49 protein-coding genes and 1 tRNA gene (1 of these 50 cut by a window edge) are annotated in these 57,298 nt (G+C 65.8%); 25 read left to right on the top strand and 25 right to left on the bottom strand.

Annotation, left to right across the window (positions count from 1 at the left end):
- Positions 1-360: the 3' portion of an SOUL family heme-binding protein gene (locus CKO40_RS18275; RefSeq protein WP_200347884.1), read on the top strand. Its footprint begins 288 nt before the window's first position; 360 of the gene's 648 nt are visible here — the last part of the coding sequence; the start codon falls outside the window, past its left edge; it ends in the stop codon at positions 358-360.
- 271 nt (positions 361-631) lie between these two features.
- Here CKO40_RS18275 and CKO40_RS18270 read toward each other — a convergent pair whose 3' ends face one another.
- The 3 genes from CKO40_RS18270 to CKO40_RS18260 form a co-directional block, all read right to left on the bottom strand.
- On the bottom strand, positions 632-1,270 hold the full coding sequence (locus tag CKO40_RS18270; protein ID WP_200347883.1) for a cell wall hydrolase: 639 nt from the start codon (positions 1,268-1,270) through the stop codon (positions 632-634).
- A gap of 141 nt (positions 1,271-1,411) precedes the next feature.
- Positions 1,412-3,340 carry a monovalent cation:proton antiporter-2 (CPA2) family protein gene (locus CKO40_RS18265; protein WP_200347882.1) on the bottom strand — a complete coding sequence of 643 codons (1,929 nt, stop codon included), beginning with the start codon at positions 3,338-3,340 and terminating at the stop codon, positions 1,412-1,414.
- Positions 3,341-3,343: 3 nt separating this feature from the next.
- Positions 3,344-4,009: an NAD(P)H-dependent oxidoreductase gene (locus tag CKO40_RS18260; RefSeq protein WP_200347881.1), complete on the bottom strand. Its 666-nt coding sequence runs from the start codon at positions 4,007-4,009 to the stop codon at positions 3,344-3,346.
- 378 nt (positions 4,010-4,387) lie between these two features.
- Here CKO40_RS18260 and CKO40_RS18255 point away from each other — a divergent pair, with 378 nt between their 5' ends.
- Positions 4,388-5,803 carry a glycosyltransferase family 39 protein gene (locus tag CKO40_RS18255; protein ID WP_200347880.1) on the top strand — a complete coding sequence of 472 codons (1,416 nt, stop codon included), beginning with the start codon at positions 4,388-4,390 and terminating at the stop codon, positions 5,801-5,803.
- 192 nt (positions 5,804-5,995) lie between these two features.
- Here the strand turns inward: CKO40_RS18255 and gad are convergent, their stop codons facing one another.
- Positions 5,996-7,387: a glutamate decarboxylase gene (gene gad, locus CKO40_RS18250; protein ID WP_200347879.1), complete on the bottom strand. Its 1,392-nt coding sequence runs from the start codon at positions 7,385-7,387 to the stop codon at positions 5,996-5,998.
- A 139-nt stretch (positions 7,388-7,526) separates the two neighbouring features.
- Between gad and CKO40_RS18245 the strand changes: the two genes are divergently transcribed.
- Positions 7,527-8,345: a M48 family metallopeptidase gene (locus CKO40_RS18245; RefSeq protein ID WP_200347878.1), complete on the top strand. Its 819-nt coding sequence runs from the start codon at positions 7,527-7,529 to the stop codon at positions 8,343-8,345.
- On the opposite strand, the gene CKO40_RS18240 is transcribed toward CKO40_RS18245, so the two are convergent.
- Positions 8,342-9,493 carry a hypothetical protein gene (locus CKO40_RS18240; RefSeq protein WP_200347877.1) on the bottom strand — a complete coding sequence of 384 codons (1,152 nt, stop codon included), beginning with the start codon at positions 9,491-9,493 and terminating at the stop codon, positions 8,342-8,344. The two genes, CKO40_RS18245 and CKO40_RS18240, sit on opposite strands and share 4 nt — an antisense overlap.
- A gap of 81 nt (positions 9,494-9,574) precedes the next feature.
- Between CKO40_RS18240 and CKO40_RS18235 the strand changes: the two genes are divergently transcribed.
- Both CKO40_RS18235 and CKO40_RS18230 read left to right on the top strand, forming a co-directional pair.
- Positions 9,575-9,919 (top strand): hypothetical protein, encoded by a 345-nt coding sequence (locus CKO40_RS18235; RefSeq protein WP_207173721.1) that lies wholly within the window; start codon positions 9,575-9,577, stop codon positions 9,917-9,919.
- Positions 9,920-10,232: 313 nt separating this feature from the next.
- On the top strand, positions 10,233-11,198 hold the full coding sequence (locus tag CKO40_RS18230) for a SphA family protein (RefSeq protein WP_200347875.1): 966 nt from the start codon (positions 10,233-10,235) through the stop codon (positions 11,196-11,198).
- A 395-nt stretch (positions 11,199-11,593) separates the two neighbouring features.
- Here the strand turns inward: CKO40_RS18230 and CKO40_RS24985 are convergent, their stop codons facing one another.
- Positions 11,594-11,725 (bottom strand): hypothetical protein, encoded by a 132-nt coding sequence (locus CKO40_RS24985; RefSeq protein WP_276570833.1) that lies wholly within the window; start codon positions 11,723-11,725, stop codon positions 11,594-11,596.
- A gap of 510 nt (positions 11,726-12,235) precedes the next feature.
- Here CKO40_RS24985 and CKO40_RS18225 point away from each other — a divergent pair.
- Positions 12,236-12,727 (top strand): hypothetical protein, encoded by a 492-nt coding sequence (locus CKO40_RS18225; protein WP_200347895.1) that lies wholly within the window; start codon positions 12,236-12,238, stop codon positions 12,725-12,727.
- A gap of 65 nt (positions 12,728-12,792) precedes the next feature.
- On the opposite strand, the gene CKO40_RS18220 is transcribed toward CKO40_RS18225, so the two are convergent.
- The 7 genes from CKO40_RS18220 to CKO40_RS18190 all read right to left on the bottom strand — a co-directional run bounded on the left by CKO40_RS18220 (position 12,793) and on the right by CKO40_RS18190 (position 18,015).
- On the bottom strand, positions 12,793-13,164 hold the full coding sequence (locus CKO40_RS18220) for a hypothetical protein (RefSeq protein WP_200347874.1): 372 nt from the start codon (positions 13,162-13,164) through the stop codon (positions 12,793-12,795).
- A 282-nt stretch (positions 13,165-13,446) separates the two neighbouring features.
- A complete protein-coding gene (locus CKO40_RS18215; RefSeq protein ID WP_200347873.1) occupies positions 13,447-13,884 on the bottom strand; it encodes a rhodanese-like domain-containing protein in 438 nt (145 codons plus the stop codon).
- A gap of 134 nt (positions 13,885-14,018) precedes the next feature.
- On the bottom strand, positions 14,019-14,411 hold the full coding sequence (locus CKO40_RS18210) for a hypothetical protein (RefSeq protein WP_200347872.1): 393 nt from the start codon (positions 14,409-14,411) through the stop codon (positions 14,019-14,021).
- Between the two features lie 21 nt (positions 14,412-14,432).
- Positions 14,433-14,507: transfer RNA gene (locus CKO40_RS18205), tRNA-Val, on the bottom strand.
- A gap of 89 nt (positions 14,508-14,596) precedes the next feature.
- Positions 14,597-15,460: an alpha/beta fold hydrolase gene (locus CKO40_RS18200; RefSeq protein WP_338074217.1), complete on the bottom strand. Its 864-nt coding sequence runs from the start codon at positions 15,458-15,460 to the stop codon at positions 14,597-14,599.
- 135 nt (positions 15,461-15,595) lie between these two features.
- Positions 15,596-17,044 carry a pyruvate kinase gene (pyk, locus tag CKO40_RS18195; RefSeq protein ID WP_200347870.1) on the bottom strand — a complete coding sequence of 483 codons (1,449 nt, stop codon included), beginning with the start codon at positions 17,042-17,044 and terminating at the stop codon, positions 15,596-15,598.
- Between the two features lie 368 nt (positions 17,045-17,412).
- Positions 17,413-18,015 carry a hypothetical protein gene (locus CKO40_RS18190; protein ID WP_200347869.1) on the bottom strand — a complete coding sequence of 201 codons (603 nt, stop codon included), beginning with the start codon at positions 18,013-18,015 and terminating at the stop codon, positions 17,413-17,415.
- A gap of 180 nt (positions 18,016-18,195) precedes the next feature.
- Between CKO40_RS18190 and CKO40_RS24980 the strand changes: the two genes are divergently transcribed.
- Together CKO40_RS24980 and CKO40_RS18185 are read left to right on the top strand one after the other, a co-directional pair.
- Positions 18,196-18,324: a hypothetical protein gene (locus tag CKO40_RS24980; protein ID WP_276570832.1), complete on the top strand. Its 129-nt coding sequence runs from the start codon at positions 18,196-18,198 to the stop codon at positions 18,322-18,324.
- Entirely contained in the window at positions 18,317-19,171 is an 855-nt protein-coding gene (locus CKO40_RS18185; RefSeq protein ID WP_200347868.1) for an EcsC family protein, read from the top strand. Before CKO40_RS24980 ends, CKO40_RS18185 begins: the two co-directional genes overlap by 8 nt.
- Positions 19,172-19,269: 98 nt before the next feature.
- Here the strand turns inward: CKO40_RS18185 and CKO40_RS18180 are convergent, their stop codons facing one another.
- Entirely contained in the window at positions 19,270-19,623 is a 354-nt protein-coding gene (locus CKO40_RS18180; RefSeq protein ID WP_200347867.1) for a pentapeptide repeat-containing protein, read from the bottom strand.
- Between the two features lie 172 nt (positions 19,624-19,795).
- Between CKO40_RS18180 and CKO40_RS18175 the strand changes: the two genes are divergently transcribed.
- The 11 genes from CKO40_RS18175 (at position 19,796) to kdsB (ending at position 35,820) form a co-directional block, all read left to right on the top strand.
- The gene (locus CKO40_RS18175; RefSeq protein WP_200347866.1) at positions 19,796-20,803 is read left to right on the top strand and encodes a zinc metallopeptidase; all 1,008 of its coding nucleotides are present in this window, start codon (positions 19,796-19,798) and stop codon (positions 20,801-20,803) included.
- Between the two features lie 179 nt (positions 20,804-20,982).
- Complete coding sequence (locus tag CKO40_RS18170; RefSeq protein ID WP_200347865.1) at positions 20,983-24,282, top strand: cation-translocating P-type ATPase; 3,300 nt, start codon at positions 20,983-20,985, stop codon at positions 24,280-24,282.
- Between the two features lie 80 nt (positions 24,283-24,362).
- Positions 24,363-25,553 (top strand): methionine adenosyltransferase, encoded by a 1,191-nt coding sequence (metK, locus tag CKO40_RS18165; RefSeq protein ID WP_200347864.1) that lies wholly within the window; start codon positions 24,363-24,365, stop codon positions 25,551-25,553.
- 389 nt (positions 25,554-25,942) lie between these two features.
- Positions 25,943-27,187, top strand: a complete 1,245-nt coding sequence (locus CKO40_RS18160; protein WP_200347863.1) for a lipoprotein-releasing ABC transporter permease subunit — start codon at positions 25,943-25,945, stop codon at positions 27,185-27,187.
- On the top strand, positions 27,180-27,920 hold the full coding sequence (locus tag CKO40_RS18155) for an ABC transporter ATP-binding protein (RefSeq protein WP_200347862.1): 741 nt from the start codon (positions 27,180-27,182) through the stop codon (positions 27,918-27,920). Before CKO40_RS18160 ends, CKO40_RS18155 begins: the two co-directional genes overlap by 8 nt.
- Before the next feature lie 57 nt (positions 27,921-27,977).
- Positions 27,978-30,389 carry a DNA internalization-related competence protein ComEC/Rec2 gene (locus CKO40_RS18150; protein ID WP_200347861.1) on the top strand — a complete coding sequence of 804 codons (2,412 nt, stop codon included), beginning with the start codon at positions 27,978-27,980 and terminating at the stop codon, positions 30,387-30,389.
- A 140-nt stretch (positions 30,390-30,529) separates the two neighbouring features.
- Positions 30,530-31,159 (top strand): MotA/TolQ/ExbB proton channel family protein, encoded by a 630-nt coding sequence (locus CKO40_RS18145; protein WP_200347860.1) that lies wholly within the window; start codon positions 30,530-30,532, stop codon positions 31,157-31,159.
- A complete protein-coding gene (locus CKO40_RS18140) occupies positions 31,156-31,767 on the top strand; it encodes a biopolymer transporter ExbD (protein ID WP_200347859.1) in 612 nt (203 codons plus the stop codon). Before CKO40_RS18145 ends, CKO40_RS18140 begins: the two co-directional genes overlap by 4 nt.
- On the top strand, positions 31,764-33,635 hold the full coding sequence (msbA, locus tag CKO40_RS18135; RefSeq protein WP_200347858.1) for a lipid A export permease/ATP-binding protein MsbA: 1,872 nt from the start codon (positions 31,764-31,766) through the stop codon (positions 33,633-33,635). The genes CKO40_RS18140 and msbA overlap by 4 nt, the downstream gene beginning before the upstream one ends.
- Positions 33,636-33,895: 260 nt before the next feature.
- Positions 33,896-34,924 (top strand): tetraacyldisaccharide 4'-kinase, encoded by a 1,029-nt coding sequence (lpxK, locus tag CKO40_RS18130; RefSeq protein WP_200347857.1) that lies wholly within the window; start codon positions 33,896-33,898, stop codon positions 34,922-34,924.
- Between the two features lie 107 nt (positions 34,925-35,031).
- Entirely contained in the window at positions 35,032-35,820 is a 789-nt protein-coding gene (kdsB, locus tag CKO40_RS18125; protein WP_200347856.1) for a 3-deoxy-manno-octulosonate cytidylyltransferase, read from the top strand.
- Here kdsB and CKO40_RS18120 read toward each other — a convergent pair.
- Positions 35,817-36,107 carry a hypothetical protein gene (locus CKO40_RS18120; protein WP_200347855.1) on the bottom strand — a complete coding sequence of 97 codons (291 nt, stop codon included), beginning with the start codon at positions 36,105-36,107 and terminating at the stop codon, positions 35,817-35,819. The genes kdsB and CKO40_RS18120 overlap by 4 nt on opposite strands.
- Positions 36,108-36,710: 603 nt before the next feature.
- Between CKO40_RS18120 and CKO40_RS18115 the strand changes: the two genes are divergently transcribed.
- Together CKO40_RS18115 and CKO40_RS18110 are read left to right on the top strand one after the other, a co-directional pair.
- A complete protein-coding gene (locus tag CKO40_RS18115) occupies positions 36,711-37,148 on the top strand; it encodes a hypothetical protein (RefSeq protein ID WP_200347854.1) in 438 nt (145 codons plus the stop codon).
- A 186-nt stretch (positions 37,149-37,334) separates the two neighbouring features.
- The gene (locus tag CKO40_RS18110) at positions 37,335-37,847 is read left to right on the top strand and encodes a low molecular weight protein-tyrosine-phosphatase (RefSeq protein ID WP_242477157.1); all 513 of its coding nucleotides are present in this window, start codon (positions 37,335-37,337) and stop codon (positions 37,845-37,847) included.
- Between the two features lie 204 nt (positions 37,848-38,051).
- Here the strand turns inward: CKO40_RS18110 and CKO40_RS18105 are convergent, their stop codons facing one another.
- The 4 genes from CKO40_RS18105 to CKO40_RS18090 form a co-directional block, all read right to left on the bottom strand.
- Complete coding sequence (locus CKO40_RS18105; RefSeq protein ID WP_200347853.1) at positions 38,052-38,810, bottom strand: polysaccharide deacetylase family protein; 759 nt, start codon at positions 38,808-38,810, stop codon at positions 38,052-38,054.
- On the bottom strand, positions 38,794-39,981 hold the full coding sequence (locus tag CKO40_RS18100) for a glycosyltransferase (protein ID WP_200347852.1): 1,188 nt from the start codon (positions 39,979-39,981) through the stop codon (positions 38,794-38,796). Before CKO40_RS18100 ends, CKO40_RS18105 begins: the two co-directional genes overlap by 17 nt.
- The gene (locus CKO40_RS18095) at positions 39,975-41,231 is read right to left on the bottom strand and encodes a sulfotransferase (protein ID WP_200347851.1); all 1,257 of its coding nucleotides are present in this window, start codon (positions 41,229-41,231) and stop codon (positions 39,975-39,977) included. Before CKO40_RS18095 ends, CKO40_RS18100 begins: the two co-directional genes overlap by 7 nt.
- Positions 41,232-41,480: 249 nt before the next feature.
- A complete protein-coding gene (locus CKO40_RS18090; RefSeq protein WP_200347850.1) occupies positions 41,481-44,885 on the bottom strand; it encodes an Rne/Rng family ribonuclease in 3,405 nt (1,134 codons plus the stop codon).
- Between the two features lie 939 nt (positions 44,886-45,824).
- Here CKO40_RS18090 and CKO40_RS18085 point away from each other — a divergent pair.
- The 3 genes from CKO40_RS18085 (at position 45,825) to CKO40_RS18075 (ending at position 48,560) form a co-directional block, all read left to right on the top strand.
- Positions 45,825-46,748: an RluA family pseudouridine synthase gene (locus CKO40_RS18085; RefSeq protein ID WP_420827395.1), complete on the top strand. Its 924-nt coding sequence runs from the start codon at positions 45,825-45,827 to the stop codon at positions 46,746-46,748.
- 68 nt (positions 46,749-46,816) lie between these two features.
- A complete protein-coding gene (locus CKO40_RS18080) occupies positions 46,817-47,467 on the top strand; it encodes an HAD-IA family hydrolase (RefSeq protein WP_200347892.1) in 651 nt (216 codons plus the stop codon).
- Between the two features lie 82 nt (positions 47,468-47,549).
- Positions 47,550-48,560, top strand: coding sequence for a S49 family peptidase (locus CKO40_RS18075; protein WP_200347849.1), 1,011 nt, complete (start codon positions 47,550-47,552; stop codon positions 48,558-48,560).
- Here CKO40_RS18075 and CKO40_RS18070 read toward each other — a convergent pair.
- Positions 48,557-49,822, bottom strand: coding sequence for a Wadjet anti-phage system protein JetD domain-containing protein (locus CKO40_RS18070; RefSeq protein WP_200347848.1), 1,266 nt, complete (start codon positions 49,820-49,822; stop codon positions 48,557-48,559). The genes CKO40_RS18075 and CKO40_RS18070 overlap by 4 nt on opposite strands.
- Positions 49,823-49,923: 101 nt before the next feature.
- Here CKO40_RS18070 and CKO40_RS18065 point away from each other — a divergent pair, with 101 nt between their 5' ends.
- Positions 49,924-50,166 (top strand): antitoxin, encoded by a 243-nt coding sequence (locus CKO40_RS18065; RefSeq protein ID WP_200347847.1) that lies wholly within the window; start codon positions 49,924-49,926, stop codon positions 50,164-50,166.
- A gap of 42 nt (positions 50,167-50,208) precedes the next feature.
- On the opposite strand, the gene CKO40_RS18060 is transcribed toward CKO40_RS18065, so the two are convergent.
- From CKO40_RS18060 to CKO40_RS18040, 5 genes are all read right to left on the bottom strand, one after another.
- Positions 50,209-53,727 carry an ATP-binding protein gene (locus CKO40_RS18060; RefSeq protein ID WP_200347846.1) on the bottom strand — a complete coding sequence of 1,173 codons (3,519 nt, stop codon included), beginning with the start codon at positions 53,725-53,727 and terminating at the stop codon, positions 50,209-50,211.
- Positions 53,724-54,329 carry a DUF4194 domain-containing protein gene (locus CKO40_RS18055; protein WP_200347845.1) on the bottom strand — a complete coding sequence of 202 codons (606 nt, stop codon included), beginning with the start codon at positions 54,327-54,329 and terminating at the stop codon, positions 53,724-53,726. Before CKO40_RS18055 ends, CKO40_RS18060 begins: the two co-directional genes overlap by 4 nt.
- Before the next feature lie 184 nt (positions 54,330-54,513).
- Positions 54,514-55,983 (bottom strand): DUF3375 family protein, encoded by a 1,470-nt coding sequence (locus tag CKO40_RS18050; protein ID WP_200347844.1) that lies wholly within the window; start codon positions 55,981-55,983, stop codon positions 54,514-54,516.
- A 182-nt stretch (positions 55,984-56,165) separates the two neighbouring features.
- Positions 56,166-56,789: a Maf family protein gene (locus tag CKO40_RS18045; RefSeq protein WP_276570831.1), complete on the bottom strand. Its 624-nt coding sequence runs from the start codon at positions 56,787-56,789 to the stop codon at positions 56,166-56,168.
- Positions 56,786-57,298: YcgN family cysteine cluster protein (locus CKO40_RS18040; RefSeq protein WP_338074215.1), on the bottom strand; the 513-nt coding region annotated here is incomplete at its 5' end. The genes CKO40_RS18040 and CKO40_RS18045, both read right to left, overlap by 4 nt.

Here is a 57,298-nt window from a genome sequence, read left to right as displayed (position 1 = left end):
CCGGTGACCCAGCGCCCGGCAACGACATCCGACGACAGGGTAACCAGTGCGACGCAGGGCAGCCGGCATCTGCTGCGCTTCGTGATGCCGAAGCGCTTCACGCTCGAGACACTGCCGGAGCCGACCAACCCAGCGGTCGAGCTGCGCAAGGTGCCGTCGCGGCTGATGGCGGCAAGGCGCTACAGCGGACGTTGGACCGAGGCGAACTACCAACGTCACGAGAAGACACTGCTCTCAGCGCTGCGCGACGCCGGCATCGAGCCGGTCGGCACGCCGATCTATGCACGCTACAACTCGCCGTTTTCGCTGTGGCCGCTGCGCCGGAACGAGGTTCTGGTGGAGGTGGAGCGATCCGAATGAGCTCGATCAGTCAAAGATTGGCTGGCGAGCTGGAAGGCTGAAAGGCGGGTCAGGCCGAGGCGCGACTCCGCTGCACGCCGTTCGCCCGGTCAGGACCTGTCCAGCACTTTGTGCCGTCGAAGCGACCGCAACCGGTGGCCTCGAAAGCGATGAGGAGTTTGTGGACAGATACCCGGCGGCCGAACGGCGTCGGCGATCGAGCTAGCCATGGAGGGCCAGCTCTGAGTGGCCAGCTCTGAGTGGCCAGGTCTGAGTGGCTAACTCTGGGCGGCTAACTCTGGCCGGGGCGGTAGAACAGGTGCCGGCCGATCTGGGCGGTCCGCTGGAATGAGCGCGACCAGCTCGGTTTGACGTAGTTGGCGTGGTAGTAGAGCGCGCCCGCCGTCGGGTCCGGCGCCTGATTGGCGAGCACTCGCTTACTGATCTCTAGCGATTTGCGCCAGGCCTTCGGCTCGGTGGGCTGATCCGATTTGCCATCACACCACCAGGAGAACTGGCAGCGATTGCGCTTCTGGCCGCCCTGCTTGACGACGCCGCAGACCGAGCTGGGAAACCGCGTCGACTCGACCCGGTTGAGCGTGACACGGGCGACAGCGATCTGGCCGGACAGCGGCTCCGAGCGCGCCTCATGGTAGATGTTCAGCGCCAAACAGCGCAGTTCCTCATCAACCGATTCGGTCGCCTTCAGCGCCGGGGCGTCCGCTGTGTTGGCGGCCAGGGGTGGCGCCTGCTGCGGCGCGAGCGCGGTCGTCGCGCTGGGCATCGGCTCGAGCGGGGGCGTTGGTGCCAGCGGCGTGACCTTTGCTGGCCGCGTCTCGATACCGAACAGGGCCCGTGGGTCCTGCATCGGTGCGACGAGCAAAGACGGCAAGAATGCGGCGGTAAGCGCGGTGATGGACAGTGTTTTCATTATGTCCTGTCTCTCGTGTTCAAACTGACTGGGGATATTAGCGTCTTAGAATATTACAAAAACGCGAATTAGGGAAATCCCCTAAGGGATGATCCCAGTCTAGCCGAAATTGCGAGACAGGTCACATTTTTTGGTTGCCCTTCAGTCGCCAAGCTCGTCGGTGTAGCCCTTCGGCGGCGGGGTCCAGCCGCGCTCACTGCGATCGTGCAACTGCAGGCGATCGGTCTCCATCATCTCCTTGAGGGCCTCACCATGCTCGCGGGCACGGGCGAGGTAGGCGCGGTTGCGCGCGATGTCCGGATGCTCATCCCAGACCTCATAGAGCTTCGCCAGGCCGGCGGCGTCATGGCGACGAAACGTCTGCTCCATCTTCTCGACCTTGAATGGATGCAGCCCGAGGCGGCGCAAGGCCTCACTGCCGACCCGGGTCGACGCATCGAAGAGCTCACGGACGGCAACATCTGCGCCGGCCTGCTTGAGCAGGTAGAGATGATTGACGTCGAAGGCGCGAGCGATGATCTGAACATGCGGATAATTGCGGCGGACGTACTCGACCATCTGCACCGCCCGCTCACGGTCATCGATCGCGACGACGAACACGGAGGCCTCAGCGATGCCCGCCGCCTGCAGCAGATCGGGCCTTGAGGCATCGCCGTAATAGGCCTTGATACCGAGCTGGCGGAGCATATCCAGGATCGCGGCCTCATGATCGAGCACGACGGTCCGCACACTACTGGCAAGGAGCATCCGGTTGACGATCTGCCCGAAGCGGCCGACGCCGGCGATGATCACCGTACCGGGCTGCTCAATCCGATCTGGCTCGCGCGCGTCACCGCCACGCAGCCGCGGGAGCACGAGCCGCTCGTAAAGCAGGAACAGCGCCGGCGTGAGCAGCATCGACAGCGCGACCACGAGTGACAGGGTCTTGGCCAGCTCGGGCGCGATCACCGCGTTCTGCTGGCCGAAGCTCAGGAGCACGAACCCGAACTCCCCGGCCGGAGCGAGCGCGAGCGTGAACAGCCACCGATCGCCAGGCTTGAGCCGAAACCAGCCGGCGAGGGCGAACAGCACCAGCCCCTTGACCAGGATCACCCCGGCGGTCAGCGCGAGGATGAGCACGAGATCAGCGGATAGGACGCCGAAATCGATCCCGGCACCGACGGTGATGAAGAACAGGCCCAGGAGCAGCCCCTTGAACGGCTCGATATCGGATTCGAGCTCGGTCCGGAACTCGCTGTTGGCGAGGACGACGCCGGCGAGGAAGGTTCCGAGGGCCGGCGACAGGTCCACCAGCGTCATCAGCAGTGCGATGCCGACCACCAGCAGCAGGGCACTGGCGGTGAAGATCTCGCGCAGCCGGGAATCGGCAATGAAACGGAACAGCGGCCGCGACAAGAAGTAACCGCCCAGCAGCACGGCACTCACGGCGCCCAACACCACCAGCGCGTGCGCCCAGCCGGGCAGCCCGGCGACCAGGCTCATCGATGCCGGATGCGCTGCCTCGCCATGCTCAGCCGCCGCTGGCAGATGACCGTTGACGGCCTCTGCGCCAAGCTCGGGCAGCGCGAGCAGCGGGATCAGCGCCAGCATCGGGATCACGGCGATGTCCTGGAACAGCAGCACCGAGAAGCTCGATCGACCGCCGTCGGTCTTCGTGAGCCCTTTCTCGCTCAAGGTCTGCAGCACGATTGCGGTCGAGGACAGCGAGAAGATCAGTCCGATCGCGAGCGCGAGACGCCAATCCAGGCCGAGAGCCAATCCGGCTGCCGCGATCAGCGCGGCGGAGACTAGGACCTGCAGTCCGCCGAGTCCGAGCAGCCGGCCGCGCATCGCCCACAACGACTGCGGCTGCAGCTCGAGGCCGACCAGGAAGAGCATCAAGACCACGCCAAACTCGGCCACGTGGCGGATGGTCTCGGTCTCGGCGCCGACCAGCCCGAACAACGGGCCGATGACGATCCCGGCGATCAGATAACCAAGCACCGAGCCCAGGCCGAGCCGCTGCGCGATCGGCACCGCGATCACGGCGGCGCAGAGATAGGTGAAGGTCTCGAACAGGATGCTGTCCATGCCTCAGCCCGGCTTGATGATCAGATCGAGGTGATGGCTGAGCGTCGGCAAGCGACGGGCCGCATCGAGGTCGCAGCGGCCGTCCCGCAGCGCCTCGAGCAGCCGTATCCAGTCGCGGACATGTCCGTCGACGCGTCCTTCCTCGACTGCGGTGCGTGCGGCAAAGAGGGCGAATGGCGGCAAATAGATCATGCCGCAGAGCATCGCGGTCTGCTCGATCGGATGCAGCAATTCGCGAATGGTGTAGTGGTTGTAACCCTCGGCGCGGTAGGCGGCCTCGGAGCCACCGGCGGTCAGCGCGTTGAAGAGCAGCTTGCCGCGCAGCGCGGTCCCGGTGCGTCCATAGGCGAAGCCGTGCTCGAGCACCAGATCCTGCCATTCCTTCAGGATGGCGGGTGTGGAGTACCAGTAGAGCGGGTGCATGAAGACGATCACGTCATGGTCGGCCAACCGGCCCTGCTCGCGATCGATATCGATCTGAAAGGTCGGGTACTCGGCATAGAGATCGACCAATGTCACACCAGGTACCTGACCGGTGGCGAGCGCGAGGGGCCGATTGACCTCGGACCGGTCGATGGACGGATGGGCGAGCAGGACCAGGATTCGCTGCTTGAGCAGCGAAGGCTGCCGGGTCTCAGCTCGAGCGGGTGGTGAAGGATCGATCTGCATGCGGGCATCAATGGCGGTGCGCGGAAATAGGAAGAGCCGCATCAGGGCGTTGCCAAGCCATCAGCATCCACCGGTCTCTTGCGGTCGCCATCAGGTGAAAAGTTAGTGTATTCTAATAAAGCGTTACCGACCTGTTGGTCGTCTTCCGGACGCGTTGCGCCGGTCGTCTCCGTGCCTTGAGCAGGATGCGATAGGGTATGCCGCGGCGCCGCCGAGGAGGCCGAAGAAGACTGGTAACCCATCAGCCCAATTCGGCGAGGTGGCAGTGCTACGAAGCGTCGTTCGTTTCCACGCCGTCTGCTGCCGTAGTTTTCCTCGCTGTGTTCGTCGAACCGGCGCTGGCCACCGGCCTGACGTCAAAGCAAGGGGAGTTTCATTGTGAGCTCAGATAACGCAAAGCAGCGGGGCGGCCAACCTGTCTCGCTCGCAACCCTATTAACGCTGGCGGCGATCCTCGCCGCCGGCGTGTTCCTGCGCGGCCAAGCATTTCTTGCCACCGAGGTCGTCGAGCCGCTTCAGGCCGATGCGGCCGACGCCTATGCCTTGGCTCAGGCGCTGAGCAACCAGGGCGCCTACAACATCCTGGCAGCACCGTTCAACGGTGGCGGTGAAGCGGCCAGCGGAGAGACCTTCAGCAGCCTCGGCTATCCGCTGTTCCTCTCCCTGTTCGCCGAGCCGGAGGCCACGACCGGCGGCCTGAACGCCATCGTGATCACGCAGATGGTGCTCAGCGCGCTGGCGATTCTATTGGTTTTCATGCTCACCACAAGGCTGCTGGACCCTTACTGGGGACTGACCGCCGCACTGCTGACCGCTGTGAGCCCGTTCTTGGTCAATATCAGTCTCTATCTGGTCGGTGCAACGGTGCTGATGATCGCACTGCTGCTGTATCTGGTGACGGCCGCCAAGCTCAGCGAACGAGGAGGGCTGATTCGGACCTTCATCGCGAGTGCACTGCTTGGCCTGGCGGCGCTGACCGATCCGACCTTCGAGTTCCTGATCCTGCCTTGGGTGGTCATGCTGGTTCTGTCCACCAAAGGGATCGCCAAGGTGTTGACGCCACTGGCTGCAGTGATCGGCTTTGGGTTGGTATTCAGCCCACTTGTCATCCAGAACCAGAACGCGGGGGATGCACCCGTCGCGACGGCGCCCATTGCTGAGAGCATCCAGCGGGGCTTGCCGCCTGCCACCGAGGACGCGTCCGGCGCGTCCGGGGTCACGACCGAAGAGGCCCAGCTCGGTTCGGCATTCGGTCAGCTCGGTCAGCGCTTCATCGAAGACCCGCGCGGCTTCCTGCGCTGGTACTTCGTCGACAAGACGCAAACGCTCTGGTCATTGGGCGAGCCGACCGCGGCTGAACAGAGCTTCGTCTATCCGGTCTCGGACACGCCTTACGCCGAGAACCCAGGCTTCCTGGCAAGCGAAGAGTTCATGCGCATCCTGCACGGGCCGGTGGTGCTGATCGGCGCCTTGGGTGCGGTGCTGGTCTGGCTGCCGTTCGCGGGTCGACGCCTGACCCCGGCACAGCGTATCGGACTGCGAAGCGTCAGCCTGGTCCTGCTCTACGCGACCATTGCCCATGGATTCGGTGTCGCGGCGCCGCAATACGCAACGCCGTTGCTGCCGATGCTATTCGTGATGGCACTGACGCCGCTCTATCTCGTCACGCTGCCGCGGCGTGAAGCGACCGCGGACAAGGGCCACAAGGAGAAGGCCCAAGAGAACGCCAAGCAGGAAGAATCGGCCGAGGAAGAGTCGGAAGAATCCAGCGAAGGACAGCCGGCAGCGGCCTGATCGGCCTCCGCGCGGCCATCCGCAGCCCCCTCAGCGGGCGCCTCACCCGAGGCGTCCGCTCATCGATTGATGCACTTGGCTCAGCGGCTTGCCGGTGCCCAGATTGAACGGCCGCCAGGATGCCTCTCGCGTCCCTGATCACTGGCCTGATCACGAACAGGCCAGGGCGGCCTAATCTGGCGCGCGAGCGGCTCAATGCGCGAACTGCGGCGCCGGGGATTTTGGCGCCCGGTCGGTGAGCGGCTCGAAGTGATCGACGACCTTCTTGATATCGGCCAGCAGCATCTGCGCCATGTCCTCGCTGAAGCCTTCGCGCACCACGATGCGCAGTACCGCAACGGCTTGGGCGTTCTCGGGCATCGTGTACGCCGGCACCTGCCAGCCGAACTCGCGCAGCTTGTCCGAGATGTCGAACACGCTATAGTGGTCGATGCCGTCGCGCAGCTTGAACGCGAAGACCGGGATGGCGCTGCCGTCGCTGATCAGCTCGAATGGCCCGAGCTCGCCGATACCCTTGGCCAGCGTGGTCGCGGTGTCGCGCAGCGCCTCCATGATCTGCCGATAACCGGCATGGCCGAGGCGTAGGAAGTTGTAATACTGCGCCACCACCTGATTCCCAGGACGCGAGAAGTTCAGCGTGCAGGTCGGCATGTCACCGCCGAGATAGTTGACGTGGAAGACCAGGTCCTCGGGCAGGTCCTCCTGGCTGCGCCAGACCACCCAGCCGACGCCGGGGTAGACCAGCCCGTACTTGTGCCCGGAGACGTTGATCGACTTGACCAGCGGCAGGCGGAAGTCCCACTTCAGCTCCGGGTGCAGGAAGGGCGCGACGAAGCCGCCGCTGGCCGCATCGATGTGCATCGGGATGGCCCAGCCGCTGCTCGCGTTCTGCTGCTCGAGCGCATCATGGATGGCCCCGATCGGCTCGAACTCGCCGGTGAAGGTGGTGCCGAGGATCGCGACCACGCCGATGGTATTCTCGTCGGTGCGCGCCAGCACCTCGTCCGGCTCGATCACATAACGGCCCTGCTGCATCGGGATGTAGCGCGGCTCGATCTCCCAATAGCGGCAGAACTTCTCCCACACCACCTGCACATTGGCGCCGAGGATCAGATTCGGTCTGTCGTGTGGCTTGCCCTCGGCCTGGCGGCGCGCCCGCCAGCGCCATTTGAGCGCCATCCCGGCCAGCATCACCGCCTCGCTGGAGCCGATGGCCGAGGCCCCGACCCCGGGCTCGGGCGCGTTGAACAGGCTCGAGACGATATTGATGCAGCGCCGTTCGATCTCTGCCGTCTGCGGGTATTCGTCCTTGTCGATCAGGTTCTTGTCGAAGGCCTCGGCCATCAGCCGCTCGGCCTGGGGCTCCATCCAGGTGGTGACGAAGGTCGCCATATTGAGCCGCGAGTTGCCATCCAGCATCAGCTCGTCGTGGATCATTTGATACGCGGTATCCGGCGCCATCTCGTGCTCCGGGAGCCGGTTCTTCGGTATCGGTTGCTGCATGCCGCGGCGGGCATAGGCAGGGGCCAGGGTCGCATCGAGCGCGTCGGCGTCGAGGCGGGCGGGCGAGGTCTTCTCCGGCATCAGGGTCTCCACGGCGATCGGCGATGGGCAAGGGGGCGGGCGATGCGGCTGGCGACTGCGCCGGGCAGTGCGGCGCGAGCACGCATGGGCACCGCCGGCAGGTTAGCCGCGCAGCCAATACCGAGCAAGGTAAGGTTTGATGACCGTCAACGAACAGCAGGAGCCCTCCGTGTCCATGCGCATCGCACTGCTCGGTCTCGCGTTGCTGCTCGCCGCTTGCGGCGAATCCCCGACCGGGCGCACTCAGGTCACCCTGGTCCCGGACCAACAGATGGCCGCGATCGGTGAGCGCACCTTCAACGAGATGCTGCGCGCGCAGCCGGTGCTGCGCGACTCCCGGGTCCGCGAGCAGGTTCACTGCATCACCAAGGCGCTGGTCGATGCGCTGCCGGCCCCGCATGGCGACTGGTCGGTCGCGGTGTTCAAGGACGAGACACCGAATGCGTTCGCGCTGCCCGGCGGCAAGATCGGTATTAACACCGGCATGTTGCGCATCGCCTCGACGCCCGATCAACTCGCCGCGGTGATCGCGCACGAGATCGGCCATGTGATCGCCGACCATTCGAACGAGCGCCTGACCCAGCAGCTGGCGGTGCAGGGCGGCCTGATGCTGGTCGACCTGTTCGCTGACGAGCCCGACAGCCTGGCCCACGAGGCGTTGCGCAAGGCGCTCGGCATCGGCGCCCAGTACGGCGTGCTGCTGCCCTACAGCCGGACCCACGAGACCGAGGCCGACCTGCTCGGGCTCGAGCTGATGGCCGACGCCGGCTTCGATCCGCGCGCCAGCCTGACGCTATGGCGCAAGATGGCGGCCGCGGCCGAGGGCCAGCCGCTCGAATTCCTGTCGACCCATCCGTCCAACGAAAGCCGGCTCGAGGACCTCGCCGCCGAGATGGACGCCGCGCTCGCGCGCTACCAGCAGGCGCAGCAGGGCGGCCGTCGCCCGCGCTGCGGCTAGGGCTCCACGCGTTCGGCTGAAGCGGCTTGGTGGCTGCCGCCGCTAGCGGTCTCGACCTGCTGCAGCCGTGCGTCGAGCCGCCGCTGATGATGATCAGTCTCGAGCCGCGCGTCCTCCTGCCGTGCCCAGTCGCGCTGTTGCTCATACTGGGTGCGGGCCGCCGCCAGATCATCCGGCGCCTTCGCCGGCCGCGCTGGGTGGTGGGCTGCGAGATCGGCCGCAGGCGGCGAGCCGGGCCAATCCAGGTCCCGCATCGGCAGGCCGAGCTCCTTGCGCGCGCGGGCCAGATGCAGATCGCCGCGCATCAGCGGGACGTCGCCGATGCCCGGATAATCAAGCCAGGTCTCGACCGAGAGCCAGTCGCCTTGCAGCAGCAGTGCATGCAGCGCATCGCGCGCATAGTCCGCGCGGTGGCCTTCGATCTCCTCCAGCCAGCACAGCAGGCGCCGTGCCGTCGCCGCTGCGCCGCCGCGCGCTCCGGGCGGCACCGCGATCCCGGCGCGGTAGCACAGCAGGCGCGCCTGCTCGGCCCGCAGCCGGTCGCCCTCGACCTCTTTCGGGATCTCATTCAGCGCCTTGGACCAGTCCAATAGCGACTCGCGGTCTCCGAGCATGAAACTGGCCTCGGCCAGCTTGATCAGATAAGAGCCCAACGTGAAGCGCGGCCCTTCGTCGTCGCCGCGCTGATGTGCGTAGGCGTCTTGGAAGTGTGCGCGCGCCGCGGGCCAATCGCCGCGCCGGGCCGCGAGCTCGCCGCGGCTGAGGTCCAGCATATGCCGAGCGTGCTGTCGGCCACTGGCCTCGAGCTGGGCATCGCCTTGGGCCAGCAGCGCTCGGATCTCGGCGAGCGGTTGCTCGATCAGGGCGATGTTGAGCAAGGTCGAGATCGCACTGAAGACGTCTGTCGGGTCGGCCGGCGGTTGGGCCGCGGCCGCAGGCCGCAGCGCCGCAATCGCCTCGGCGCTCTCCTTGCGCTGCCAATGGCTCTCGCCCAGCCAGACCCGCATCCGGGTCTGGGTCGCGAGGTCACCGCGCGCCTCGGCCAACGCCAGCCCTTCGGCTGCCAGCCGAGCGCTTTCGGCATAGTCTCGGGCACGATAGGCGTTGCTGAAGCGCCGCCGAATCCGGTCCAGTTCTCTCTCGCTCATCGCTGTTCGCTGCAGTTGGCCAACTCGTAATCCTAGCAACCGCTCGGCGCAGTTGCCCACTGCAAGCGCGCTCGTCGCCGAATGGACCCAGGCCTTGCCGGAGCCATTGCTCAGGGGCAGTCGCAGAGCTTGGACGGGAGCGACGATGAGATCGGCGTTCGGGCGATGCAGGCCGGCGCCAACGACGACTTCGCAGAGGAGAACCTGGCGCGGCTGGGGCCAGCGCTGGCCCGGGAGCTCGAGAACAGCGCCCGCCGCCAGCAGATGCACGCCGCCAAGGTCTGCTACCGAGCGCTGCTGGAGAGCGCCCAGGACGCGATCCTGGTCGTTGATGCCGAGGGCTGGATTAAGGCGATTTCTGTCAAAGCTCATACCGCCTTGCTGGTCTTTTCGCTCGCCTTCTTCGTCGCGCCGCCGGTCACATAGCCCGGCTATGCTCCCGGCGACGCTCCTCGAAGGCAAACGAACATCCTGCGCAATTCGGTACGAGCTTTTCCGGCAAGCGCCTAAGGTCTTCAACCAAGGAGCCGTGGCACTGACGCGTGCCGGCGATACCTCGTGAGGCCTTGGTTGGCCCAAGTCAGCGTTTGATCTCGACAACTTGTCGTAGTATCCCTGCCACAGTCGGTTGCTGAATGCGCACGCCCAGCGAGCGCTCGGCGTGCTGATGGGCGACTGGCTGGTATCTGGAATGCGTGCCGGTGATCCGGCCGATGCATTGGGCACGAGGGGGAAGACAATGAGACGCGCGCACTTATCCGTGATCGGTGGCCTGGCGCTCGGCATGCTGTCGAGCCAAACCAGCTTGGCCTACGATCTACCGTCCCTGAACCTGGGGTTCACGAGCTTTCTCGATGGGGCGCCGCCATCGGGTCCAGGCTGGTATGCACAGCAGTATGTGCAGCTCTACCGCTCCGCGAGACTCAAGGATGGCGATGGCGACAACAGCGCCATTCCAGACCGCTATGGTCGCTTGCGCACAGCCGAGGTCGACGCCAACATCGGTCTCACCCAGCTCGTCTATCAGTCCGACCAGCCGCTGCTGCTCGACGGCAAGTGGGGGCTCAATCTGATGCTCCCCTATGCCAGCCTGGAGCTCGATCCGGACAACGGCCCGATCCAAGCGAGCGGCGCCAACCTGGGCGACCTGCTGGTCGGTCCGTTCCTGCAATGGGACCCGATCATGGGGCCGAACGGGCCACGCTTCGTGCAGCGGGTCGAATTACAGATGATCTTCCCGACCGGCGACTATGACGCCGACAAGGCGATCAACCCCGGCAGCAATGTCTTCTCGTTCGACCCCTACTGGGCGGCGACCTTCTTCGCAACCCCGAAGTGGACGATCTCCTGGCGGCTGCATTATCTGTGGAACGCCAAGAACGACGATCCCTTCCGATTGCTCGGCGCCGACGATACGCAGGCCGGTCAGGCGGTGCATCTGAACTTCGCCAGCGCCTATGAGGTGATCCCGCAGCGGCTGCGCCTCGGCCTCAATGGCTACTACCTGAAGGAGTTCACGGACAAGCGGATCGACGGCGACCGGATCAGCGATAGCCAGGAACAGGTGCTCGGACTCGGCCCGGGCCTGGTGTATCACCTCTCCAAGCACGATCACCTGTTCTTCAACGCCTATTGGGAAACGGCAGCTGAGAACCGGCCCGAGGGCGGGCGCTTCAACCTGCGTTACGTCCATCACTTCCATTGAGGCGATTCTGTTGAGCGGTTAGACCGTTGACCGGGATACTCAGTCAGCTCGACGGGGCCCAGGCCAGGGCCTCGCGCTTGCCTAAGGCGATTTCTGTCAAAGCTCATACCGCCTTGCTGGTCTTTTCGCTCGCCTTCTTCGTCGCGCCGCCGGTCACATAGCCCGGCTATGCTCCCGGCGACGCTCCTCGAAGGCAAACGAAAATCCTGCGCAATTCGGTACGAGCTTTTCCGGCAATCGCCTAACTGCAAAAGAGAGCGTTGCCTGTCCCCTCCTAGCACCCGTATCCGTCTCGTGACCATGCGCGGAGGGATCCAGGACCGCTCGTCGAATCACTAGCCGATGGGGCAATCCAGGAATCACGAGGCGGCAATGGCGGCCGCTATCGTTTCAGTTCAGTTCGCGGCCGTGGCGCCATTGCCGGGGTGTTCGAGTGCCATTTCGCGCTTGTCGGAAGGCGTGAAGACGAACGCGAACACCACTGAGAAGAAGGCCGCTGCGGTGCCAAGAATCGGGATGGGCAGCATGTAGGGCCCCATCATCCCGCTCACGAACCCCACCGGCAGCAATGCAGCGAAGGTTGCAGCATGCCGGCCGGGATCTTGTCCAGATTCTGCTGCAGCTGATCGTGCACCTTGACGATAGAGGGTCCAAGCGGCTCGCCGACATAAAGAGGACCGTCACCAATCCTTCCTCACGTCTGGCGGTCGAATAGACATGCTCGACGCCGAGAATCTCGCTCAGCAGCGGCTTGCAGCAGACCCGGAGACCTGACCCGAAAGCATGAAGACAGTGTGTCAATCGTGCGTCCACACCGGCATCGGCGCCTTGTTTCCAGAAAACGACAGCGTTCTGTATCGATCACGCGTACACTGCTGAGCGGCGTTATGCCGTACCCGATCCGGTTGGGCCGGATGAACCACCACGTTTAGGAAAACAGAGAGATCACGATGAGATTGTCGATCAGTACGCTCACGACGGGCATCGTTCTAACTGCACTCTCGCTTCCCGCATTCGCAATCAATATGGGTGACATGATGAACCCATCGAAATGGATGGGCGGCGATAACGACGATGACCGCCGGAGCGATTATCCACCGCCTCCAGGCTATTACCCTGAGGCCTATGGACCAGGGTACGGCGTCAATCCCGGCTATGGCGCACCGATGAATCAAGGGCCAGCAGGAGGAGGCGGCTATCCAGCGGCAGCGCCCGGCTATGGCGCGGCACCCGCGACCGTACCCGCGCCTGGTTACAGCCCGGCTGCCGGGCAAGGCGTTGCGCCGAGCGGACCGGCCCCCGGTTACCAAGGTGGCAACTACCCGCCAGCCTATGCCCCAGGGTCCATACCAGGCTATGGCTATGGCCCCTATGGTCCGAACCCGGGCTACTATGGCCCCGGTTATGGATACGGGCCGGATTCCGGTTATGGACCAGGATACAACAGAGAGGGTGACAACGGCGGCGGCTTCAATCCGATGAAGATGATGCCAAATCCGACGAAGATGTTCGGCGGCAGCCGGGATTGATCGTTCGCCAATAGGCGGGCGGTCTGACACAACAGGCGCTGCAGGGTGCAGCGCCGTTGGTTGAACTATTTCTCGATCGTCTCCGGGGACATTGGCGTAGCCGGTTTCTCAGGCGCGCTCAGCGGAGAGAAGGGCGGCTGCCAGCCGTAGCCGAGATAAGACCAGGAATACGGCCGATAGCCACGGCGCCAGTAAGACTGGCGCCAGTACGGCCGGTGCCAACGGTAGCCTGGCCAGCCGAGATAACGTGACCGGTACCACCCAGGGCTCCACCAGCCCGAGCCCGGGCCCCACCAACCGGGACCGCCCCAGCCTCCCCAGCCGGTACCAAAGCTGAATCCGCCGCCGAAGAAACCGAAGAACGCCTGTGAATGCAACGGAACCGATAAGAGAACGGTTCCGAGCAATGCTGCCGCAAACACCGAACGCTTGCTCATGCTCTCCCTCCTGCCAAGGCCGACTTCCAAACCGCCGCAACAGCCGTTTGCATGCGCGATGCTGCGCCGACGCCGAGGTCCGTTCCTGTCTCCCGCGCTAGTCGCTTCATGAACTCGCTCGACGCAGGCCATTCAGGCGCGGACCCGTGTTATCAGTTTAGTAGATAATCAAACACTGATCTTTTGAGCCGCTATCGAGCCTGCCGCTTGGTTCGCGCAAGTTTCTGATCACTTGCCCGATACCTGCACGTCCGAGCTGTACGCTCCCGAAACCACCACTGATCAGCAGGTCTGACAGCCTTCTACCGGCAAGCCTCGCTGTAACCAGCCCGGACCAGCAGTGCTGCCGATCATTCCTTCCTTGATGTTGTAGACATTAGTAAAGCCCATCTTCGCTAATGTCTTCTGTGTGTAGGTGGTCCGGTTGCCGGTTCGACAGATGATGGCAATAGGCGCATCCTTGTTGCCATCTACGGCGGCCAGGATTTCATCCACGAAGGTCCTTCGCGTCATATCGATGGGTAATGCCCCCTCGGCGATGCCAGTCTGACGCCATTCCCCGGGCGTCCTGATATCGATCAGCGTGATCTCGCCCACTCGCGACTTCTCAAAGGCTTCTGGGGCGGACAGGGTAGGGCCAGCGTCAGCGGTGCAGGCGGCGACGAACAGGGCGGTGAGAACCGCGAAGATGGCCAGACGAACGAAACGCAGTTTAGACATCGCTCTCTCGGAAGGTCAGCACAACTGACCTCGGAGATCGGGCCAAGTGCATCGAACCCAAGGAGACAGCGTTTGGGGTGGCTGGAATTGTCGAGGCTTGTCGCCACCAGCGCCGCGACATCGGCTTCCATCGGTCACTCAAAGTGACTCTCGACGATGCGCTCGACCTCGGGCAGCTCGGCGAGCTCCCGCAGTACGTCGGCAAAACCCGGCTGATGCGTGTGGCCGATGACCAGCACCTGATCGAGCGAGCAGCCGATGCGCCCGGGTGAAGCAGGGAAGAACCGGGTGCTGGGATCGATACGGCGGACCACGGAGACCGGGCGGTCGTCACTTGGGACGCAGAACTCATAGCTGAGCGCGCGCTTGCCATCGGGCGGCCCCACGAGGCCATTGGCATCCAACGCCGACAGCTCGACATCGAGCACATTCCCACGGCGGCCAGCTTGACCTGGGCCAAGTGCATCGCCGGCCACGGATGAGCCAGGCAGCCCGAGCAGCAGCGCCAGAACCGGGGCGAAGAACATGAACTAAGGCACTGAAAAGTTTGGTGGGCGCGGCTGGGTTCGAACCAGCGACCCCTGCCGTGTGAAGGCAGTGCTCTCCCACTGAGCTACGCGCCCCGAGAGGGGATAGAAGCGGAAGAGTAACTTGCGGCCGTTGCGCGGTCAACCGGCCGATTCCGCGTCGGCTCGGTCGAGTGGACGAGGGATCACGCTCTTGAGCTCTCGACGAGCTCGGCGAGCATCTGGCGGCAATAGCAGACCTGAATCGAGTAATGTCCTTCTCCGGGTCGCTCGGTGAGGCTCGCCGCAGGGATCTGTTTGGCGTACCAGCGTGCATGCTCGATCGGAACGGTGCCGTCGGCTTGGCCGTGCCAGATCCGCACAGGAAACTCGATCTCTTCGAGGCGCATTCCCCAGTCGTGGGTGTAAAGGCGAAGGTCGCGGCGGGCACCAGAGGCGCCGTTGCGCATCGCATCGGCGATGGTGCGGTTCAGGATTGCACGAACCTTTGGGTCTGACAGCACCTGCCGGTCCGCTAGTGGGGCAGCCAGGCTGCGGCTGTTCTCAACCAATGCTGGCCAGCGTGCGAATAGGGCGGTCGTCGGGGCGCCGAAGAGGAGGTCTGCAAGCCACTGCGGCTGCTTGCCAACTCCGAGGTTCAGCCGGATGGCCCAGTGCATCTGGTTCAGCTGCTCGGTGCGATAGATCGCGCCGAGCGGGCAGACCAACAGGCAGGCGCTGACGCGTCCGTGCAGCGGATGGGCTTCGCATTGCGAGAGACGCCAGGCACAGGCGAGCATGTAGGGGCCGCCGCCGGAGACGCCGATTAGCGCGAAGCGCTTGAGCTCTAGAGCATCGGCGAGCGCTGCAACATCATCTGGCCAATCGATGATGCACCGATCAGGGGCGGGATCACTGTCGCCATAACCCGGGCGGTCAATACTGATGAGCCGCACGCCAAGCTCACGAGCAGCCTCGTGCATCAACCTGGCCTCTTGACGCGAGCTCGGGAATCCATGGGCATAAAGCGCAGGGTAGCCGTCCTCTGCGCCGAAGCGAGAGAACGCGATGCGCCGACCGGAACCGGTCGTGACCAGCTCCGGCTCAGTGCCTGGTGCTCGCCTTTGGTTAGCTGCGAGTGCCATATCGAACCGATCAGGGCTCCCTGGTTTCTGAGGCCTGCCGGTGCGCGCGCTCTTGGACTGTCACTGACAGGCCGGGCTGCGCTCGGCGCTAAGCTCGAGGATCTCGAGACGGTGATTGCCGCAGGGATGCTCTTCGGACGGTCCCTGGGTCAGCAGCGCGAGGCCCTCGGTGATGCCGTGGTCGGCAAGCCACTCGCGGGCATATTCGCTCCAGTCCGGCCGGTCGCCGTCGACGTCCACGGCCATCACGCCGTACGAAAACTTCAGCGCTTGGCTGGTTGCGGGGACCGGACTGAACGCAAGGACCAGGCAGGGCAGCCGGAAGCGCGCGATGCTGCGCGCGGTGTTGCCGCTTCGGGTCGGCACGATGACGGCCTTCGGCGCGCTACGCTCAACGGTGTGGTAGACGCTGCGGGCGATCAGGTCTACCGCACGCAGCTGGCGGCCGTCGCCGTAGGCACCGAGCGCCTGTGCGAGCAGGCGATTGTCACGCTCGGGCTCGATCGCGGCAGCGATGTTGTGCAGCATCGCGACCGAGTCGACCGGGAAGCGTCCCATCGCCGATTCGGCCGAGAGCATCACGCAGTCGGTGCCGCCGAGGATGGCGTTGGCGACGTCGGTGGCCTCAGCACGGGTCGGACGGCGCAGCTTGACCATCGATTCGAGCATCTGCGTCGCGGTGATCACCGGCTTGCCGAGCAGATTGGCCTGCTCGGTGATCCGGCGCTGCGCCACGGCGATGGTCTCGATCGGGATCTCGACCCCGAGATCGCCCCGCGCAACCATGATGCCGTCGGCGGCCTCGAGAATACCGTCGAGATTGTCCAGCGCCGAGGCGCGCTCGATCTTGGCGATGATGAACGGGGCATAGCCCAGCGCCTGGGCCGCGTCGCGCACCGCTGCGATATCGGCTGCCGAGGCCACGAACGACTGGCTGACCGCATCGATCCGATGCTCCGCGGCGAAGCGCAGCCACTGGTGGTCGTCCTCGGTGAACGCCGAGATACCGAGATCGATGCCGGGCAGATTCAGGCCCTTGCGCGAGCTGAGCTCGCCGCCTGCACGCACGTTGCAAATGACGTCGGTCTCGGTGACCTCGATGACCTTGAGCAGGATGAAGCCGTCGTTCAGGAACAGCCGGTCGCCTGGACTCACTGCAGCCGGCAGTCCGGAGAAGGTCACGCTGACCCGGTCGCGCTGACCGACGCCAGGCTCGGTGGTCAGGGTGAAGGGTTGGTCCCGGACCAGCTCGATCGGCTCCTCGGCAAGATCGCCGATGCGCATCTTCGGGCCTGGCAGGTCGCCCATGATGGCCACGCGGCGTCCGACGGCGCTTGCGGCGCTGCGGATATTGTGGATGAGCTCCGCATGATAGGCCGGGTCGCCGTGCGAGAAATTGAGGCGGGCGACATCAAGGCCGGCCTCGATCAAGGCGCGCAGCACCTCCGGATGCTCGGAGGCCGGGCCAATGGTGGCGATGATCTTGGTGCGTCGATTCGGGATCAGCATAAGTAGGCTCGATAACAGGTACAGCAGCGGGCTGCGGACGCATACCAGTCTACGTGAAAGGTTTTACACCTTGGCGAACCCCCATGGGTCTGAGGCGATTGCCGGAAAAGCTCGTACCGAATTGCGCAGGATTGTCGTTTGCCTTCGAGGAGCGTCGCCGGGAGCATAGCCGGGCTATGTGACCGGCGGCGCGACGAAGAAGGCGCGCGAAAAGACCAGCAAGGCGGTATGAGCTTTGACAGAAATCGCCTGAGGTCTGAACGACCATGCCGATGGCACAAACGGCATCTCGAGCGCGTCGATTCGGCCGCTCCTGCACCGGCACGGCACCGGCACTGCACCGGCACTGTAACGGCCCAGGCCCTCGCTCAAGCGGGCATGGCTCCGGGATCGCTATCCGGTTCGGTGCCGTCCGAGAGCCCGCGGGCCTCGGCGCGAGCGGAATACAAGCGGATCGCAGACCAGCCGATCAGCCGGGTAACCGTCGTCATCGACAGCGAGCCCGCCGGGACCATCAGCAGCGGCTGCATCCCATAGGTGGCGAGCAGCGACGGCGTGGCGGCACCAAGCCCGGTCGCGCCGACCACGGCCACCATCTCCGGGACCCGGGCGATCTCATCAATGTCCTCGCCGAAGACCTGAGCGATCTCGAGGATCAGATAGAGGTGCATGCGGGTGAGCATGCTGCCAGCGCCGACGACACCGGTCAGCTTCAGCGCCTGGCCGACACCAGGCAGCAGCCAAGGCATGTTGAGGAGCGCGCCGCCGAGCAGCGAGAGGCCGGTCTTGGAGTCGACCAGGCGCCGGGCGAGCTGGTCTGGAGTCTCCTCGGGGTGGCGCTCGGCCATGAGCCGGGCGACTCGGCGGACCTCATTCTTGCGCAAGCGAAGGAAAAAGTAGAAGAATTCCTCGACCGCGAGCGACTGGTGGCGCGGGACGAGGGCATCGGTGTCGGTCGGTTCCGCAGTCATCGGGGCTGCCTCGGGTAGTTCGGATCGCTTTGAAGCCAAGACGGATCGTACCGCGGTTCAGCCAGGTCTGATTGGTCATGCTGCGATTCGCCTCCAGATCTATGATGAGAGGGGAAAGGGCTTGTGACTGCTGTTCCCCACCCGACGAAGAGACGCGGGTCGATCAGAGATGACACTGTGATGAAGACCGTTGCCGACATTGGCCAAGAGCACCATCCGATTCTATCGGGCAAGGCGCCCGCCTGCTCTAGCGGCCGTGGACTGCGCGGCCGCGTCTGCGCCGGGCTGGGGCTGATCACTGATGAATGAGCTTGTTGTCCAAGGTCTACCGTACCAGGCCGCGCGCGAGCTGACCTGGTCCTATCGGCAGCTCGAGCATCCGTCGCTGGCGGCGCGGCTCAGTGACGTGATCGCCTCGCCGATCGGCGAGGGCATGAAGCTGCTTCCGCGCGACTGGCGCAAACGCATCGACCGCACCGTCGAGATGAGTATGCAGCAGGCCTTGCAGCTCGCCCTGTTCTCGCTCCGCGATCCACCGCCCGAGCAGATGCCTGCGTCCTCGCGCCTCGGCCACAAGCTGATGGCGACCGGGTTTGGCGCCGTCGGCGGTTTCTTCGGTCCGCTGTCGACGCTTGCCGAGCTGCCCTTTACCACGACCCTGATGATGCGCTCGATCGCCGACATCGCTCTCAGCGAGGGCGAACAGCTGCGCAGCGACATGGATGCACGAATGGCCTGCGTGCAGGTCTTCGCGCTCGGCGGCCGCACCCGCGACGACGAAGACGCCGAGGTTGGCTATTACGGTATGCGGATCACGCTCGGGCTGCATTTCGAGAGCGTCATCGAGTATGTCGGTAAAACGGAGGGGCCGCACATCCCCGGCATCATCAATCTGGTGCGGGCGGTCGCGGCGCGCTTCGGGGTCGTGATCTCGGATAAGTTCGCTGCGCAGATGGTACCGGTGGCCGGGGCGCTCAGCGGCGCCACCCTGAACCTGATCTTCATGAACCACTATCAGAACGTCGCGCGCGGGCATTTCATCGTCCGCCGGCTCGAGCGGACCTATGGCGCCGAGCGCATTCGCGACGCCTATCGCCATCTCGCTGAGCTCGAGCAGGCCGAAGAGCGCGCGTTCAGCCCGATCGAGGGCTGGTGAGCCACCGAATGGCTCCCGCGGCTTGATCAATCAATAACCTGCGCGAGTCACGCAGCCGTCTTGATAGGGCTTCAACAGATGAGGCGGGCGGCGCTTGGCTAGGAGAGGCCCTTCGCATCCTTGGTCTTGGCCTTCTTTAGACGGGCACCCTTGAGCTTGGCGCGACGCAGATCGGCCTCGGCGAGATCGCTCTCGCGCAGATCGCAGCCACGCAGGTCGGCCTGACGCAGCTTGGCCCCGTTCAGATTGGCGCCCTTGAGATCAGATTTGCGCAGATTGGCCCCATTGAGGTGCGCCTTACGCAGATCGGCCTCGCTGAGCTTGAGCTCACTGAGGTTCTGATCGTCGAGGTCGACATTGCTCTTGCCTTTCTTGCGTCGTTCCTTGACCCATTTGTTGAAGCCGCTGATATCCCCTTGCTTCAGCATCTCGACGGCCTTCTTGTGTGTCATCGCCATTGCTCCAGACAAGCCGCTGCCAATCGTGCGCGCCAACCCAGAGACTAGCAGATCGGTCTCAGCCCGCGTTGGCCGATCCACTCGCGAAGGCTGGCGCCGCCGGGATCGGGCGTCTATGCTCGGCACAGTGTTCCGTCGATGATGGCTGCCGCAACCGATTGCGACGATGCATCCGGTCCTGATCCTGATCCCGGTCGTTGGCGCGGTCTTTGGGCCGCGCCTCTGGGCGCAAGCCTTGATGCGCCGCTACGACCAGGATGATTCCGACCTGCCCGAGGCGGCCGAGTTGGCGCGTGCCCTGCTCGATGGGCGCGGGCTCGAGCAGGTGCGGGTCGAGATCACGGACCTGGGCGCGCATTACGACCCCGTTGCCAGGGCAGTGCGGGTGCCGCGCGAGCGATTCCACCGCCAAAGCTTGACCGCGGCCGCAACCGTTGCACACGAGGTCGGACACGCGGCGCAGGACGCCGAAGGCTACTGGCCGTTCCGGCTGCATCTCGGGTTGGCACGCGTCGCCCGCGTCAGTGGCGAACTGGGGACCGCGTTGCTGCTCGCTGTGCCGGTCACAGCCCTGGCCGGGCAAGGGCCGCTGCCGTCGATGGTGGTCGGCAGCTCGGCTGCAGCGATGCTCGGCACCAGCCTGGCCGCGCAGATCGCGGCCCTGCCTTCGGAGCTCAATGCAAGTTTTGGGCGCGCGCTGCCGATGCTGGCGGCGGGGACCGTGCCGCAGCAGCGCCTCAGCCAGGCCCGCTGGCTGCTGCTGGCCTGCTCCACCACCTATCTCTCCGCATCGCTCAATCCGATGCTCCTGCTCTGGAGCTGGTTCGGTATCCCGATTCGCGCCCCATTGGCAGGGCTCGGCGCTGCGCCGGAGACGGCCGTCGGAACCCGCGTCGCGAGACGAAAGGTTGAGCACCAGGCAGAGGTTGCAGGCGGCGCCGAGCGGGTGCAACCCTGCCGTCAATCGTCAGGCGCCTATACCCCGGAGGATGCCCAAGAGGCGGTCGCTGCCCGAACCGGTTCGGGGCGCAATCTGAGCCTCAATCTGGAGCGCAATCTGGGGCGCGACCGGGAGCGCGACCGGGGACGCCCAAGATGGGTGATCGGCGTGCAGCATTACGCACGGCCGCTGGTCCGTGCCTGGCTCCGTTACCATGATCGCGTGGTCGGTTAACGGCAAACGGCGGTAGCCGCTTCACTGCGAAGTGTCATCGGCTAGGCAAAACAGCGCCGTTGTCACTAAGCTGTCATCTTGCAGACGCGCTGCAGCCGAGCGCGTTCGCCCGATTTGAGCCGCCGAGAGCAGAAGGGCCGGCCCTCACCGAAACGCGATGACCAGCAGGCGGATCGATGATGCCCAATGACGCGTCCAGCAATGCAGCCGGTTCTCAGACACCGGTCGGTGCTTCGGTTGTGGCGGTCCATACCCGCTGCCGCGGCCGCGCCCGTTTGGCAGTCCCGACCCTCTATCGGTCCGAGCATGCGAAGGCATTGCTGGAATCTTCGCTCGCGGCATTGAGCGGTGTGCAGTCGGTCCGCGCCAGCGTGATCACCGGCCGCGTGCTGATCCGCTTCAGCGATGCCCTGACCCTGGCTGATCTCTGTGAGTTCATCGCATCACTTCTCGACGCCCCCGCATCTCCTGAATCTCGGGCTCGGCCAACCTTTTCGGGGCTCGCTGAACATCGCTCGCGCGGCTGGCGACGCCTCAGCCGCGGCGCTCAAGTCGATGGCGGCGCACCACCCCGTAGACGGAAGCGTTCGCAGCCGTTGCTTTACAGTCGATCCGGGGGTCGATCCGGGGGTCGATCCGGGGCTGGCCTTCCGATCTCGGAGGCGCTCGACGGGATCGCGGGCCGTCTGCGCGCAATCAGTGCGCGCTGGAGCGCTTTGCCCAGCCTCGCAATGCTTGCTGGAAGCGCCCCCGCTGGACAGCCGCGCGAGCTCGCATCGCAACCGCTCAAGGCCTGGTTCGCGATGGATCTGGCCCAGGTCAGCGAGCATTTCGGCGGCACCAGCGAGCAGGGGCTGAGCCGTCGCGAGGCCGCCGAGCGCCTGCGCCGCTATGGCGAGAACAGCCTCATTGCCGCCGCCAAGCGCGGCGACATCGCGATCTTCATCGGCCAGTTCAACAGCCTGCCGGTCGGACTGCTGGGGGTCTCGGCGGTGGTCGCGGTGCTCACCGGCGGGCTCGTCGACGCCGCCGTGATCCTCGGCGTGGTGATGATCAACGGCGCAATCGGTTTCGTCACCGAACGCCAGGCCGAGCGCACCATCGCCTCGCTGACCCAGAGCGGCGTGCGCGAGGTCAAGGTGCTCCGCGACGGGGCGACCGCGACCCTGCCGGTCGAGCAGATCGTCCCGGGTGACGTCCTGTTGCTCGCGCCGGGGACCTATGTGGCCGCCGACATTCGGCTGCTGCGCGCGCATCGGCTGACCGTCGACGAATCCGCACTGACCGGCGAGAGCCTACCGGTCAAGAAGGATGATGCCTTCGTCGCCAAGGAGGACACGCCGCTCGGCGACCGTAAGAACATGGCCTACATGGGCACCCATGTCACCGGCGGCAGCGGGCGCGGGCTGGTGGTGGCGACCGCGGCGGCGACCGAACTCGGCCAGATCCAGACCATGGTCGGTGAGGCCGAGTCGCCGGAGACGCCGATGCAGAAGCAGCTCGGGCGCATGGGCACCCAGCTAGCGTTGCTCTCCGGCGGCGTCTGCGCCGGGGTGTTCGGGATCGGCGTGCTGCGCGGCTATGCCTGGCTGGAGATGCTCAAGGCGTCGGTCTCGCTCGCGGTCGCCGCGGTCCCGGAGGGGCTGCCGGCGGTCGCGACGACGACGCTCGCGATGGGCATCGGTGATATGCGCCAGCGCAACGTCGCGGTGCGCCATATCGACGCCGTGGAGACCCTGGGCTCGGTACAGGTCTTCTGCATGGACAAGACCGGCACCTTGACGATGAACCGGATGGCCGTGGTCGCGCTGTATGCTGGCGACAGGCCGCTGAAGGTCGCCGAGCAGCGCATCACCGACCCGGATGGCCAAGCGATCGATGCGCTGAGCCGCGACGAGCTGGTGCGGCTGATGCAGGTGGTCTCGCTCTGCAGCGAGACCGAGCTCAATGGCGTGCCCGGGAGCTGGGAGTATGAGGGCTCGCCGACCGAGAACGCGCTGGTCGAGCTGGCGGTGGGCTCGGGGATCGACGTCAAGGTCTTGCGCGAGGAACAACCCCGGCTCAAGACCCGCTATCGCGCCGAAGGGCGGCCGTACATGGTCAGTCTCCACCCGCGTCAGGACGACAAGCACCTGCTCGCGATCAAAGGCAGCCCGGACGAGGTGCTCGCGCTCTGCACCTGGCAGCTCAAGGACGGCCGGCGGGTCGCGTTGACCGACAAGGACCGCAACGCGATCAAGACCGCGAACCAGCGCATGGCCGGCAACGCGCTGCGTGTGCTGGCCGCGGCCTACAAGGAGATCGATACCGAAACGATCCCGGGCGAGCTCGATGAGCTGGTCTGGCTCGGGCTCGCCGGCATGGCCGACCCGATGCGCCCCGGGATGGATCAGCTGATCCGCGACTATCATGCCGCCGGGATCGAGACCATGATGATCACCGGCGACCAGAGCGCGACCGCGCATGCGATCGGCCGCCAGCTCGGGCTCTCGGGCGACAAGCCGCTGCAGGTACTGGAATCGAATAAGCTCGACGAGATGGATGCCGAGCTGCTCGCCGGCCTCGTGCGCAACACCCATGTCTTCGCGCGGGTCAGTCCGGCGCACAAGCTCAAGATCGTGCGCGCACTCCAGGAGGCCGGCCTGGTGGTCGCGATGACCGGCGACGGTATCAATGACGGCCCGGCGCTCAAGGCCGCCGACATCGGCGTCGCGATGGGCAAGACCGGCACCAACGTCGCGCGCGAGGTCTCCGATGTCGTGCTCGAGGACGACAACCTGCACACGATGACGATCGCGGTCGGGCAGGGGCGGACCCTCTACAGCAACATCCGCAAGATGATCCACTTCATGGTCTCGACCAACCTGACCGAGATCGAGGTGATGCTGGCCGGTGTGATCGTCGGCTGGGGCGAGGTCATGAATCCGATGCAGCTGCTCTGGATCAACCTGGTCACCGACATCTTCCCCGGCCTGGCCCTATCGATGGAGCCAGCGGAACCGGGCGTGATGCAACGGCCGCCGCGCGACCCAAGCGAGCCGATCATCTCGGGCCCGGATCTGCATCGGATGCTGTTCGAATCGGGCACCATCGGCGCCGGTACCATGGGCGCCTTCATCTACGGTGTACAGCAATACGGCCTCGGTCCAGCGCCGAGCACGCTGGCATTCAACACCCTGGTGCTGAACGAGCTCACCCATGCGCTGAGCTCGCGCAGCAAGTACCGCAACGTCTTCGGCGGCGAGAAGCTGGAACCGAACCGGCACCTGACCGCGGCGATCCTCGGCATGGCCGCGTTGCAAGTGGTGGTCAGCCTGGTACCGGGCGCTCGCCAGCTGCTCGGCACGACAGCGTTGGGATGGAAGGACCTAGCCGCCATCGGCGCCGGTGTCCTGCTACCGTTGATCGTCAACGAAGCCACCAAGCCCGGCTGGATACCCCCAGAGACCGGCAACGACCCGGACACGCCCCCAACATAGCGACCAAGGCAGCCAACCCGAACCAGCACCCTTCATCCTTCACCCTTCACCCTTCAAACTTCAAAAAGCCTGGTGCACGCATGAGCGACGATTTCATCTTTACCTCGGAGTCGGTGACGGCCGGGCATCCGGACAAGCTCTGTGACCAGGTCAGCGATGCGATCGTCGATCATGTGCTGACCCAGGACCCGAACGCAGGCATCAACGCCGAGTGCGCCGTCGCCAGCGGGGTGCTCTTCATCTCCGCGCACTATGCGACCGAGGCCGGGATCGCGATCACCGATATCGCTCGCGACCTGATCCGCGAGATCGGCTATCCGCGGGACGTGTTCGACGCCAATGCCTGCGCGATTATGACCAGCTTCATGGACCACACGGATCGGGATTACCGTCGGCTCGATCTGGACGCGATGGATGACGAGGCCCTCGGCCGGATCACGGTCAAGGATCAGGCGACGGTCTTCGGCTACGCCTGCGACCAGACCGAGCACCTGATGCCGCTGCCGGTGACACTGGCGCATCGCATCGCCAAGGCGTTGGACGGCGATAAGCTCAAGCGGGCGCTGCCCTATCTGCTGCCGGATGCGAAGACGCAGGTCGGGATCGAGTACGCCGACGGCGTGCCAACGCGCATTCATAGCATCGCGCTGGAGACCAGCCAGCACGACAGCGAGTCACCACAGCTCAAGCAACTGCAAACGGACCTGATGGAGCAGGTCTTACAGCCGGTGCTCGCCGACGCCCCGATCCAGCCCGATGGTGACACCCTGTTCTTCGTCAATCCGGATGGGCCGGTGATCGGCGGCGGACCCGCAGTGCACTCCGGGCTGACGGGCCGCAAGACGGGCATCGACACCTACGGCGAATACGCGCGCCACAGCGGAGCGGCGCTCAGCGGCAAGGACCCGCTGCGGGTCGACCGCGTCGGCGCCTATGCCGCCCGCTGGGCCGCGAAGAATGTAGTCGCGGCCGGGCTTGCCGGCGAATGCGAGGTCCAGCTTAGCTATTCGATTGGTGCCGCGGCACCGGTAAGCGTGCGCACGCGCACCTACGGCAGCGGCAAGATCGACGATGCCGAGATCGCGCGTCGCCTGATGCGGGTGTTCGATTTCCGCGTCGGCGCTATCGTGCGCGACCTACGCTTGCGTCATCTGCCCAGTGAGCGCAAGCGGGGCTTCTACCGGCGGCTCGCCTGCTGCGGGCATATGGGCCGGGTCGACCTCGAAGCGCCTTGGGAGGCGCTCAATCACCTCGAGGCCTTGCGCGACTGAGTCGCCCATGTCATTACACTGCGTCCAGTTTGGGATGTGCAATTTTGGCCGCGCCTGCTGCGGAAAAATGACGTTTCTGTCTCTGGACGCGGTTTAGTGCAAGACAGCGGAAATCCCGAGATCGATTGTCGTTGCCCGCAATGGTCGTGGGGTAGGAGCCCGCTTGCGGGCGATCTTCGTCGCCGTGAGCGCGGCCTGCTCGCCCGCAAGCGGGCTCCTACAGCGCTGAGAGCCAGATGGCACGAAAAGGGTCTCGGCATTTCTGACGCGATGCACTAGTGGATCGACACTCGATCAGGCGTCGTCGCATAGGTCAGGCCCTGAGCGACGTCGAATGGGCTCGCTGCGGTGCTATCCCCGCGCGCGGCTTTCTGGTCTAATCCGCGCCCATGGTCCGCCCCTTCTCGCTGTTCGTCGGTCTGCGCTACACCCGCGCGCGCCGGCGTAATCACTTCATCTCGTTCATCTCGCTGATCTCGATGCTCGGGATCATGCTCGGGATCACCGCGCTCATCGTCGTGCTGTCGGTGATGAACGGCTTCCATAAGGAGATCCAGGAGCGCATCCTCGGGATGGCCTCGCATGCAACCCTCTCGAACCCGAACGGGATCGAAGACTGGCCGGCGCTGATCGAGACGCTGAAGGGGCATCCGGAGGTGGTCGGCGCGGCCCCGTTCGTCGAGATCCAGGCGATGCTGATGCATGGCGGCCGCACCCATGCGGCATTGCTGCGCGGGATCGAGCCGGATCAGGAGGATGCAGTCTCGGACCTGCGCCAGGACATGATCGCCGGCTCGGTCGATGCGCTGACCCCAGGAAGCTTCCGGATCGTGCTCGGCCGCGAGCTCGCGGCGCTGCTCGGGGTCGGGCTCGGCGACAAGGTGACGGTCGTGACACCGCAGCTGAATGCGACCCCGGTCGGCGTGATGCCGCGGCTGAAGGCCTTCACCGTCTCCGGCCTGTTCGAGGTCGGGATGTCCGATTACGATCGCGGCGCCGGGTTTATGCCGATGGCGGATGCCGCACGGCTGATGCGCCTCGGGGAGGCCGCCGAAGGTGTCCGGCTCAAGCTGACCGATATGTGGGATGCGCCCCAGGTCGCGCGCGAGATCCGATATTCCCTCGACGGGCTCTATCAGGTCTCGGATTGGACCCAGGTGCACCGCAACTTCTTCGCCGCGCTGCGCACCGAGAAGCGGATGATGGCGATCATCCTGTTCCTGATCGTCGCGGTCGCGGCCTTCAACATCGTCTCGACCCTGGTGATGGTGGTGACCGACAAGCGCGCCGATATCGCGGTGCTGCGCACACTCGGGGCCTCGCCGCGTCGGATCATGGCGATCTTCATGGTCCAGGGCACCGCGATCGGCGTCTTCGGCACCTTGCTCGGGGTGGTCGGCGGGGTGCTGCTCGGCTGGAACGTCGAATCGATCGTGGCCAGCATCGAGGGCCTGTTCGGCGTCCAGTTCCTGGACCCGACCATCTATTACATCAGCGCGCTGCCGTCCGACGTCCAGGCATCGGACGTCATCCGGATCGCCCTCGGCGCCTTTGCGATGACCGTCGCTGCCACCCTGTATCCGGCTTGGCGCGCGGCCCGCACCGATCCAGCCGAGGCCCTGCGCTATGAGTGAGACGACTGAACGCAGCAGGGATACCGGGCCAGTAGCGGAGCCTGCCAAAGAGCACGTGCTCGAGGCCCGTGCGATCACCAAACGCTTTCGTCAGGGACCGCTCGATGTCGAGGTCCTGCGCGGCGTCGATCTCGTGATCCCTCACGGCCAACGGATCGCGATCATCGGCGCGTCCGGGTCGGGCAAGAGCACCTTGCTGCACTGCCTTGGCGGTCTGGAGCAGCCGAGCTCGGGTCAGGTCTTCTGGTCTGGCCGGGCGGCAATGCAGCTTTCGGAGCGTGCGCGCGGCGATCTGCGCAACCGCCATCTCGGGTTCGTCTACCAGTTCCATCATCTGCTGCCCGAGTTCACCGCGCGCGAGAACGTCGCGATGCCGTTGTTGATCCGCGGCCTCGTGCCCGCGCTGGCAAGTGAGGAGGCCAATGCGATGCTGGAGCGCGTCGGGCTCGGCCATCGGGGCGCGCACAAACCGGCCGAGCTCTCAGGGGGCGAGCGTCAGCGGGCGGCGATCGCTCGGGCCTTGGTGACCCGACCCGCCTGCGTGCTGGCCGATGAGCCGACCGGCAATCTCGACCGGCATACGGCGGAGTCGGTGTTCGAGCTGATGCTGGCCCTCAACGCCGAGATCGGCACCAGCATCGTCATCGTCACACACGACCCGGTCCTCGCTGCCCGCACCAGTCAGACCTGGCGATTGGAGGAGGGGCGGCTGGTCGAGGTCGACGCGGCGTAGCACGCCCGCCGACGTCGGATCTCGCGGAGGATGCGCCAGCGCCAGAGCGCCTCGACGATGAGCCAGCCGAGCGCGCCCGCGATCGTTGCGCAGAGCGACCAAAGCGACCAGAGCGACCAGGTGCGAGGCGCGGACTCGGCGCCGCTTGCAGTGATCGGCCTTGGCTTCGCAATCGGCGTCGGCGTCTATTTCCTGCAATCGCAGCCGGCCCCGGCCGCCGCCATTGCGCTGCTATTGCTGTTGGCGGGCATCGGACTGGTATCGCGGCGCATCGCCTGGGCGCTCGCCGCCTTAGTGATCGGTTTTTGCTGGGCTCACCTTTGGGTCTGCGGGCTGCTGTGTCAGCCGTTTCCGCCGGCACTCGCCAAGCAGGATGTCGTTCTGACCGGGCGCATTGCGTCGCTGCCGGACGCGAATGCAGCGCGAACGCGTTTCCTCTTCGATGTGAACCATCTGAGGCACCAGGGCCATCCCGTCGATTTTCGAGGCCGCGTGCGGTTGTCTTGGTATCGCGGGGCACCGCCGCTCGAGGCCGGAGAGCAGTGGCGCTTGACGGCCCGGCTGAAACCGCGGCACGGCTTCGTCAATCCCGGCGGTTTCGATTATGAGCGCTGGCTGTTTCGGCATCAGGTCCAGGCTACCGGCTATGTCCGCAGCGACGAGGGCAATGCCCGCTTGGCGAGCCGGCCCGGCCGCTATTGGCTCGACCGTTGGCGCCAGGCATTGCGCGAGCGTCTGCAGCAGGGCCTGCCGGATGGCGTCGGCGCAGCACTGGTGCCGGCCTTGGTGATCGGCGATCGAGGGAAGCTGACACCGGCCCAGTGGGCCGTGTTCTCGCGCACCGGGACCTCCCATCTGATCGCGATCTCCGGTCTGCACGTCGGCCTGATCTCGGGGTTCATCTTCCTACTGGTGCGTCGCGTCTGGACCTGGCTCCCCGGTCTGACGCTGCGCGTCGCAGCACCCCGTGCCGGCGCGTTGGCGGCGCTGGCTGCCGCGCTCGGCTATGCCGCGCTGGCGGGCTTTGCGATATCGACCCAGCGCGCCTTGGTGATGCTGGCAGTGGTCCTGTTAGCGGTCATCATGAGCCGAACGCTCCGTCCTTGGAATGCATTGCTGCTGGCGCTCGCGGCCGTGCTGCTGATCGATCCGGCAGCAGTGCTCGACTACGGCTTCTGGCTCTCGTTCGGCGCCGTCGCGGCACTGCTCTATGCGCTGGGTGGTCGGCTCGGTCCGCCAGGCCTGATCGCCCGTTGGGGCGCTGCCCAATGGGCCGTCGCGCTCGGTCTGTTGCCGATGCTGATCGCATTCTTTGGTCGCGCCTCGCTGATCGCCCCGCTGGTGAATCTGATCGCGGTGCCTCTGTTCGGGCTGTTGCTTCCGATCATCCTGCTCTCGGCGCTGCTGTTGCTGGTGTCTGGCTGGACTGGACCGCTTGCGGTCGTGGACTGGCTGTTGAGCCAGGGCTACGCCGGCCTGACCTGGGCTGCGGATCGGCCTTGGGCGGCAGCCTCTTTGGGTTCAAGGCCGGGCTGGGTCTGGCTGCTCGCCGCGCTGGCTAGCCTGCTGCTGTTGGCGCCGCGCGGGATACCGGGCCGGTGGCTTGGCGTGCCGCTGCTCCTGCCGCTCTGGCTGGTTCGTCCTCCAACACCACCGCAGGGCGCACTCGAGGTCACGCTGCTCGATGTCGGGCAAGGGCTTGCCGGCGTTCTGCGCACGCGCCAGCATTGCTTGGTCTATGACGCCGGCCCACGTTTCCCGAGCGGTTTCAATACGGGAGAAGCGGTGGTGGCACCCTATCTGCGACATCAAGGGATCGACAGGGTCGACATCCTGCTGATCTCGCATGCCGATCAGGATCATGCCGGCGGGATGCAGGGGCTGCTGCGGTCGGTCCCCGCCCGACAGGTCCTGAGCGGCGAGCCGGACGAGCTCGAGGGCGCACCGATCGAGCCTTGCCGGACCGGCCAACGCTGGCATTGGGATGGCGTCGAGTTCGCGATCCTGCATCCCTCCGGTCAAGTCGAGTCGGGCAACGACAGCTCCTGCGTACTGCAGGTGACGTTGGGCGAGACGAGTCTGCTCTGGCCAGGGGATGCCGAGGCCGCGGTGGAGCAGCAGCTGGTGCGCAAGTACGGACCCGACCTCCAGAGCGAGCTCCTGATTGCGGCGCATCACGGCAGCGCGAGCTCGTCGACAGCGCCATTCCTGTCGGCGGTGTCGCCGAGCTGGGTACTGTTCTCGATGGGATGGCTGAACCGTTTCGGTTTCCCTGCTCAGACCGTGCGCGAGCGTGTCACCGAGCTCGGTGCCCGAACCCTGGACACGGCGAGCTCTGGAGCGATCGCGTTCCAGATCGACCCCGATGGCCGGATCGGCGCTCCGCGTCGGCACCGCAGTGTCGCCGATCGGCTCTGGCGCCATCACCCCGAGCCGGCCAAGGCGGCGGTGGCCCGGCCGGCGGAATGACAACACCTGTACAGCGTAGGGGTTTCGCGGTGCGCTATCATGGCTGCCGCTATGCAGCCGCGCTTAGACCCGACTGTGCTCGGATCAAGGCCGGACTGGCCGTGCATAAAACCTGTGCTTGCTGTTGAGGTGATTCCTGCGTGCTCGATCTGTTGAAGGCTGGTGGCTGGCTGATGGTGCCGATCCTGCTGTGCTCGGTCGCGGCATTGGCGATCGTCATCGAGCGCAGCTGGGCGCTTCGGCGCAAGCGGATCATGCCGGACGGACTGGTGACGCAGATCTGGCAGTTGCAGCGTCGCAACCAGCTCGATGACGCGCAGATCGACGCGATCCGCCGAGGCTCCGCGCTGGGACGCATGCTCGCCGCCGGGCTCGTTAACCGCAATCATTCACGCGAGATTATGAAGGAGGCGATCCAGGATACCGGCCGCCATGTCGTCTCCGGAATGGAACGCTATCTGAGCACGCTCGGCACCATCGCCGCAGTCACACCGCTGCTCGGCCTGCTGGGAACCGTGATCGGGATGATCGAGGTGTTCTCGGTGATCATGGAGGCCGGTGTCGGTGATCCCGGTATCCTCGCTGGCGGCATCTCCCAGGCATTGATCACGACCGCGGCCGGGCTGTCGGTGGCGATCCCAACGCTGATGTTCCACCGCTATTTCCTCAGCCGGGTCGAGAAGCTCGTGATCGGGATGGAAGAGCAGGCGCTGCGCTTGATCGAGGTCATGCAGGGCGAGCGTGAGGCCGATGCCGGAGAGGTGCCTTGAACCTCCGCCCGCATCGCCCCGAAGCGCCCGAGATCAATCTGGCACCCTTGATCGACGTCGTCTTCCTGCTGCTGATCTTCTTCATGGTGTCGACGACCTTTCGCGACGACGGACGTCTGCGACTGCAGCTCCCCGAGGCCGACACCGAAGCCGTCCCCGCCGATGAGATCGAGCTGGTCGAGGTCGTGATCGACCGTCACGGCCGCTACGATGTCGCGGGCCGGCCCGTTGCGAGCGGCGAGGTCGAGGCCCTGAGGCAGGCGCTGGTCGACGCACTGGGGGCGCAGCGCGATCTGCCGGTGCTCATCAAGGCCGATGCCCAGGCCCGGCATCAGGCGGTGATGTCGGTGCTCGATGCCTCAGCGCAGCTGGGGCTGACGCGGGTCGCGTTCGCGGCCACGCAGGTGGATCGTGCCGCCGCCAACGTCGTGTCGGGGCGTGCGCGGCCAGATGCCATGACGGACCAAGGTGCTGCCGGACAGGGAATGGCTGACCAAGAGGAGGGAACGGCCGGCCGGGCGGGAAGCCGCGCCAGCGCCGAGCCGGTCAGCGTGGACCGAGAGGATGAGACCGAGAGCAGCGCTGCCGCCCCGGGGCGCGCCGAATGACTTCGGCCACCGGGTTGGGCGCGGCCGTCACTGCGTCGGGTGAATCCTCCGCTCGGACGATCTATCGCCGGCTTCTCGGCTACGTCAGACCCTATTGGAAGATGTTCGCGATCGCGATCGCCGGCATGCTGGTCTTCGGCCTGACCGAGCCCCTGTTCGCAGCGATGATCAAGCCGTTGCTCGACGGCAGCTTCGTCGAGCGCGATCCGGATGTGGTCCGACTGATGCCGTTCCTGTTGGTCGGCATCTTCCTGGTCCGGGGTGTAGCCGGGTTCGTCAACACCTATTGCCTGAAGTGGGTCGGACGGCGGGTGGTCGCCGATCTGCGGCAACAGATGTTCGAGCACCTGCTGCGTGCGCCGGCACGCTACTACGACCGCAGCGGCTCGGGTCAGATCATCGCGAAGTTCACCTACAACGTCGAGAACGTCGCGGCCGCCTCGACCTCGGCACTGACGACGCTGGTGCGCGACGGCTTCACCGCGGTCGCGCTGATCGGCTACATGCTCTACATCGACGCGATGCTCTCGGCGATCTTCCTGCTGGTGGCGCCGGCGATGGCCATCGCGATCAAGTACGCCACCAAGCGCTTCCGGCATTACGGCAAGCGCGTCCAGGAGCGGATGGGCTCGCTGTCCCATGCCGCGCAAGAGGTGATCGAGGCGCACCGGGTAGTCAAGGCGTTCGGCGGCGAGGACTATGAGATCCAGCGCTTCGCCGCCGTCAATGAGAAAACGCGCTCGCTGCAGATGAAGATCGTCGCGACCGATTCGATCAGCGTGCCGTTGGTGCAGCTGATCGCCGCGATCGCGATCAGCGTCATCGTCTACCTGTCGACGCTGCAGGGTCTGCGCGAGGACATCACTGTCGGCACCTTCATGTCCTTCATCGTCGCGATGGGACTGCTGCTGCCACCGGTGAAGCGGCTCACGGCGGTCAATTCGCATCTGCAGCGCGGCATCGTCGCGGCCGATAGTCTGTTCGAGCTGATCGATAGCGAGATCGAGACCGATACCGGCCATCGCCGCCTGACGCGGGCCGAGGGCCGGGTCGAGTACCGCCAGGTGACCCACGTCTATGATCCGGAGAAGGGCGCCGTACTCCGTGACCTGAGCCTGGCTATCGAGCCGGGGCGCAGCGTCGCCTTGGTCGGGCGCTCGGGCAGCGGCAAGTCGACCATCGCCAGCCTGCTGCCGCGCTTCTATGACCCGACCGAAGGGGCGGTGCTGATCGACCGGATCGATGTGCGCGAGCTGACCCTGGCGAGTCTGCGCGCGCAGATCTCGCTGGTCACGCAGGACGTGGTGCTGTTCAACGATACCGTGGCCAACAACATCGCCTATGGGATGAAGGGGGCTGTGTCGCGCGCCGAGATCGAGCGCGTCGCCGAGGCCGCCCATGCGGCGGATTTCATCGAGGCACTACCGCGCGGGCTAGATACCTTGGTCGGCGACCGCGGCGTGCTGCTCTCCGGCGGTCAGCGCCAGCGCCTCGCCATTGCGCGCGCGATGCTCAAGGATGCACCGATCCTTGTGCTGGATGAGGCGACCTCGGCGCTCGATACCGAGGCCGAGCGGCACATCCAGGCCGCACTGGCCGCGCTGATGCGGGATCGCACCACGCTGGTGATCGCGCATCGGCTGTCAACGATCGAGCATACCGATACGATCCTCGTGCTCGACGCCGGAGCCATCGTCGAGCGCGGCACGCACGCCGAGCTGATCGCCCGCGGCGGATACTACGCTCGGTTGCATCGGCTGCAGTTCGCCGAGCCCGGTGTCGAGCCCAGTGTTGAACCCGGTGTTGCTCCCGGCGTCCAGCCGGGTGTCGAGCCCAGGGTGGACCCCAGGATGGGCCCAGGTACCTAACCAGGCTAAGAAGTCCTATCGTCACCCGCCCTGGTTTGCGGACAGGCTGAGCCCATCGGTGCTGACTGTTCCGGCGCTTTCAGTCCGGCGCTCTCAGTCCGGCGATAAGGCGGAATGGCTATAACAGAATGCCCTCTTCGGCTCGAAAATTCAGCAGCTTGTGTAGACTAGGCGGGCATTTTGATAGGGCGTGTAAGGACCATGGCAGCGCGTCGCAGCGAAGCACGACGGGCACGCAGCCGCCTCTAAACGGTGACCCCTTGGCGCAGCCCCAATGGCGGCTGCGGCTCGAACCGGAGCGAATCTGGTATCAGGGGCATTGGCTCGGGCCGGTGCTGGCGCCGCTCGCTTGGCTCTATTGCCGCATCGCGGCGTTGCGCCGACGGGCCTATCAACAGGGCTGGCTCAGGTCTTTCTCGGTCTCGGTGCCGGTGATCGTGGTTGGTAACCTGACCGTCGGCGGCACTGGCAAGACGCCACTGGTGCTCTGGATGGCCGAATACCTGTCCGGCCGGGGCTACCGCCCCGGCATCGCACTGCGCGGTTATCGGGCCCAGCGCTCGGTTGCAGAAGGGCCCCAACAGGTTGCGCCGGATGCCGATCCGCTCCGCTTCGGGGACGAGGCGGTGCTGCTCGCCAAGAGGTCGCATTGCCCGGTCGTGGCCGGTCGGGACCGAGTGGCCGCCGCCAAGGTGCTCGCCGATCAGTGCGGCTGCGACCTGGTGCTGACCGATGACGGCCTACAACACTACAGACTTCGCCGGCAGCTCGAGATCCTGGTGCTCGACGGTGAGCGACGCCTCGGCAACGGGCGCTGTCTGCCTGCCGGCCCGCTGCGCGAGCCGCAAGAGCGTCTCGCCACGGCCGATCTGGTCGTCGTCAACGGCGATGCGAACGACGGCCATCACATCAGCCTCGCGCCGGGCGCAGCAGTCAACCTACAGGATTCGAGCCTGCAACGACCATTGCGCAGTTTTGCCGATGAAACGCTGACAGCCGTTGCCGGTATCGGTCATCCCCAGCGGTTCTTTCGGATGCTGGAAGACCTTGGGTTGTCGGTGAGGCCGATTGCCTATCCGGACCATCATGCATTTCGTGCCAGCGACCTAGAGCACTGGCCGCCTGGTCCGGTGCTGATGACCGAGAAGGACGCCGTCAAATGCCAGCGATTCGCGAGGCCCGAACACTGGTTCGTTCCCGTCACGGCGGTGCCAAGTGCGACCTTCGTCGCCGCACTCGATCGGGCGCTGGCGGGCATCAAGCGGTCTGACGCGGCCAAGCCCCGATAGACGCGCCGCTTGGCGAAGCTGGAGAAAAACAATCGAAACAGGCTGGTAAGCTCTTTTGCAAACAGCCTGCAACTGGGCCGACGGCGATGTAAGCGGTGGTGGAAAAGATGAACGATGAATCCTTTTCAGTGGTGATTCCGGCGCGCTACGGCGCAAGCCGGCTTCCGGGCAAGCCCTTGATCGAGATCGCCGGACGACCCTTGATTGCTTGGGTCTGGGAGCGTGCGCAGGCCAGTGCAGCGGACGAGGTACTGGTAGCGACCGATGACGAGCGCATCGTCGCGGCATGCGAAGAGATCGGCGCACAGGCGGTCATGACGCGTTCGGATCATGCCAGCGGCTCTGAGCGCATTGCCGAGGTCGCCACGGCGCGCGGCTGGCCGGAGGATCGTATCGTGGTCAACCTGCAAGGCGACGAGCCCGGCATCTCACCGGCTCTGCTCGATCAGGTCGCCGAGGGGCTCGCCGCCCACACCGATGCCGGTGTCGCGACACTCGCTTGTCGGATTGATGACATCGAATCATTATTCGACCCGCACCTGGTCAAGTTGGTGACGGATCAAGACGGCTATGCGCTCTATTTCTCGCGTGCACCGATCCCTTGGCATCGGGACGAATTCTTGCACGACCGCGGCAGCTTGCCAGCGAAGGCGACCTTCCTGCGCCATATCGGACTTTACGCCTATCGCGTCGGATTTCTCGCACACTACGTCAGCTGGCCGCCAGCGCCACTGGAGCAGGCCGAATCGCTGGAACAACTGCGTGTGCTTTGGCACGGTGGGCGGATTCATGTCTCGATTGCTGCCGAACGCCCGGGGCCTGGGGTCGACACGCTGGAGGATGTCCGGCAGGTCGCGCGTTGGCTTGCGCAGCATCCGGCATCAGCCCCTGGCTAGCGTCTATTTGCCGCCTCGAGACTGTCGAGAAGGTGCATCAGCTCTTCGGTAAACTCGCCGTCTCGCCCCTGGATCGGCACCTCGATATGCTCGTTGGCACGAGCGACCGCTTGACCGAACTGGTCGGTCTGGATCGGTGGAAGCGAATCGAACGCCTCAAGAACCAGTTGCCCGGGTCCATTGTCTGTTTCCGGCAGGACCTCCACGATCCGGCAGTCACGCCCAAAGTAGTAGCAGTCGCGACCGATCAGGGCGCGCAGACGTTCGATGAAAGGGTCATCGGTCATCAGTAGTCGATCTCGTGCAGCACAGCGGGTCTCGGTGGCTTGGACGGAGAGGGCACGGCTGGCAGCAGAAGCCGGCAGCAGAACAGGGCTCGAGCCGCTCGACGACAAGAGACCGTCCCCCTGGGCTGTAGATGGGGTCCCTTGTCCCGCGAGTCGAGCCAAGGCGCATCACAGACGCCCATCGACAGATCGGCCCGAAAGAAGGGACCAGAAAGAAGGGACAGGCACAAGATGGGCAGGCAAAAAAATGCCCCGCGAGAGCGCGGGGCAATTCACCACTGAGGAGGTCAGAGGACGGAAATGGCAGAGAGGGAGGTTTCCGCCTCAGTAACACTCATGCAGATTCGATGCCAACATGGCGTCTGCTTCGCTCAATAGGCCCGGCATCGCGGGAATCGGGCTTCATCAACCGCAAAGGACCGCAAAACCTGATTGTGAATGCGGGATCAAAGGGGCGCGAGTGAATCGAATTTGTACGGCAGCGCATCCGATTGCACCGAAGCGGTGCACCCTCGGACACGACGAATCCGTTCTTGGCCACCTGGCTGGTTGCCAACAGCGGTACCGACGCGACCATCAAACAACGATTGGTCAGGCGAGCAGATGAGGCGATATCCTGGACTTGCGGTCTTGCTGCTCTCCAGCAGCCTGTTGGCAGACGTTCATCCGCTGCGGGCCGCGGGACAAGGCGATCCAGCAGCTGCCGGGGCGCATCAGAGACGCGATGCCGCAAGGGGCTGGCTGACACTCGAGGGCGACCAACGCGCTTATCGCGATCGGGTCGGACCGCTTGGACTCACGCATCAGCGGCAGCTCGAGACCATTGAGCGCTCGCAGCAGCTCGACCTACGCGCCGTGCAGCAGCGCACCGGACGCCAGATCGAGCGCGCCGAGCGCGTACAACGCCTTGCCCCGGGCAGCAATCTAGGCGCGCCACAGATCCCGATGCGTGATGCGGCAGCGGATATCCGGCGTCGGATCGAGCGGCACCGTTACAACATCCGCAGCCAGCAAGGTTGGCGGCCTTTTCACCGTCGTTGAGGGCGCTCATTGGGCTCGCAACCAATGCGACCTGTAGAAGGTTGCATGATTTGCGAAGCGGTCAACCGCCGTTTCTAGGTTGAAACAAGACCCGAGGCGGGCTGGTTTGCCACGGCGCATCGAAACCGCAACAAGGCCATCAGCCGACTGGAATCAAACTTGGAACCAAACGAGGACAACGAACGCATGCAAGAGCCGTTTATCAGATCGGGCACACCGCGGGTGCGGGTGCTCTTCGTCTGCATGGGGAATATCTGCCGATCTCCGACCGCACAGGGGGTCTTCACCAAGCTCGTGATGGAGGAGGGGCTGGCCCACCTGATCGAGATCGACTCGGCTGGGACCCATGCCTATCACGTCGGCGAGCCACCTGACCCGCGGGCGCGCCAGACCGCACAGCGGCGCGGTATCGATCTCTCGATCCAACGGGCGCGGCGGGCCATCGCCGAGGACTTCGAGCTGTACGATTATGTCCTGGCGATGGATGAGGACAACCACCGCTTCTTATCTGAGCTCTGTCCACCCGGATTTGAGACGAGGCTCCGATTGTTCATGGACTATGCACCGCACTTGGAGCACCGGGAGGTGCCCGATCCCTACTATGGCGGCGCCAATGGGTTTGAAGCCGTGTTCGATATGGTGGATGAGGCAGCGCGAGGTCTGCTGGAAGCGATCAGGCGGGAGCACCTCAAGCGCTGAGCCGGCTTAAGGCGATTGCCGGAAAAGCTCGTACCGAATTGCGCAGGATTTTCGTTTGCCTTCGAGGAGCGTCGCCGGGAGCATAGCCGGGCTATATGACCGGCGGCGCGACGAAGAAGGCGAGCGAAAAGACCAGCAAGGCGGTATGAGCTTTGACAGAAATCGCCTAAGAGGCCGTTAGAAACCCTGTGGCGGAGCTGCTGCTCACGGTGGGGCCCGCAGCGCGTCGTAATCGATCGGCTCGATCGGCCGCGCGAGGTCACGCTCGAGCTCCCCAGCAAGCCTTAGCTCGATATCATGCGGGTGGATGCCGATCCGAATGGGTCGCCCAGTTCGGGTCGCGCGGTGCCGATTCCAATGGTTCCAGATCCGAAGGATCGGCACTCGGAGGGCATTGTCGCCCTCGTAGCCGAGCAGTGGGAGTCTCTGCAGTTGCGATGTGGGAGAAGCGCTAGCCTCGGCGACCATGACCCCATCGAAACGCTCATAGAGTGGGAACGGGCCACTCTCGCGCAGCTGCTCCAGCGTGACCCCGCCCATCGCCCACGCCGGCGGGACATAGAGCGACGGCGCATCCAGGCCGTGATCACCAAACCAGGCATGGCAGCGTCGGATCAGCCCGATGATGCCATCCACATCGAGCGCGAGGTGCTCCGCGACCCGGCGCGACAGGAAGAGGCTATGCAACCGATGATAGAGGCCGCCCAGCCGATCCGCATGATGGCGCCAGCCATGGCCTGCCAGGCGATATCCGTCACGCTGTAACTGCCGCAACTCGGCGATACCGCTCGCGGTCCAGTCGAGACCGGGCACCACCAGCAGGGTGACCGGCGCCAACCCATGATGCTCGAGTCGCTTCAGGGTGCGACGCACCGCCGGCATGGTCTCGGGCATCAGGTCATGGACCGAGACCAAGGCCCTCAGTGACGATTCAGTGGAGCGCCCTTCAGTCGATCGCGTCATGGTCAAGGCCGCGCGGTTCCTCGCCACGCAAGGTTGAGAGCCAATGCTCGAGGTTGCGCCTGTTGATCTCGCGCGCCGCGTCCCGTCCGAGTGCGGCCTTGCGCTCGAGGATGCTGCGGTCGAGCGCGCAGATCCGTTCCAACACCGCCGAAAGTGGCTCGTCCTCGCGCATCTGGAACAGGCCCCGATTGAGCAGGTCCCAGCTGAGGATGCCGCATTGTGAAGAGACGATAACCAGTCGCGCACGGGCCATCGCTTCCAGGGCGATGGTCCCGAACGATTCGATCGTCGACGGCAGCACCAGGATGTCGGTGTTGTCGATCAGGGGCAGGATCTGTTGGCGACGCACCCAGCCGACATACTCGAGATTGGGGAGCCGCCCGGCTTCCTGCTGCACCCATTCGCGCAACGGACCGTCACCGGCGATCTGAAACTGCAGCTGAGGAACGGCTTCGGCAGCCTCGGCGACGGCACCCAGATTCTTCTCCGGCGCCAAACGCCCCGCGAACAGCACGCGTTCGAGCTGCGGCCGCAGCGGGGTCAGGGGGACGTCGAGGAACCGCTTCGGGATCGGCGTACCCATCAGGCCGACATTCGTCGCCCCGATTGAGCGCGCTACCTCGAGCATCTCGTCTGAGTTGGCGAGCACCAGGTGGCTGGCCTTGAACAGGGCCCGATGGCAGGAGTTCAGATAGGTCTGCGCCAAGACCCCGAATAGCCGCCAATGGCTGTTCAGCGCCGCGAGCCGCTCGAAGTGGGTGTGGAAACCGACTACAAGCCGAGCGCCGTAGCGTTTCGCGAACATCAGGCCGGCCATCCCATAGGGACCCGGCGTTGGGATGATGATTGCGTTTGGGCTCAGACGCGCCAGCCGCCGCGTGATCAATTTGGGTCGCGGGACCAGGAAGCGTTGCGTGGGGTCGCCCGGCATCGGCATGGCCAGCCCGCCATACCACTGGCCGGCCCGGTATCGCGGCGAGATCAGCTCCACCTTGGCGCCGACCGCCTTGAGGTGATCGGCGAGATCACTGTAATAGGTGCCGACGCCATTTCGCTCGGGTGCGGCATCGGAAACGATCGCGACGCGCAAGTCACGCGCGTCCAGCAGCGGCGCTGGCTCGGCGGCCGATGCTGATGGGGTCGAGCCGGGCGGCAGCGAGGACCTCAACATGATGCGCCTCCGTCCGTGATCCTATGGTCCACGACCGAGTGATCCACGACCGGCGGCGCTGAGTACTGTTCCCTGTCCGCAGTGGCCGGAACCGCGGCAGCGAGCACCGGATGACGATAGGCGGTCGCAAAGCGCTCGCAAAGGCCTGCCGAGCTCAGACCGAACTGCTCGAGGCTGTAACGGTGAGTGCTCTGGTAGCGTCGCGCCCGTCCGTCCTCTTGCGCGAGCACCTTTGCGAAGGCCGGTGATAGTGGTAGCTCGAACCGGGCATAGATCGCTGTGATCAGTTCACCGAGCCCAGAGCGCAGCGCCTGCATCCCCAATGCGGCATGACGCCGTTCTGGTAGCTGTTCGCGCAACCGATCGAGGTTCTCGTAGTAGAACGCGAGCTGCGCGGTCAGCCGTTGCCGCACCGGCTCGCTGTTGGCAGGGACACCGAAGAACGCGAGTCCGGAGCCGATCGAGCTGAGCTGCGAGGGGACCGTCTCGACGGGGTCCCGCAGACTGACGATGAAGCGGGCGTCCGGAAAGCGCCGAGCCAGGCTTTGAGCCCAGGACGCGAACGCCGCATTCTTCGACAGCAGCCGCGTCGAGGGGCCGTGGACGTAGAGATGGCGCTTCAGACAACTCTCATAGAAATCCAACAACCGTTCCCGCTCGCGTTCGGGTAGGTCAGCATCGAACCGGCCGACGCGCCAGATGTGCTCGAAACCGGGGAAGGGCAGCGCAAGGATGAAACACGAGAGCGCCGGCATCAGCGCGAAGTAGTCTTCTTCCGGCGTTGTCAGTCCCATCGGATGGACATCGTCGAGCCCGGCGAACGCGCGTCGCTCCACCCAGCCCACGAGCTTTGCGCCGGGCGAACCGATGAGGCGATCGATCCGCGCCAGCCCCAGGAAGAACAGACGCTGAGTGACCGAAGGTGCAAACAGGCATTCCCAGGTGCGGAAGGTCGTGAACTGCTCGTCTTGGGCCAAGACCTGATGCAGGCGAGTCGTGCCGCTCCGTGGAACGCCCAGGACGAACACGGGCTCATCGATCGAGACGCGCCGCCACCCGCGGAAGAAGAGATCATCGAGCAGGAAGCCGAGCCAATGCAGGCCTTGAGCAACAGCGAAGACCGGCAGGAATGCGAGCATGACGAGCACGCGCCGCGGGCGCAACGAGGCCTGACCATCGGGTGAGCGCGTCAGGCTCGATACCAAGAGACCAATAAAGCGCTTGGTCGAGATCAGAAAGAGCTCAAACATGGCAGGCAGGATCAGCCTCTGCGTTGGATGTTGCCGAGCGTGGCAGCGGACGATCAAGAAGGATGCCTCGAACGCTCACAGGTAGGCGGCAACGAGGATGCCCGAGTGATTCGCGGGTCGGACTAGACGACAAGCGTTTTGAACGCTTGTCAGCACGTCATGGTACCTCAGGCATCGATCAAACCGAAATGCCCTGATCCGCGCCCGGGCCCGGCAGGGGCGCGGGCGCGACATCGATCAAGCGGCCCCTCAGGAGGATTGAACGGAACGGCTCGAGCGGACGTCCTCATCCTGGGTGCCCTGGCCATTCGAAGGCGCCGGGTTGTCTTGGCCCGGCGTTGATGAGTCCGCCTCGACCCTCGATTGAGCCTTTGACTGGGTCGGCGCCGAACGCGTCTCGGGCGCTCGCGCTTCGGCGCGATCGGGCGCGGGACCTTTGGTATCACTATCGCTGTGCTCCGACGTCGCAGCCGTTGAACTCGGCGCCGGGGTCTGCTCAGTGTCTGCCTCGATAGACTTGGAAGCAGGGCCCTGCGGCGACGCCTCGTGATCGTGCGGCTTGGCCTCAGCGACCACCGCTGCCGGGGTGGTCGCTGCGCTCGCCTTGTCGGCTGCGGGCGAGGTCGCCGATGGCCCCTCTGAGACTGGCGCCTCTGAGAGTGGCTGCTCTGGAGCTGTTTTCTCAGGGTGTGGCCTCTCAGGATGCGCCTTCTCTGGGCTTTCCTTCTCTGGGTGTGCCCTCTCTGGGGATACCTTTTCCGGAGCTGCTTCCTCCGGAGATGGCGTCTCAGCTCGTTGCTCGTTCGCACTGCTCACGGCCTTGGACGCCGCGGGGCGATCGCTTGCCTCCGGGGCGGGGGAAGGGGTCGGTTGCGCTGCACCCTGCGCCGGCACGTCGTCACCGTGGCTGGCCTCGGTTCCGGTCTCGCCGCCACTGCTGTCGCTGCGCCGCCGGCCGCGACCGCCCCGCCGACGGCGACTCGAACGGGAGCGGCTCGATGGCTTGTCGTCGCCGCTGGGCGAGGCCTGGACCTGGGGATCGCCCCCTCCCGTACCCTGATCCGCCCGGTCGCTGGTCGCTTCGCTCTTGCCTTCAGCCGGCACTGAGGCCGATGAAGGACCAGAGACCGGGGCCTGCCGACCATTCTGATCACCTGTCTCGCCGGCCGTAGCCTTCTGACCCGAGGGCTGTTTAGTCGGCGATCCCTCGGTAACCGTATCAGTTTGCCGGCGGGGGCCTTGCTCGGCGCGGTCCTGACTGGCGCCCTTCGCCGCGTCGCTGCCCGAGGTTGCGACGAGCGCCTTCGATCTCGGTGAGGCCTCAGCCGCGGTGGCCGAGGACTGACCGCCGTCATTCGCGTCATTGCCCTTCTTGGCAGGCTTTCTGCTCCCGTTCGCGACCTCGCCTGTCGCGTTGCCTGTCGCGTTGTTTGTCGCGTTGTTTGTCGCGTTGTTTGTCGCGTTGCCTGTCGCGTTATTGGCCGAGCTGGCCGCCTCGCCACCCTGTTGGCTGCGGCGACCGCGCCCGCCTCGCGAACCGCGCCTCGAGCTGCTGCGACGCGACTGATTCGACCCTTGACCGGCGCCATTGCCCTGTCCAGAGCTGGACTCGCTTGTGCTCTGTTGGCCGGCTGTCGGCTTGGTGCTCGTCGCCTGCTTGGACTTGGTCGGCTCCTGCTCGCGGCGCTCGCTCGTCGCGGTCCCGTTGCTGCTGCCGCCTTCGGCCCCATTGGAGCGACGCGGACGGCGTTCGCTGCGCTGGTCGCGCCCTGACTGACCATTTCGGGCGTTTCCATTCCGGGGGCCGCGCCTGTCCGATGATGCTGTCCGGTCTCGCTCACCCCCCGAGCTCGGTCCTTTCGAGTCACTGTCGTCGGTCGATGAGTGCTCGCCAGGAAGCGCTTCATCGGCCGGAATCGCAAACAGCGTGGTCCAGATGCGCTTGAGCACGCTCTCGGTCCGCCGTCCCTGCTCGCGGGCACTGACCTCAGGCATCGAGGAGGCGGCATCCTCATCGCTCGCGGTCTCGCGTTGCGGAGCGGGCATCGACGGCGCCAGCGCCTTGACCGCGGGCTCCTCTGCTCTGGGGATGCTATGCGGCCGCGCGAAGGCTGGCTCGGTGTCCAACGGACGGGCGGCGAGATCGTAGCTGAGCTCGCCCTCGGCAAGGCGCTCGGAATCCTGGGCCCGGATGCGCTCGATCTCGAAGTCCGGTGTCTCCATGTGGCGGTTTGGGATCAGCACCACATCGACCTTCTGCCGCTCCTCGATCTGCAGGATCTGGCGCCGCTTCTCGTTGAGCAGGAAGGTCGCGACCTCGACCGGGAGCTGGGCGAGGATGCGCGCGGTGCGGTCCTTCATCGCCTCCTCCTCGACGATGCGCAGGACCGAGAGCGCCAACGATTCGACGCCGCGGATCGTCCCTTGGCCTTTGCAGCGCGGGCACACGAGCTGGCTCGATTCGCCGAGCGACGGCCGTAACCGCTGGCGCGACATCTCCAGCAGGCCGAAGCGTGAGATGCGGGCGACCTGCACCCGGGCGCGATCGTGCTTGAGCGCATCGCGCAGCCGGTTCTCGACCTCGCGCTGGTTCTTCGCCGGCGTCATGTCGATGAAGTCGATCACGAACAGCCCGCCGAGGTCGCGCAGCCGCAATTGGCGGGCAATCTCGTCGGCGGCCTCGAGGTTCGTATTGAGGGCGGTCTCCTCGATGTCGGCGCCCTTGGTCGCGCGAGCGGAGTTGATGTCGATCGAGGTCAGCGCCTCGCCCTGGTCGATCACCAGCGATCCGCCGGAAGGCAGGCGCACCTCGCGCTGGAACACCGATTCGATCTGGCTCTCGATCTGGTAGCGGGTGAACAGTGGCACCTCATCCTGATAGAGCCGCAGCTTTTTCAGGTTCTGCGGCATCACCTGCCGCATGAACACCTCGGCCTTCTGATAGACCTTGGGATCATCGACGACGATCTCGCCGATGTCGGCGCGCAGGTGGTCGCGCATCGAGCGGATGATGACGTCGCTCTCCTGATAGATCAGGAACGGCGCCTTGCGCTCCTCGCCCGAGGTCTTGATCGCATCCCAGAGCTGCAGCAGGTAGTTCAGGTCCCACTGCAGTTCCTCGACGTTCTTGCCGACGCCGGCGGTGCGCACGATCAAGCCCATGTCCTCGGGCAGCTCGAGCTGGCTCAATACCTCGCGCAATTCGGAGCGGTCGGTCCCCTCGATCCGGCGCGAGACCCCGCCTGCACGCGGATTGTTCGGCATCAGGACCAGATAGCGGCCGGCCAGCGAGATGAAGGTGGTGAGCGCGGCGCCCTTGTTGCCGCGCTCCTCCTTGTCGATCTGAACCATGACCTGCTGGCCTTCCTTGATCAGCTCCTTGATGCTGGCGCGGGTGCCGGGCTTGGGCGCGTCCTGGCGGAAATAGCCGCGTGCGATCTCCTTCAGTGGCAGGAAGCCGTGACGGTCCGAGCCGTAATCGACGAAGGCCGCCTCCAGGCTCGGCTCGACCCGGGTGATGGTGCCCTTGTAGACGTTGGCCTTCTTCTGTTCGCGACCGGGACTCTCGATATCCAGATTGTAGAGTTGCTGGCCGTCAACGATGGCCACCCGCAACTCTTCCGGTTGAGTTGCGTTGATCAGCATTCTTTTCATCGTGTCTCAATTCTCTCGCCTTGGCGCGAGGCGCGTTCCGGCCGAGCCGTCTCGGTTGCGGAGGCGCGCGCAAGCGGCTCCCTGCGCCGCCGCGCTCAGGGTGCCAGGGCAAGCCCCGCCCGCGCGCGATTCGCGCTGAGCAGACGCCTCGTCTTGCGCCGCTGGCATGCCATGGGCACGCGCTCTTGTTTGATCTTTGGTGCCCGGCACTGAGGTGCACAGGACCCTGTCGAGCCATCAGCAGACGGCTGATGCTCGCCGAAACCGGTTGGGAGGAGAAGATCTGCAGAGTGCGCCGGCCGACGCGGTCCCGAGTCGGCCCAGGGTGAACGGCTGTCATCCTGGTATTGCGATGCGCGATAATATGGGCAAGCTGCCCACCGGTTCGTCGGCTCTGGCCTGAAGGGCAGGGCGTTTTGGTCGTTCTTGCTTGATCGTGCCAACCCAAAGGGCCGAGTCCCGAGAAGGTCGCCCGTTGCTCGACTTCATATGGAATCGAGCTAGGGATCAGGCCGGGGTCCCTTTCCAGCCGGCGACGTACCTGTTTTGTGCCGCTCCTCCTCCGTTGCATACGATGCCTGCATCGAGCAGACGTCACAGCCTTCAGCACAAGTCTTAGATGCTAGCAAGCTTTATCAATACCGGCAATTGACCTTGAAAATCCCCTCCAAACGGCACCGGCCGAAGCGGACCGACGACAGCCCGCCCCGAGGCCGATCGCGATCCGATAAGGCGGCTGCAGCGCAGGCGCAGATCAAGCGCCGTTCGTCCGCTTCGTCTTCAAAAGCCCCTGGCGTCAAGCGCGCTTCGACGCGGCCTGTTCGACGGGAGGACAGGCCCGTGGCCGGAACGGTGTCAACGTCGGCCGAATCTGGTGCCAAATTCGGGGCCAAACCCGGGGCCAAACCCGGGGCCAAATCTGCCGCCTCTGGCAATAGGGTGGAGGTCGTGACAGCATCAGCCGATGCTGCTGGCCAACGATTGGACAACTTTCTGCTCGGACGGCTCAAGGGCGTGCCGCGCAGTCTCGTCTATCGGCTCCTGCGCCGCGGCGAGATCCGCGTCAACAAAGGGCGCGCCCGGCCTGCGCAACGGCTCGAGGCCGGTGATCAGATCCGGCTGCCGCCACTGCGCCGCCCGGAGCAGGGCGAAACAGTGCCGCCGTCCGCTCAGCTTCAGGAACGCCTCGACCAGGCCGTGCTCTATGAGGACGAGCAGCTGCTGGTGCTCGACAAACCGGCCGGGCTCGCCGTCCATGGCGGTAGCGGCATCAGCCGCGGTGTCATCGAGACCTTGCGGGCGATGCGCCCAGGTGCCGAGCTCGAATTGGTCCACCGTCTGGACCGCGACACCTCCGGCTGCCTGCTGATCAGCAAGCGCCGCAGCGCCCTTCGGCGTTTGCATGCACAGCTGCGCGACGGGACGGTGCGCAAGCGTTACGCGGCGCTGCTCTGCGGCCCACTGCCGCAGCCCGAGACCGAGATCGATGCGCCCTTGGCGACCAACCGGCTGCGCGGCGGCGAGCGCGTGGTCCGTGTCGATCCGGTCCAGGGCAAGCCCTCTCGGACCTGGTTTCGTTCCCGCCAGCGCTTCGGTGCTTGGACGCTCGTGGAGGCCGAGCTCGATACCGGACGCACCCATCAGATCCGGGTTCACGCCGCCCATCTCGGTGCCGCTGTGGCCGGGGACCCCAAGTATGGCGACACCCTCGACAACGAGCGGCTGCGCGTGCTGGGATTGAAACGCTTGTTTTTGCATGCCGCGGCCCTGAGCTTTCGACCCCGCGACGATGCACCAATGGTCGAGGTCGCGGCGCCGCTGCCCGCGGACCTGACCGCCCTGCTGGAGAAGCTCGAGGACTAATCTTGTACAGCCCTGACAGCCCAGCGCCAGAGCCAGAGCCAGCGCCAGCGCCAGCGCCAGCGCCTGAGTTGGCCGATTTTGAGCTCATCGTGTTCGACTGGGATGGCACCCTGATGGACTCCGAAGGCCGCATCGTCGCCAGCATGCAGGCCGCCTTCGGCGAACTGGGGCGCGAGCCGCCGCCGGCCGCCGCTGTGCGCGAGGTCATTGGTCTCGGGCTCGACGAGGCGATGCGGCGCCTCCCCGGGGTCGCGCGTGACGAGGCGCTCGATGAGCTGATCGCGCGCTACCGCTATCATTACCTCTCGGCAAACCGCACGCCGACCCCGCTCTTCGAGGGCGCGGCGGCGTTGGTCGAGGCGCTCCATGCGCGCGGCGATCTCCTTGCGGTCGCGACGGGCAAGAGCCGGGCTGGCCTCGATCAGGCGCTGGAGCAAAGCGGATTGCAGCGATACTTCCATGCGACCCGCACTGCCGAGGACACCTTCTCGAAACCGAATCCGACGATGCTGTTCGAACTGATGGATGAACTCGGGGCCAGCGCCGATGCGACCCTGATGATCGGCGACACCGAATATGACCTGCTGATGGCGAACAATGCTGGCGTCCGGGCCTTAGCCGTCGGCTACGGGACTCAGCCCGCCGAACGGTTGCTGGCCCATGGACCGCTCGCCTGTGCCCCCTCGCTCAAGGTGCTCAGCGATTGGCTACTGGTCTGAGCATCGGGCGCCGAGTTGAACCTTCAAACGCTGGGCTTGGCCTTGGCCCAGGATCTCTATCTTCCCTGTGGGAGCCTGCTGCATGAAGCTACCGAGATGGATTACCCGCTGGAAGCGGGACGACATCGTCAAACGTTCGCAGATGCCCGATCCGGAAAACCCGGAATGGGAACGCGCATTGATCAACCGGCTCGCGGCCGAGTTCCTGGCTCACCAAAGGCGCTCACGCCGCTGGGGGCTGATACTCAAGTTCGGCGTCCTGGCCTATCTGATCCTGCTCTCGATCACGCTGATGATGGACGGCGTCGGCAAGTCGGTTGGCGCTGCGACGTCGCATACGGCCTTGGTCGAGATCGACGGGCTGATCGCACCCAAGACCGAGGCGAGCGCTGACAATATCGTTAAAGGTTTGCGCAAGGCCTTCGAGGCGGACAAGTCGAAGGCCGTGCTGGTGCGCATCAATAGCCCCGGCGGCAGCCCGGTCCAGGCGGGCTACGTCTACGACGAGATCGGGCGCCTGCGCGAGAAGTATCCGGATAAGCCGCTCTATGCGGTCGCCTCCGATGTCTGTGCATCCGGTGCCTACTACATTGCCAGCGCCGCCGATGCCATCTATGTCGACCAGGCGACCCTGATCGGCTCGATCGGCGTGCGGCTCGACAGCTTCGGCTTCCAACGCGCGCTCGATGAGCTTGGGATCGAGCGCCGGCTGATCACCGCCGGCGAGCACAAGGGCATCCTGGACCCATTCTCGCAACTGGAAGAGCAGGATCGCGAGTTCCTCCAAGGGCTGCTCGACAACCTCCACCAACAGTTCATCAACGCCGTCAAGGAAGGGCGGGGCGATCGGTTGAAGGGCGGCGAGGAGCTGTTCAGCGGCCTGTTCTGGACCGGTGAGGAGAGTGTGGATCTGGGCCTTAGTGACGGGCTTGGCAGTCCGGGCTATGTCGCCCGTGAGATCATCGGCGTCGAGGAGGTTGTCGACTACAGCCAGGAGCGCGATCTACTTGACCGCTTCGCGGAACGGCTCGGAGCAGCCTTCGCGACCACCCTCGCCGAGCTCAGCGGTTCGGCGCTGCCGGTGCTGCGCTAGCCCTCACTCCGACGAGCAGGCGTCAGCGACGCCACGCTGTCGCAGACCCATTGGTAGCCAATGCGCTCCTGCTCGAGGCGAATCCGCTCGCCCAAACGGTCGTCACAGAGGTCTGCATAGAGCGTCTGCTCAGCCTCGGTCAGCCGTTCCAATGCGCCTCGGTGACGCTGCGCGGAGGGCTCCTGGCCCCAGAGGGCGCGGTGGCCGAGCAGGGTCGCGCGGTCCATCAGCAGTGAGCGCGTGTGCGGCAAGTGCGCGCGGCAGCGGTCCAGGATCGCGAAGCCGTGGGTGTCGAGGTCGCCCCAGTAATGGACGGCCGTCCGCCGCAGCCAGGGGACCTCGGCCAGGCGCTCGAGCCCATAGCCGAGCCCGAAGATCACCAGCGCGCCGACGGCTTCCGGGAAGGCGAGGCCGTTGATCCGGTTCTCGGTGATGAACACGCGCGCCACCGGCAGCTCGAGCGCCGCGAACTGCTCCGCCGGCACCGACAGGTCGGAAAGGCCCTGAATGGCAAGCGCCGGATCGAGCAGCCGAAACCGGATCAGCGGCGGCTCCTCGCGCAGGCCGTAGCGTTGATTGAAACGGCGCGCACCAGTCACGCTTGCATCGATCGCCGCCTCCGGCAGCACCGCATCGAGCAATTCGCCGAGCAGGGCGCGGCGGGCCTCGATGAACTTGGTGTCGACGTCGGGGAGATCGATCTGGCGCAGATAGCAGCCCGGCCGCGGGTGGCGCTGGAAATGGGCCAGCACGGCCAGGATGCGCGGCCACTCGTCGGCGCGCTCAAGCAGGGTCAGCGGGCGCTTGCCGATCCAGTCCTTGAGCTCGGGGAAACCCGCCAGCGTCTGCGCGCACAGCTGCTCGAAGCGCTCGGCCTCGCGCTGGCGCCCGAGCAGTCGCAGCGCATCGGCCTCGGTCGGGACGCGGATCGCCTGCGGCAGCGGATTGCGGCCGTGCACGCGATGGTTGAGCGTCCGCCACTCGATCTCGTAGCCGAAGCCGCGCCGTTCGCTGCTGCCCGCACGCAAGCGCTCGACCCAGGTGCGCACCGCGTCGAACCTCGCGCTCAGATGGGCCGAGGTCGGACGCTTCAGCCGCAGCGCGAGCGGGAACAGGGCGTCGCCGTTGACGCGCGCCGCCAGGATCGCGCCGCGCTCCCAGTGCCGCTCGAGCTGGGCCCTGATCTCGGCCGGCGTCGTCCAGCCCGCATTCGCCTGCGGCGCCCTGGTGCCGGGCTGACTTGTGGCCTCGTACTGGCTCATCGGATCGTGCGCGCCTATCAGGAACCGAAAGCGCTGAACGCGCCGTTCAGTCTTCCCTGCGCTAGCCTATGCTTCAACCTAGGTTCGTTGAATTCGTGCCCATGAACGCCCCAGGCCGCGCCACCCTTTTCACCAATGGCAGCAATCAAGCGATTCGCATCCCGCGAGACTTCGAGCTGCCCGGCAGAGAAGCGCTGATCCGCAAGGAGGGCGACCGCTTGATCATCGAGCCGGTGCCCCCGCCGAGGCTGCTCGCGGTGCTGGCGACCCTTGAGCCCATCGACGAAGCATTCCCGGATATCCAAGATCCGGAAATAGCGTTTCGGCGCGTCGGCCCGTACTGAACTGGCGTGTTCATGCCGATTAGCATCGGAACATCGAGGCCATTACCCTTGAGCGCGCCGCGCGGCCTTTTCGGCGCGGTACTCCTCGATGGTCAGGTTGCGCAGCATGGACTGACGCCCATCGGGGCTGTGCACGAAACCGACACTGGCGACATAGGGCTCGATGATGTGGATCTTCTGCAGCGGGGTGATTACCAGCAGCTGCAGGTTGAGGCGCTGGAACAGCGCCAGCCCGTACTGGGCCGACTCATCGGAACCGCGCCCGAAGGCCTCGTCGATCACGACGAAGCGGAACGAGCGCGAGCGGCGCTCGCCCCATTCCAAGCCGAACTGATAGGCGAGGCTGGCGGCGAGCACGGTGTAGGCGAGCTTCTCCTTCTGTCCGCCGGATTTGCCGCCGGAGTCGGAGTAGTGCTCGTGCTCGGTGTCATCCTCGCGCCAGCGCTCCGAGGCCGAGAAGCTGAACCAGTTGCGCACGTCGGTGACCCGGCGCGTCCAGCGGCGGTCGGCCTCGGTGGTGCCCTCGCGGCCGCGGAAGCGCTCGACGATCTGCTTGACCTGCAGAAACTTGGCCTCGGTGTACTGATCGCCACCGCCTCCTGTGGCGCCGCCCGTGGTCACATCCTCGGTGCAGGCCCGCAGCTCGCGCTGGAAGTCGCGCACATCGGCATCGGTGCTGGGCTCGCTGAGGAGCTGGATGTAGCGGCCGGGGTTGTAGTCGATCGCGTACAGCGAGCGGTTGATGGTCTCGATGCGCGCGCGGATGCCCTCGCGCTCGCGGTGCAATTGGGCCTGGAAGCCGGCGACCTCGCGGATCGTGTTCTCGTTGAGCAGCTGTTTGAAGCGGTCCTCGAAGTGCGGTAGATCATCCTGCTGCAACTGGGCCAGCATGGCGCGGTACTCATCGGCCGCGGCGACGCTGACATCGACCTCCTGGGTCTCGAGCGGATACTCCTGGCAATAGGCCTGCATCGCCTGGATGATGCGCTCGGCCAGGCTGCGCAGGCGTTTCTCCTCGGCGTCGAGCCGCGCCTGCAGCCATTCGCGCATCTGGGTCTGCTTGTTGTCGCAGGACTCGAGCGTGAGTCGGTGCGCCCCGAGCGCCTCGTCACGCAGGTCCGCGAGCCGCGGGAACCAACGCGCGCGCGCCTCCGCGGGCGTGGCCTCGAGCAGCGCCCGGGTCTCGGCCAGCTGGGCCTGCAGCTGCTCGCAGCGATCCTGGAGCTTGACGCGCTCACCTTTGGCGGCGTCCAGGTTCTGCTCGGTCTGCTGCAGCGCCGTTTCCAGATCGCTGAGCTGCCGCTCGAGGATACGCAGCTGATCCGAGGCCGCCTCGAGCGCCTGGCGCTCGCGCTCCAGGGCCTCGATCTCGCTGCTCAACGGCTGCCAGGCGAGCTCGCGATAGTCGCGGAACATCTCGAGCCGGCCAAGCTGCTCGAGGCGCTCCTGCAGCGCGCGCTGTTGCTGCTGATGGGCGCTGATCGTCTCGGCAACGGTCTGGATGCGCTGCTCGAGATCGCGCGCGCGCTTCTCGAGCGCGGCGATCTTGGCGGCGTTCGACCAGCCCAGCACGAAGCGCGAGCGGTCGTCGATCCGGTGGCGGTCGTCCTTCTCGTGGCGCTCGCCGCCGGTCTTGATCTGGCCCTGTCGAGTCAGTGCTTGTTTCTCACGCCGGAACTGCTCCAGGGTATCGCAGCAGGCGTGCTCGGCGCGGTGGGCGAGCTCGGCCTCGAGCCAGGGGTAGAACGCAGAATCCGGCTTGATCGCGAGCTTGCGGAACAGGGCATCCGGATGCAGCCCGGCCGGGTCGATCGGACGTCGCGATCGTACCCGGAAATAGACCAGGCGACCGCCGAGGTGGGTCTGGTCGACCCAGTCGGCGACAGTGCCGTAGTGGTCCTCGGGCACCAGCAGCGACAAGGCGAAATTGTGCAGCAGGCGCTCGGCGGCACCTTCCCAGTCGGCCTCCTCCTCGCGCACCTGGATCAGCTCGCCGGCGAAGGGCAGGGCCGTCTCCTCGAGTCCAAGCTCGGCGCAGAGCCGATCGCGTACCGTCAGCACCCGCGCCGGGAGGTTCGAGCGGCGCCGGCGCAACGAGTCGAGCTCCTCGCTGAGCGCGCGATGCTCCTCGCGCAGCCCATGCAGGGTGACATGCTGCTCGGTCAGCGCATTCTGCACGGCGTCCTGCTGCTCCGTCGCGGTTTGGCGCGCCTCGGCCAGGGCGCGTTGGTTGCGCTGGAAGCCATCGGCATCGGCGGCGGGGTCCAGGCCGAGCGCCGCGGCGAGCTCCGCGTACTGCGTCGCACGGCGGTGGCGCTCATCGCGCTCGATGCCCTTGCGGGCGATCTCGGCCTTGAGCTGCTCGATGCGGTCGCCGCCCTGGTCGCGGATCGCCTGCTTGAGCTGATCGCGGCGGGCCTGATGGCCCTGGCGCTCCGCATCGAGCTGACGGATACGCTCGGCGAGGCGGGCGATCTGCTGCGCATAGTCCTGGATGCGCTGCTGCAGAAGCCCGCCCTTGAGCTCGGCGAACCAGGGTCGCAGGGCCTCGCGGCAGGCGCGCAGCTCCTCGGCGCGCTGGCTGGTCTCGGCATGACGGTCGGCATCGGCGACCAGCGGCTGCAGCGCCGCGACCTGGGCCTTGGCCTTGAGTACCGCCTCATGGGCGCGATGGAGATCATCGAAGTGGCCGATCAGCGCCTCGATGCGCTGCTCGACCGGGAACGGCTCGAGCATGTGCGCGCGCACGAAGTCGGTGAGGTTGCCGACTGACTTCATCGACACGGTCTGATTGAACAGGTCCATCGCCTGCTCGGCGTCGATGCCGAAGCGGCGGCGGAAGGCGGCGCCGTAGGGCGGGAAGGCATCGAACAGCTCGACGCCCTGGGTCCGGCGCAGGCGCTTGCGCAATTGGGTCAGATCGTTGCCGAAGTCGGCGAAATCGGCGCGGATGCTCAAGCGACGGTCGGCGACGATGTAGAAGCGCACCGGCTGGCCCTGGGTGTCCTTGTGCCAGAACACCTGCGCCAGGGTGACGGGCTGGTCATAGCCAGCGTTATGGAACTGGCCGAGGATCACCGAGTAGCTGTGGTGGTCGCGCAGGGCGACCGCGCGCGCGGCGCTGCCGCCCTCGGCGCGCTCGGACTTGTAGTAGCCGAGCACATAGGAGCGCAGGCTGCGCTCGCGGGTCTCGGCACCGGCGGCCTTGTTGTAGGTGATCTTCTGCGCTGGGACCAATAGCGTGGTCACGGCATCGACCAGGGTCGACTTGCCGGAGCCGATGTCGCCGGTGAGCAGGGTATTGGCCCCGTTCAGGCTCAGGCTCCAGACCTGGCCGTCGAAGGTGCCCCAGTTGAGCAGCTCGATCCGCTGCAGGCGGAATCCGGCCTGGGCCTCGCTGGCCGCGAAGTCGAGCAACGGCGCTTGGGTGGGCTCCAGCGGCAGCGACGCCTGCGCAAGCTGCTCCGAGGGCCCGTGCTCGGGGGACTGATGCTCGGGGGGCCTCTGCTCTGGGGACCGGCGCTCCGGGGCATGCTGTTCGGACGCGACAGGGCGATTCATGACGTCTCCCCATCGGCAGCATGGGCCCGGTAGTCGGCCAGGCGCTGATCGAGCTCGGCGAGCCATTGGGCATCGACGAAGGCCTTGAGGATGCGCCGCACCTCGAACTGGCCCTCCTGGCCGCGCAGCCGGCGCAGGAAGCCGAGCTCGACCACCTTGTTGATGTGGGTGTCCATCCGGTCCATCAGCCGCGCCTCGTTGCTGGTCTCGGCCAGGAACACCCGCATCAGGTCGACGATCTGCTCGCGCGCGAGCACCAGGCGCGGATCGCCGCCGCCGGCATCGTGCTCGGCCAGCTTGCGCCGCAGCAGGGCCAGCAGCAGGCTGACCGGATAGCTCAGCTGGCGCCGCGGCACCAGACGCGGGCGCTCGGGCTCGCCCTCGGCCGGCGCGCGCTGGCGCAGATAGGCATAGCCCTCGGCCTCGTCCAGTAGCAGCTCGAGGCCGAGTACGCCGACATAGTCGCGCACCCGCGCCTGCAACGCGAGCAGCGCCTGCCAGGCCGCCGGGGCGCTGTCCTGGTAGACCACGCCCTTGAACAGCGGGATCAATGCCTGCGAGAGTTCAGCGCCGCGCTCGGCGGCGTCGGATTCCGGGGTCATACGACTTTGACTCAGTACCCGCCCTTGTTCGAATCGAAGAGCGGCTTCGATCGATCGGCCTGACTCTAGCGTTGATGCCGCGGCATGTCGATCACCGCGGCCAAGGCTTTTGCGGCGGCTGGCGGCGGCGATCGCTCAGCGACCGCGCGAAGGCGTCCTTAGCCAGGCGTGCTGCGCGCTCGGCTCAGCCAGCCGATGACGCTGCCGCCCGCACGAAGATCACCGTCGGCAGGGTCGCCTGCCGTTCGACGCCGCGGGCATCGGTCCAACGCACCGTCTCGCGGTGGGCATCGTCGATGACCGCATCAGGCTGCTCGGCGGCGAGGCTGAGGTAGGCGACCAGCTCGGCCAGCCCTTGCTCGAGCGGGTGCTCGGCGAGCACCTCCGAGAGCGGGACTTGGTCGCGGCGCTGCAGGCTCTTGCGCACATTCGCCGCCAAGCGCAGCTTGTCGACATAGACCTGCTCGAACAGGGCCTCGGCGTCGATCCCGCCGCTCTCGGCCTCGACCACCTGCTGCGCGATGCGCGGCTTGAACGGCGGACTGAACAGCGGCCGATCCATCACCAGCTCGACCTGCGGGGCGCTGTCGTCGAGCGCCATGAAGGGGTCGCCGGGCGGCTGCTCGCGCACCGCGAGCGCCTGCTGCTCGATGCCGTGGAGGATGTCCATGATGCGGCGGTTCTCGAGCCAGGCCTGATCGTCGAGGAACTTGCGCAGCTGCTCCGAAAGGCGGGCGACCGTGCGCTGGGCCGATTCGCCGGCCTCGAGCCAATCATAGTGAACGCGGGCGAGGCGCCGGTCCGGCTCCAGCTCCGCGACCGCCGGCAGCGCGAGCATCTGCTCCAGCAAGTTGGTCAGGCGCTCCTGCTGGGCCGGCGACATCAGCAGATCCCAGAACGCATGGAAGCTGCGGCCCTGATCGGAATCGGTGATCGCGTCGCGGTCGCCGAACACCTCCGCCAGCAGTTCGCCCTTGCCCTTGTCCCAGGTGGTGATACGCTCGCGCACCGCGCGGTCGAGGTCGCGGAAGTTCTGCTCGACCTGGCGGAAGTCCGCGAGCAGGCTGCGGGCGCTCTGCTCGACCTGGAAGAAGCGCTCCTTGACCTGGGTCGGGTCCATCAGCTCGAGCTCGCCGTTCTCGACCCGGGCGATCTCGGCATCGAGCGCGGCGCGCTGTCGATGCAGCGTGGCGAGCCGGACCTCGGGGTCGGTCTCGGTGCCCTGCACCAGTTGCTGCAGCAGCTCGAAGATCGCCAGCAGGCGGGATTCGGTGCCGATGAACTGGCGCTGCTCGAGACCGGCTACCCACTCCAGCGCGCGCTCGGTCGCGGGCGTCAGGTCGTAGTGCGGTTCGTCGCTGTCGTCGCGGTAATAGCGGCGCAGCCAGCCGCGCTCGTCGCCGCTCCAGTCGCTCAGGTAGGCGCTGGCCGCGCGGGGAAAGGCCTCGGCACCGAGCGTCTGGCGCAGCTCGAACAGCAGGTCCTCGAGCTGGGCGACGAGCGCCCCTTCGGCGAGGCTGCGATGATTGGGCGTGATGAAGGCGCGCTGGAGGAAGGCGATCACCAGCGGCGCGTGGGTGGCGGCCAGCAAGCGCCAGGCCGGATGATCGCGGCGCAACTGCTCGAGCGCCTGGTAGCCGAGGTCCGTGCCCACTGCCGACTCCTAGGCGTCAATCCGCATCCTGCATCGCTTCGGCCAGCGCTCGAGCTCTGTACTGGAATGGGGTCATGCAGTCGCTCGACAGCGCGTCCAAAGCGGAATGAGACACTGGGCCGGCGTCGCGCCCGTCGCGTTGGCCCCTGGATTGCCCACGCAGTCGCACATCGGGCCGGCGCTCATTGGGTCAGGGGATCGATCCCGGCGGCCCGCAGCAGCTGCGTCAGCCGGATCAGGGGCAGGCCGATCAGGCTGGTCGGATCGGCGCCGTCGAGGCGCGCGAACAGCGCGATGCCGAGCCCTTCCGATTTGAAGCTGCCGGCGCAGCCGAACGGCTGCTCGCGGTCGACATAGCCGGCGATCTCGCGCTCGGCGAGGTCACGGAACAGGACCCGGTAGGATTCGCAGCGGACCTCGGCGCGGTCAGTGGCGGCATCGTACAGGCAGAGCCCGGTCTCGAACACGACCTCGCGCCCGGAGGCCCGGCGCAATTGTTCCAGCGCACGGGCGCGCGAGCCGGGCTTGCCGAGCACCTGGCCGTCGAGGCAGGCGACCTGGTCCGAGCCGATGATCAGTGCATCGGGGAATTTGGCGGCGACGGCCCGCGCCTTCTGCTCAGCAAGGCGTTGGACCAAGGCTTGCGGCGGTTCGTTCGCGTGCCGGGTCTCGTCGATGTCCGGCGCGGCGGTCGCGAACGCCAGCCCCAGGCGCCCGAGCAGCTCGCGCCGGAACGGCGAGGTCGAGGCCAAGACGAGGGGCCGCAGTGACCCGGCATCCGGTTTGGATTCGCTGGCGGCGGTCATCGAATCCACTCGATCAATCGCATCAGTGGATCGCCGGCGACGGTCTCGCACTCGACCCGTCCACGGACGCTTTCGCCGGCCGCATGCACCGCCTCGGGATCGCCGCAGACCAGCGGATGCCAAGCGGGCAGCGGCTTGCCCTCGGCCAGCAACCGATAGGCGCAGGTCTGCGGCATCCAGCGCGGATCGGCAAGGGTCTCGGGCGTCAGGGTGACACAGTCCGGGACGCGTTCGGAGCGATTCAGGTAATCGCTGCACTGGCAATGCTGGTGATCGAGCAGGTGGCAAGCGACATCGGTGTAGTGGATGGCGCCGGTGTCCTCGTCCTCGAACTTGGTCACGCAGCACTTGCCGCAGCCGTCGCAGAGTGATTCCCATTCGACGGCGGACATCTGCGCGAGCGGCACCCGCTCCCAATAGCGGTGCTCGGGCGTCTGGGGGCTCGACTGGGAACGCGTCCGGTGGGACGGCTGGCCGGGCGCTTGGTGGGGCGTCGGGGAGGGCATCTG

Source organism: Halochromatium glycolicum (assembly GCF_016584085.1).
GTDB classification, from domain to species: Bacteria; Pseudomonadota; Gammaproteobacteria; order Chromatiales; family Chromatiaceae; genus Lamprobacter; species Lamprobacter glycolicus.
Note: the sequence above shows the minus strand (reverse complement) of the source record. Positions and strands in the feature narration are given on the sequence as shown.

Excerpts from the sequence above, each read along its gene's own strand:
- CKO40_RS18090 (WP_200347850.1), bottom strand. The coding sequence starts at position 44,885 with ATGAAAAGAATGCTGATCAACGCAACTCAACCGGAAGAGTTGCGGGTG.
- CKO40_RS18185 (WP_200347868.1), top strand. The coding sequence starts at position 18,317 with ATGAATGAGCTTGTTGTCCAAGGTCTACCGTACCAGGCCGCGCGCGAG.
- CKO40_RS18245 (WP_200347878.1), top strand. The coding sequence starts at position 7,527 with ATGACCGTCAACGAACAGCAGGAGCCCTCCGTGTCCATGCGCATCGCA.
- pyk (WP_200347870.1), bottom strand. The coding sequence starts at position 17,044 with ATGCTGATCCCGAATCGACGCACCAAGATCATCGCCACCATTGGCCCG.
- kdsB (WP_200347856.1), top strand. The coding sequence starts at position 35,032 with ATGAACGATGAATCCTTTTCAGTGGTGATTCCGGCGCGCTACGGCGCA.
- CKO40_RS18045 (WP_276570831.1), bottom strand. The coding sequence starts at position 56,789 with ATGACCGCCGCCAGCGAATCCAAACCGGATGCCGGGTCACTGCGGCCC.
- CKO40_RS18120 (WP_200347855.1), bottom strand. The coding sequence starts at position 36,107 with ATGACCGATGACCCTTTCATCGAACGTCTGCGCGCCCTGATCGGTCGC.
- CKO40_RS18220 (WP_200347874.1), bottom strand. The coding sequence starts at position 13,164 with ATGAGCAAGCGTTCGGTGTTTGCGGCAGCATTGCTCGGAACCGTTCTC.
- CKO40_RS18105 (WP_200347853.1), bottom strand. The coding sequence starts at position 38,810 with ATGACGCGATCGACTGAAGGGCGCTCCACTGAATCGTCACTGAGGGCC.
- CKO40_RS18175 (WP_200347866.1), top strand. The coding sequence starts at position 19,796 with ATGCATCCGGTCCTGATCCTGATCCCGGTCGTTGGCGCGGTCTTTGGG.
- CKO40_RS18065 (WP_200347847.1), top strand. The coding sequence starts at position 49,924 with ATGAACGCCCCAGGCCGCGCCACCCTTTTCACCAATGGCAGCAATCAA.
- CKO40_RS18225 (WP_200347895.1), top strand. The coding sequence starts at position 12,236 with ATGAACCCATCGAAATGGATGGGCGGCGATAACGACGATGACCGCCGG.
- CKO40_RS18055 (WP_200347845.1), bottom strand. The coding sequence starts at position 54,329 with ATGACCCCGGAATCCGACGCCGCCGAGCGCGGCGCTGAACTCTCGCAG.
- CKO40_RS18150 (WP_200347861.1), top strand. The coding sequence starts at position 27,978 with ATGAGCCAGCCGAGCGCGCCCGCGATCGTTGCGCAGAGCGACCAAAGC.
- CKO40_RS18235 (WP_207173721.1), top strand. The coding sequence starts at position 9,575 with ATGGACCCAGGCCTTGCCGGAGCCATTGCTCAGGGGCAGTCGCAGAGC.
- CKO40_RS18060 (WP_200347846.1), bottom strand. The coding sequence starts at position 53,727 with ATGAATCGCCCTGTCGCGTCCGAACAGCATGCCCCGGAGCGCCGGTCC.
- CKO40_RS18170 (WP_200347865.1), top strand. The coding sequence starts at position 20,983 with ATGCCCAATGACGCGTCCAGCAATGCAGCCGGTTCTCAGACACCGGTC.
- CKO40_RS18110 (WP_242477157.1), top strand. The coding sequence starts at position 37,335 with ATGCAAGAGCCGTTTATCAGATCGGGCACACCGCGGGTGCGGGTGCTC.
- CKO40_RS24980 (WP_276570832.1), top strand. The coding sequence starts at position 18,196 with ATGAAGACCGTTGCCGACATTGGCCAAGAGCACCATCCGATTCTATCG.
- CKO40_RS24985 (WP_276570833.1), bottom strand. The coding sequence starts at position 11,725 with ATGCTGCCCATCCCGATTCTTGGCACCGCAGCGGCCTTCTTCTCAGTG.
- CKO40_RS18180 (WP_200347867.1), bottom strand. The coding sequence starts at position 19,623 with ATGACACACAAGAAGGCCGTCGAGATGCTGAAGCAAGGGGATATCAGC.
- CKO40_RS18240 (WP_200347877.1), bottom strand. The coding sequence starts at position 9,493 with ATGAGCGAGAGAGAACTGGACCGGATTCGGCGGCGCTTCAGCAACGCC.
- CKO40_RS18215 (WP_200347873.1), bottom strand. The coding sequence starts at position 13,884 with ATGTCTAAACTGCGTTTCGTTCGTCTGGCCATCTTCGCGGTTCTCACC.
- CKO40_RS18100 (WP_200347852.1), bottom strand. The coding sequence starts at position 39,981 with ATGTTGAGGTCCTCGCTGCCGCCCGGCTCGACCCCATCAGCATCGGCC.
- gad (WP_200347879.1), bottom strand. The coding sequence starts at position 7,387 with ATGCCGGAGAAGACCTCGCCCGCCCGCCTCGACGCCGACGCGCTCGAT.
- CKO40_RS18095 (WP_200347851.1), bottom strand. The coding sequence starts at position 41,231 with ATGTTTGAGCTCTTTCTGATCTCGACCAAGCGCTTTATTGGTCTCTTG.
- CKO40_RS18115 (WP_200347854.1), top strand. The coding sequence starts at position 36,711 with ATGAGGCGATATCCTGGACTTGCGGTCTTGCTGCTCTCCAGCAGCCTG.
- CKO40_RS18190 (WP_200347869.1), bottom strand. The coding sequence starts at position 18,015 with ATGACTGCGGAACCGACCGACACCGATGCCCTCGTCCCGCGCCACCAG.
- CKO40_RS18160 (WP_200347863.1), top strand. The coding sequence starts at position 25,943 with ATGGTCCGCCCCTTCTCGCTGTTCGTCGGTCTGCGCTACACCCGCGCG.
- CKO40_RS18270 (WP_200347883.1), bottom strand. The coding sequence starts at position 1,270 with ATGAAAACACTGTCCATCACCGCGCTTACCGCCGCATTCTTGCCGTCT.
- CKO40_RS18265 (WP_200347882.1), bottom strand. The coding sequence starts at position 3,340 with ATGGACAGCATCCTGTTCGAGACCTTCACCTATCTCTGCGCCGCCGTG.
- CKO40_RS18260 (WP_200347881.1), bottom strand. The coding sequence starts at position 4,009 with ATGCAGATCGATCCTTCACCACCCGCTCGAGCTGAGACCCGGCAGCCT.
- CKO40_RS18070 (WP_200347848.1), bottom strand. The coding sequence starts at position 49,822 with ATGAGCCAGTACGAGGCCACAAGTCAGCCCGGCACCAGGGCGCCGCAG.
- metK (WP_200347864.1), top strand. The coding sequence starts at position 24,363 with ATGAGCGACGATTTCATCTTTACCTCGGAGTCGGTGACGGCCGGGCAT.
- CKO40_RS18075 (WP_200347849.1), top strand. The coding sequence starts at position 47,550 with ATGAAGCTACCGAGATGGATTACCCGCTGGAAGCGGGACGACATCGTC.
- CKO40_RS18210 (WP_200347872.1), bottom strand. The coding sequence starts at position 14,411 with ATGTTCTTCGCCCCGGTTCTGGCGCTGCTGCTCGGGCTGCCTGGCTCA.
- CKO40_RS18155 (WP_200347862.1), top strand. The coding sequence starts at position 27,180 with ATGAGTGAGACGACTGAACGCAGCAGGGATACCGGGCCAGTAGCGGAG.
- msbA (WP_200347858.1), top strand. The coding sequence starts at position 31,764 with ATGACTTCGGCCACCGGGTTGGGCGCGGCCGTCACTGCGTCGGGTGAA.
- CKO40_RS18230 (WP_200347875.1), top strand. The coding sequence starts at position 10,233 with ATGAGACGCGCGCACTTATCCGTGATCGGTGGCCTGGCGCTCGGCATG.